This window comes from Stenotrophomonas sp. 01N47 (assembly GCF_056399165.1).
Window position 1 is genome coordinate 169,273 of the sequence record NZ_JBFTQU010000002.1, and the last position, 57,671, is coordinate 226,943.

The following is a 57,671-nucleotide window of genomic DNA, read 5'->3' on the forward strand; positions in this document are numbered from 1 at the left end:
CCGTTGTGCAGGACGGTGATGCGCGCAGGCGACACAAGCCCACCGCCCACTGAGAAGCGCGGTGCCTTCCAGAGGATGTCGTGGGCCTGCCACTGCCCCGGTGCACGCGAAGCATTCACCAGCGGCATGGCCTGCTTGTAGATGGAGCCGGCCTGACCGTTGGCATAGGTCGGGTTGTTGTAGCTGTCCAGCACCTGCAGCTCATAGAGTTCATGCAGGAAGATGCCGCTGTTGCCCCGGTTCTGGCCGTCGAAACCCTTGGTCTCGACAGGTGTGCGCCACTCGACATGCAGCTGGATATCGCAGAAGCGCTGCTTGGTGCGGATGCCCTTGCTGCCCGGCACGATGGTCAGGGCGCCGTCGGCGACGGTCCAGGGCACACGCCCACCCTGCTCCGACTCCCAGGCCGAGGCATCCTTGCCATCGAACAGCACGATGGCGTCGGACGGCGCCTTGCCCGGCGGTGTGGCGACGGTTGCAGGCACGGGCGTCCATACCTCGGTCTTCGCTGGATCGCGCGCGGGATCGGCCGCGGCCTGCGCGAACGCCGATGCAGCGGCCAGCATGCCGGCGGCGATCAATAGCGGCGTGATCTTCATGGCGTGATCCATCAGCTGGTCCCCCAGGCGGGCGTGCCGGGAACATAGGCCAGGTCGCCGTCGTAGCGGCCCGGCACGGCGACGTAACGCAGCACTTCGGTCGCGCCAACCTTGGAGGTAAAGAAACCGAAGATGGTGAGCTGCTTGAACATCGTGAAGTAATGCGGCATCGGTTCTCCTGCCTCGGCGGTGCCGGTTTCGGTCACCTCGACCGCATGCTTCCTGGCCTCTGCATCCAGCGCGCGCAGCAGTTCAGTGCGGGCCTGCGGCGCAAGTGAAACGAAGCGGCCGCCGGCGCGTTTGTCGATATCGGCCAGGCCAGCACGGAACGTCGCCTGCTGCCGGGCGGTGTAGCAGTCGCTGACGAACGTCGCCATGAACGCACCGGCGCCTGTGTCTTTCGCCCCCGGCGTTTTCGTCCGCGGCAGGATGGTCCCGGCGATCTCGTCCAGCGTGCCGACATCCGCGTCCGAGAAGCGCGTCTTCGCCCATGCGGCGGGAGCCTGTGCCTGACCGAGCGCGGGCAGGCCGATCATCGCCGCACCGGTGGCGGCGACGATCATTTTCAGCAGTTCGCGGCGGTCCATCACAGGTTCCCCGCTTTCAGTTCGCGCACGGCATGGTCAGCAGCCCGCGCGGTCAGTGCCATGTAGGTCAACGAAGGATTCACGCACGCGCTGGAGGTCATGCAGGCACCGTCGGTCACATAGACGTTGGGCGCATCCCAGACCTGGTTGTGCTGGTTCAGCACGGACGTCCTGCGGTCACGGCCCATGCGCGCGGTCCCCATCTCATGGATGCCCTTGCCCGGGGCGTAGTCGTTGTCGTGCATCTCCACGTCCTTGACGCCGGCGGCCTCCAGCATCTCGGCGGCATCGGCGGCCATGTCCTTGCGCATGGCCAGTTCGTTGGCGCGCATGGCTACGTCCATCGCCAGCACCGGCAGTCCCCACTTGTCCTTGCGGTCCCGGTCCAGGCGGATCGTGTTGTCGTGGTGCGGCAGCATTTCGCCGAAGCCGGTCATGCCGATGCGCCAGTCACCGGGCACGGTCAGCGCCTCCTTCAGGTCGGCACCGATGTTCAGCTCGGCGATCTCGCGCGACCACCCCGTGCGGCTGGCACCGCCCTGGTAGCCGAAGCCGCGCAGGTAGCCGCGCCTGTCAGCGGCCACGTTGCGGAAGCGGGGAATGTAGAAGCCGCAGGGACGACGACCGAAGTAGTACTTGTCCTCAAAGCCTTCGACGCGGCCGGAGGCACCCGCGCCGAAATGATGGTCCATCACGTTGTGTCCCAGCTCACCGGACGAAGAGCCCAGCCCACCCTCCCACACATCGGTGGCCGAGTTCATCAGCAGCCAGGTCGAATTGAAGGACGATGCGTTGAGGAAGATCACCTTGGCCGTGTACTGGTAGGTCTGGCCGGTCTCCGCATCGATGACCTCCACACCGCGTGCACGCTTGCGGTCCTTGTCGTAGAGCACCTCCTTGACGATGGAGAACGGCCGCAGGGTCAGGTTGCCGGTCTTCATCGCCGCCGGCAGCGTCGCCGCCTGGGTGGAGAAATAGGCCCCGAAGGGACAGCCGAGGATGCACTTGTTGCGGTACTGGCAGTTGACGCGGCCCTGCTCGGGCATCGGCTTGGTGATGTTCGCCGTGCGCGAGTGGATCATGTGCCGGGTGCCGCCGAAGGCCTTCCGGATCCGCGCGGCCACGTCCTTCTCGACGATGTTCAACGGGATCGGCGGAAGGAACTCGCCGTCCGGCAACACGTCCAGCCCTTCGCGCGTACCGGCGATGCCGGCGAATTTCTCCACATGGTCGTACCACGGCGCGATGTCGGCGTAGCGGATGGGCCAGTCGGTGGCGATGCCGTCCTTGAGGTTCGCCTCAAAATCCAGGTCGGAGAAGCGATAGCTCTGTCGGCCCCACATCAGCGAACGGCCGCCGACATGGTAGCCGCGGAACCAGTCGAACCGTTTGGTCTCGATGTACGGCGATTCCTGTTCGTCGGCCCACATGCCCTGCAGGTTCTCGGCCAGCGCGTAGTCGCGCATCAGCACCGGGAAGGCCGCCTTCATCGCCTGTGTAGGCCGGTTGCGATGCGGGAAATCCCACGGCTCCTTCATCGCGTTGACGTAGTCCTTGACGTGCTCGATGTTGCGTCCGCGTTCCAGCATCAGGACCTTGAGGCCCTTCTCGGTCAGTTCCTTCGCCGCCCAACCGCCACTGATTCCCGAGCCAACAACAATGGCGTCGTAATGATTGTCTGCCATGGATCTCTCACCTGGTGGATATCGTTTCAGACGTCGCAGAGGCGGATGGCCTCGCGCAGCGAACCGACGGGATCCGGTGCCGCAGGCATGAATTCCTGCGCCAGATACCCATCGAAACCGGTGTCGCGGATCGCGCGACAGATGGCGGGGTAATTGAGTTCCTGCTGGTCCCCGATCTCGTGCCGGCCCGGCACGCCCGCGGTGTGGTAATGCTTGAAACAGGCGTGATGCCTGCCGATGGTGGCGATGATGTCGCCCTCCATGATCTGCATGTGATAGATGTCGTACAGCAGGCCGAAGTTGTCCGAGCCGAGCCGCTGGCACAGTTCCACGCCCCAGGCGGAGTGGTCGCACAGATAGTCGCGATGATCGACCCTGGAGTTCAGCAGCTCCATCACCAGCACCACGCCACGTTTCTCGGCCTGCCCGAGGATGCGCTTGAGGCCGGCCTCGGCATTGGCCATGCCCTCCTGCGGGTCCATGCCGTTGCGGTTGCCGGAAAAGCAGATGAGGTTGCGGTAACCGGCATCGGCCACCAGGTCGATATGCCGCGTGTAGCGCTCCACCAGCTGATCGTGGAACTCACGGCCGGCAAAGCCCTTGGTAAGGCCCAGCTCGGCGCCGTTGCACATCGAGCTGTATACGCCATGGGCCTTCAGGGTGGGCCAGTCTTCCGGGCCGACCAGGTCGATCGCGGCAAAACCGATGTCCTTCACCGTCGCGCAGAGCTGGGCGACCGACAGCTGCGGAAAGGTCCAGCGGGCCACGGAGTGCTTCAGGTTGCCCTTGAGCGGCGCAGTGGCGGCAAACGCAGGCAGAACGCCCGCCGCCGCCAAGCCAAGGCTCGCAGCGGCCGCCATGCGCAGCGCATCGCGCCGCGTGAGGCCCGGGGCCGGTCTGATCGAATGGATGGACATCCACCTGCCGGCCTCCCAACCGGTATCAAACGCAACGATTCACGGCAATGCAATCGATTGCACCATAGGGGAGGAAATTGTCTGTTTGCAAGTCGCGGTGCACGAAAATCAATGCTGCGGGGCACCACGGCAAGCCCGATTCCGGCCCCATCGCAGCTGAGCGGCCAAGGCGTGCAGCATTGCGGGAAAGCGAACGCGGGTGAAGCTCAGGGCATTCCCCGCTCACCCTGGGAGCGGGCCAACGCGCGCAGGTGTTGATGCCAGCGCGGTTCGAATTCCGCGTAGCTGCCGATCAGCTGCTGGAAGGCCGCTGGATTTCCGCCTCGGTGCAGAAGCAGCAGAGCTTGCCGACGATGGGCTTGGCCGTCGCCTTCCATCAGGAAGTGGACCAGGCTCCACCACGCCACGTAGTAGCCGTTCACGTGCGCTGCGACGGGCGGTCCGCTGTCTTCCACCAGTTGCCGCAGGGTGGGCAGCGGCGCATTTTCGAGGCTGGGCCGCCCGGCGCTATCGAAGCGCAGTTCGCTCAGCCACCAGACCGGGTAGCCGGCCGGATCCGGCGTGCCCACGTGCAGCGTTCCGCCTGAAAGCCTGCTGGCGCCGAAGTAACAGGCCATCCCTTCGTTCATCCAGCGTCGCGGGGACAGGCCACTGGCCTCGGCCAGCAGCTGATGGGTCACTTCATGCAGCATCCACTGATGGGGCGCGTCGCCCTCGCCCGGATAGGCAAAGGCGTAAGGTCGGCGGTAGTACGCCTCGGCCCATGGGCTGCTGCGGTTGTGTGCCTTGAAGTCGGCCTGGTCGCGGTACAGCACCAACTGGAAAGGCCCGGCGGTGCCCCGCTGCCCCACGGTCATCGCATACGACCGATGCAGCGCTTCCACTGCCATGCCGACCGCAGCGGTCTGTTGCGGGTTTGCGGCGCTGTGGATGAGGAAGTGCGGTGTACGCGACGCCATCGCAGGCAGGCCAGGTGGCGCGGTCGTAGCTGATTGGCGCCGGGAATCGCGGTTACCGCCGTCGCCGCAGCCGCCGAGAATCAGCAGCAGGGCGACGGTGGCTAGGCGGAAGCGCGTCATGTGCACCCACGCTACAACAAAAAACCCCGGCAGGCGCTGGGCCTTGCCGGGGTTCTGCAGGCCGGAGCCTGGCGGGAATCAGAACGGAATATCGTCGTCAGCGAAATCATCCATCGGCGGCGCCGACTGCTGCGGCGGCTGCTGCGGACGCTGCTGGCCGTAGCCGCCGCCCTGGTTGCCGCCCTGGTTGTAACCACCGCCCTGGCCGCCACGCTGGTTGCCACCGCCACCACCACCGCCGCCGTATTCCTGGCGCGGGGCCTGCTGGCGCTGCGGACGCTCGCCGCCAGCGAAGTTGCCGCCGCCACCGCCGCCGCCTTCACCGCGGCCACCCAGCATCTGCATTTCATCGGCGACGATGTCGGTGGAGTACTTCTCCACGCCGTCCTGGCCGGTGTACTTGTCGTAACGCAGGCTGCCTTCGACGTACACCGAGCTGCCCTTGCGCAGGTACTCGCCGGCGATCTCGCCGAGCTTGCCGAAGAACACCACGCGGTGCCATTCGGTACGTTCCTGCTGGTTGCCATCCTTGTCCTTGCGGACGCTGGTGGTAGCCAGGCTGATGCGGGTGATCGCCATGCCGCTCTGGGTGTACTTCACGTCCGGGTCGTTGCCGAGGTTGCCGACCAGGATGACTTTGTTGATGCCGCGCGCCATAGGTACCTTCGTCCGTTGTCCAAGGGCAGGCCGCCAGTGATAGCACGTCCCCGGGCGGGGGTGCAGAGCGCTGGGGTCGCCCCCGGGAAATTTGGGGGAATACGAGAACGGGTCATCTTACCATCCCCTCGGCCGACACCTGGGTCGGGAAAGCCCCCGGCCATGGCCGGAATCCGGCCTGCAGCCCCCGGGCAGGGCACTGCGCGCGCCCTGCCCCGGCGCGCGGCGCCAGCCCATCGGCGCCCCATGGCATCATTCCCCGATCATTTCCCTGCCGGCCCCCATGACCATCAAAGGCAAAGCCACCTCCCTGGACATCGCCCACCTGGCCGGGGTCTCCCAGCCCACGGTGTCGCGGGCCCTGCGCGGCAGCCCGATGGTCAATGCCGAGACCCGCGAGCGCATCCTGCGCATCGCCCGCGAGCTGAACTACAAGGTCGACAAGAACGCCTCCAGCCTGCGCCTGCGCAATGCCGGCACGCTGGCCCTGCTGTTCTTCGAGGACCCGACCAACGACGACTCGCTGATCAACCCGTTCTTCCACTCGATGCTGGGGTCGATCACCCGCGCCTGCGCGCTGCACGGGCAGGACCTGCTGGTGTCCTTCCAGCAGCTGTCCACCGACTGGCAGGCCGATTACGAAGACAGCAACAAGGCCGATGGCATCATCCTGCTGGGCTATGGCGACTACCACCAGTCGCGCGACCGCCTGCAGCGGCTGGTGGAACAAGGCACCCACTTCGTGCGCTGGGGCGCGGCCCTGCCCGGCCAGCCGGGGGTGTCGATCGGCAGCGACAACTTCCAGGGCGGGCATGACATCACCGCCCACCTGCTGGAACAGGGCTGCCGCCGCATCGCCTTCCTCGGCCATGCCTCCAGCCATTACCCCGAATTCCAGGAGCGCTATCGCGGCCACGTCGAAGCGCTGCGTGCGCATGGCCTGACCGCCGACCCGGCGCTGCAGCACGATGCGATCACCACCGAGGCGTCCGGGCATGAGGCGTGCCTGTCACTGCTGGCCCAGGACCGTTCCATCGATGCGGTCTGCGCGGCCAGCGACCTGATCGCCATCGGCGCGGTGCGCGCGCTGCGCGAACAGGGCCTGCGGGTGCCGCAGGACGTGGCGGTGACCGGCTTCGATGACATCCCGCTGGCAGCCTCGGTGTCGCCGCCGCTGACCACCGTGCAGCAGGACACCAAGCAGGCCGGCCAGCTGCTGGTGGAGAAGCTGCTGGCGCTGATCGGCCGGCAGCCGGTGGAAGGCCAGAGCATTCCGGTGAAGCTGGTGGTGCGCGAGTCGTCGCTGCGCACGTAGCCCTTCGGTGGAGCCAGGCCATGCCCGGCATGCATGCGTGGGACGCAAGGCCGACGACAGCCGGGCATGGCCCGGCTCTACAGGACCTGCATCGCTACGCGCCGCCCGGCATGGCCGTGCGTACCGCCATGCTGAATTCATCCAGCAGGAAGGGCTTGGCGATCATCGCCATGCCTTCGTCCAGGAAGGCCGCGCGCTCCTGTGCCTTTTCCGCATAGCCGGTCATGAACAGGATCGGCAGCGCCGGTCGCGATTGCCGCGCGATCTCCGCCAGCTGGCGCCCGTTGAGCCCCGGCAGCCCGACATCGGTGACCAGCAGATCGATGCTCTGCGCCGAAGTGAGGATGGGAATCGCCGCATCGGCATCACCCACCACCTGGGCGTGGTAGCCCAGGTCTTCCAGCACCACCGTCACCAGCATCCGTACCTGCTCGTCATCCTCCACCACCAGGATGGACTGGCCGGCGCCGCGGCGGATCGGCTGCGAGGGTGCAGGCGCGTCCTCCACAACGGCCTCCGACAACGGAATGAACAGCAGCACCGTCGTCCCTTCGCCGACATTGGACTGGATGGCGATGTGGCCACCGGACTGCTGCATGAAGCCGTACACCATCGACATGCCCAGCCCCGTTCCCTTGCCGATGGGCTTGGTGGTGAAGAAGGGCTCGAAGGCGCGCTCGACCACTTCCGGCGCCATGCCGGCACCGGTGTCGGCCACCTCCACCAATGCGTAGTCACCGGCAGGCACGGCCGTGTACTGGCCTTCCCTTACGCTTACCGACGAGGCACGCAGAGTCAGATCGCCGCCGTCCGGCATCGCATCACGCGCGTTGATGGCCAGGTTCAGCAGCGCGCTCTCGAATTGGTTGGCATCCAGCGTGGCGTGCAAGGGCAGCGGCGAGGGTTCGGCGCGGATGCGCACCGCCTCGCCCAGGGTGCTGTGCAGCAGGTGCTGCACCGAAACCAGCAGCGTGTTGAGCTCCACCGGACGCGCATCCAGCGACTGCCGCCGGGAGAACGCCAGCAGGCGCTGGGTCAGTGCCGCGGCACGCTGGGCCGAGGCGGTGGCGGTGTCCAGGAAACGTTCGAGGTCGTCGACCCGGCCCATGTCCAGGCGCAGCCGGACAATATCCAGCGCAGACAGGATGCCGGTCAGCATGTTGTTGAAATCGTGGGCGATGCCGCCGGTCAACTGGCCGATCGCCTCCATCTTCTGCGACTGCCGCAATGCAGCGTCGCTGGCCTCGCGCGCCGCCATCTGCGCTTCCAGTTCACGGGTGCGCTCGGCCACCATCGCCTCCAGCGCGTGCGCGTGCTGCTGGCTGCTGGCAAGGGCCAGCTTGGCCGCGGTGATATCGGTAACGAATACGTGGAAGCCGTCGATGCGACCCTCGCCATTGCGGCGCGGCGAGTAACGCACTTCGCAGTCCCGGCGCCCGTACACGCGATGTGGCCAGACGATCTCGAACATCGCCTCGCGACCGGCCAACGCCGCTTCCATCGCCGGGCGACGCTGCTGCCACACGGTCTCGCCGATGACCTCGCGCACGTGCCTGCCGATGACCTCTCCGGTGGCCAGTTCGAACCAGCTTTCGTAGGCCTTGTTGGCGAAGCGGAAGCACAGCGCGCGGTCCACGAATGCGATCAGCACCGGCATCGCATCGGCGATCAATCGCAGCTCGGACTCGCTGCGTGCCAATGCCGCGCGGCCGTCGGCCAAGGCGGCGACCTGGTCGCGCACCACGAACTGCTTGCCGCGCGCTCGCAGCGCGCCCTGTACCGCACTGAGCAGCGACACGCTTCCCAGTGGCCGGTCCATTTCCACCACGTTGATCGAGCCGGGCAGCAGCGGCTCGCGGGTGGAACGCCGATAGGAGCGCGCCGACCGCAGCAGGATGAACGGGATGTCGGACCAGGTGGGCTGCTGCTGCAACGCCTGCAGCAGTACCTCGCTGCCGCGTGCCACCGCTTCCTGGGTGACCACCACCAGCCCGGTGCAGTCATCAAGTTGCTCAGCCAGCACTTCCAGGCTTGGCGCGATGCCCGTCCTCAACCCTGCGCCGGCCAGCACCGCAGCGATGCTGTCGGCATCACGGCCGAAGGGAGCGACGATACGGACAACGGTGCCGCCCTCATCGCTATCGGACATCGGACTGGCCCAGCAGCGCTGCGCTGTCGCCGACGAACTCCGGCGTGCCGGTGAGGATGCCCTGGAAATCGGCCAATGCGGCGCTGACAGTGATGCCGCGCCCATCGATCTTCAGTTCGCGGATGGTGTCTTCATGCGCACCGCCGCGGTTCTTGATCACCGAGATCGCCTTGCGGATGCGTCCCTTCGCTTCGAAGAAGCGGAACAGCACCACCGCATCAGCGATGTAGGACACATTGAGGCTGCCGGTGGACATGGTGCCCACCAGCCCATGCTGCGGGTTGATCATGAAGGTCGCCACACCCTTCTGGTTGAGGTAGGACAGCATCTCGTGCAGCTGCAGCATCAGCTGTTTTTCCTGCGGCATGGCGGTCACGTAGCCGTTGAGGCTGTCGATCACCAGCACACGGCAGTTGCGCTCCTCCACGGACTTGCGCAGGTTCCAGGAGAACTCCCCGGGCGACACTTCGGCCGGGTCGATCTGCAGGATCTCCAGCATGCCGGAGCGCAGATGCTTGTCCAGATCGATATCCAGTGCCGAAGCGCGTGCCAGCAGCGTGCCCACGCGCTCGTCGAACTCGAAGATGCAGCTACGCTCGCCGCGCTCGCAGGCGGCCCACACATACTGCAGCGCCACGTTGGTCTTGCCGCTGCCGGCCGGGCCGGTCAACAGGGTGGAGGTACCGCGCAGCGGACCGCCGCCCAGCAGCCGGTCGATCTCGGCCACGCCGCTGCTGATGGGCGTTCCGACGAACCGTCCGTGATGTTCCGAGGCGATCAGGCGGGGGAAGATCTGCACGCCGCCGCGACGGATCACCATGTCGTGGTAGCCGGCAACGAAATCGACGCCCCGCAGCTTCTGCACCTGCATGCGGCGCCGCGCAGGGCCGAAGTCCAGGGTCAGGCGTTCCAGCGAGACCACGCCATGGCACAGGCTGTGCAGCTGGCCGTCGCGCTCATCGCCGGTGGACGTCAGGTCGTCCACCAGGAAAACCGTCGCACTCTTGGGCGCGAAGAACTGCTTGAGTGCGAGGATCTGGCGACGATAGCGCAGCGAATCCTGCGCCAGCAGGCGCAGTTCCGACAATGAATCGAACACCACCCGGGTCGGCCCGATGCTGTCCACCTTGGACATGATCAGGTTGACCGTCTCGTCCAGCTCCATTTCCCACGAATGCAGCACCGACTGCAGGCGGCCATTGCCCATGGCTCCTTCGGCCGAACCCAGCTCGAACAGGTGCAGACCGTCCAGCGACCAGCCGTGCGCCAACGCGACTTCGCGCAGCTCCTCGGCCGTCTCGGACAGGGTGATGTAGAGGCAGCGCTCGCCGCGCCGCAGGCCTTCCAGCAGGAACTGCAGGGACAGCGTGGTCTTGCCGGAGCCCGGCGGCCCCTCAAGCAGGTACAGCCGCGCCTGCGGCAGCCCGCCACCAATGATGCTGTCCAGTCCTTCAATTCCCGTTGTGATCCGCATGCGTGCCTGCATCGACGTCGACGTTTGAGGGGCAAAGCCTATCGGCGCCCCTGTCGACGCATTGTGTGATCCAGCGCAAGTCCAGATCCGCATTCAGAATGCCTTCACGGCGTCGGCGCGGGTTCCGGCCCTGGGCGCACACGCCAGCGCCGACGCGCGTGCGATGCGCTAGATTGGTACCACGCCGCACCATTCCACCCTTCCGGGAGAAGGCCTTTGTCCTCCGCCAGCATTTCCCACACCGCACCGGTGACGGCGGCGGACGGCGCGTTGCACCTGGGCTGAGGCCCACGCTCCTGCCCTCGTACCGGCAATGCCCTTCCGGGCAGTTCCCTGTCGAGGTTCCCATGCTCATTCCCGCGTCCGCGCACGACGTGCGCGCTCTGCTGTCCTGCACCGATCCCGCTGACGAAGCGGTCGCCCCGCCCGATGTGATCGCCATGCTGGCCGACCTCACCGCCTCCATCGAGCCCCGCTTTGCTCCAGCCGCATGGCGGATCGTCGAGGCCGGCCACACGGTTGGCCTGCTGTCCCTGACCTGCGCGCCGCGCGCCGGCGTACTCACCCTCGGCTATGGCGTCGCCCCGGCCCACCAGGGACGCGGGCTTGCCAGCGCCGCACTGGCCGCGTTCGTGCAATGGGCGTGGACCGACCCGCGCGTACGCATGCTGAAGGCGGAAACCGCCGTGGCCAACCTGCCCTCGCAGGCAGTGCTGCGCCGGAATGGTTTCTACGTGGCCGGCCAGGGCATGGATGCCGAGGACGGTGCACTGCTGTGCTGGCAGCTGGGCCGCCCGCCAACGGCACCATGACCAAAGGGGCATGACGCCGCCCCCCGTTCAGCGCGATAAACAGCAGATCAACACACGGAAAGGTGTACGTCGCATGCTGAAGATCGATTCGCTGTCCAAGACGTACGCCAACGGCGTACACGCGTTGAACGGGGTCACCCTGGATATTCCCCGCGGCATGTTCGGCCTGCTCGGGCCCAACGGCGCGGGGAAATCCTCGCTGATGCGCACGCTGGCCACCCTGCAGGAGGCCGACAGCGGCAGTGCCACCCTGAGCATTCCGGGTGAATCGCCGATCGACGTGCTGCGCGACAAGGACGCCGTGCGCCGCCGCCTGGGCTACCTTCCGCAGGATTTCGGGGTGTACCCGAAAGTCAGCGCGCTGGACCTGCTGGAGCACTTTGCCGTACTGAAGGGCTTGACCCAGCGCGGTCAGCGCCGCGAGGTGGTCGATGGCCTGCTGCAGCAGGTGAACCTGTGGGATGCACGCAAGCGCAAGCTGGGCACCTACTCCGGCGGCATGCGCCAGCGCTTCGGCATCGCCCAGGCGCTGTTGGGCGACCCGCGCCTGGTGATCGTCGACGAACCCACCGCCGGCCTTGATCCGGAAGAGCGCAACCGCTTCCTCAACCTGCTAGCGGCCATCGGCGAGAACGTGGCGGTGATCCTGTCCACCCACATCGTCGAGGACGTGACCGACCTGTGCCCGACCATGGCGATCATGAACAAGGGCCAGGTGCTGCTGACCGGTCGCCCCACCGATGCCATCGAGGCATTGCAGCAACAGGTCTGGCGCAAGCAGGTGGAGCCTTCCGAACTGGCCGACCACGAGGCGCGCTACACGGTACTGTCATCGCGCCTGGTCGGCGGCCGCCCGGTGATCCACGTGCACAGCGCCAGCGACCCCGGTGATGGCTTCACTGCGGTCGCCCCCGATCTCGAGGATGTGTACTTCCAGCGCCTGCGCCTGCAGGCGCGTGCCCGTGCAGCCTGAGCGGAGCACACCATGATCCTCACCTTCTTCCGCTTCGAGCTGCGCGAGCAGCTGCGTTCGCCGCTGCTGTGGCTGCTGGCGTTCCTGTTCGCCGCGCTGGCCTTCGCCGCCGCCTCCTCCGAAGCCGTACAGATCGGCGGCGGCGTCAACAACGTGCACAGCAATGCGCCGATCGTCATCGCGCGCTTCATGGGCATCTTCACCATGATGGGCATGCTGGTGTCCACCATGTTCGTCAGCAATGCGTTGCTGCGCGACTTCGAGCTGGGCACCTCGGAGCTGATCTTCGCAAGCCCGATCAAGCGCCGCGATTACCTGGCCGGACGCATCCTGGCAGCGATCTGCGCCAGCCTGGTGGTCTACCTGATCATCGCGCTGGGCATCTTCCTGGGGCCGTTCATGCCCTGGGTGGACAAGGCCCGCGTCGGCCCGGTTTCGCTGGCCAGCTACGCTTGGACCTTCACCTGGATCGTGCTGCCCAACGTGTTGTTCACCACCGCCCTGTTGTCGCTGCTGGCGGCGCTGACGCGCTCGATCCTGTGGGTCTACATCGGCCTGGTCGGCTACTTCGTGCTGTATGGCGTGAGTGCGTCGCTGCTGAGCGATATCGACAACGTCTGGATCGCCACGTTGACCGAGCCACTGGGCATGCGCGCGCTCGGTCGCACGGTCCGCTACTGGGCCGCCGAGCAGAGCAACACCCGCCTGCCCGAGGTGGCGGGCTACCTGCTGGCCAACCGTGCCCTGTGGCTGGGGGTGGCCGCCGTCTTGTTCACCGCCACCTTCGCTCTGTTCCGCACCGAGCGTACCGGCAGTGGGCGCAGGCGTTGGGGCCGTCGCCAGGCTGTGGTCAGCGCCGATGCGCCGCGGCCGGCGGCGATCACCGCACCGCGCGTGCGCCCCCGCTTCAGCGCGGCAACCGGCTGGCACCAGTTCGTGCGCCAGGTGCGCTTTGACACCCTCGGCGTCCTGCGCGGGGTGCCGTTCATCGTGCTGCTGGTGCTGGGCCTGGCCAACTTCATCCCCGCCGCCCTGCACCAGAGCGCGGTCTATGGCACGCCGATCTGGCCGGTCACCACCGAAATGCTGTCGGCCCTGCAGGGCGCCTACAGCTGGCTGCTGGTGATCATCGTGCTGTTCTATTCCGGCGAACTGGTCTGGAAGGAGCGCGCGGTCCGCTTGAACGAAGTCAACGACGCCATGCCCGTACCCAGCTGGGTACCGCTGCTGGCCCGGCTGACCACCCTGGTGGTGATCGTCGCCTGCTTCCAGGCCATCGGTGCGGTGGTGTCGATGGCCATGCAGCTGGTGCAGGGCTATACCCACCTGGAGCCGCTGCTGTACCTGAAGGTGCTGGCCCTCGGTTCGGTGTTCTATCTGCTGATGGGCGGCATGGCGCTGGTCCTGCAGGTCCTGACCAACAACAAGTTCTTCGGCTACGCACTGTTGATCGTGGTGATGATCGCGCAGGTCGCGCTGGGCCTGCTGGACTTCACCCAGAACCTGTACAACTTCGGCAACTGGCCCAACGCCCCGTACTCGGACATGAACGGCTACGGCCACTTCCTGCCTGGGCAGCTGGTCTTCCAGGCCTATTGGGGCCTGCTGCTGGCCGCGCTGCTGTTCCTTGCATCCGCGTTCTGGGTGCGCGGCGTCGGCGCCAGTGCGCGCGACCGGCTGAAGCTGGCGGCACGTCGCCTGCGCGGTCCGACCGGCGCGGGCTTTGCCGTATCCCTGCTCGGCTTTGTCGCGCTCGGCGGATGGTTGTACTGGAGCACCAACATCCGCAATGAATTCTTGTCTCCTGACCAGCAGCGCGACCTGCAGGTGCGCTACGAGCGCGAGCTGTCGAAGTACAGGAACCTGCCGCAACCGCGCATCATCGCCGTCGACAACCGCGTGGACCTCCATCCGGAAACCCAGTCTATGGTCATCGATGCCGACTGGACGGTGCGCAACACCCACGCTGCCCCGATCAGTGACATCCACATCGCGATGGGCGATGACCGCAATCTGGTCAAGGTCGACCTGGGCGGGCAGACCCTGGCCTTCCATGATGTCGACCTGGGTTACCGCATCTACCGCCTGGCCAAGCCGTTGCTGCCCGGCGAGCAGCGGCAGGTGCATTTCCGCGTCGAACAACGACCCAAGGGCATCGCCGCCGGCCAGGCACCCAGCAACATCGTGGACAACGGCACGTTCTTCAACAGCACCCTGCTGCCGTCTTTCGGCTACGACCCGCGCGGCGAGCTGGAGGACCGCAACGAACGGCGCAAGCGCGGGCTGGGTGAGCCGACCCGCATGCCGAAGCTGGAGGATGAAGCAGCACGTGCCAACACCTACATCTCCGACGATGCCGACTGGCTGGACTTCCGTACCACCATCTGCACGGCACCGGACCAGGTCGCGCTGGCCCCGGGCTACCTGCAGCACGAGACCACCGTGAACGGCCGCCGCTGCTTCAGCTATGCGATGGACCGGCCCATGCTCAACTTCTACGCCTATCTGTCGGCGCGCTGGCAGGTGAAGAAGGGCATGTACAAGGACATTCCGATCGAGGTGTACTTCGACCCGGCCCATGCCTACAACGTGGACCGCATGATCGAAGCGGTGCAGAAGTCGCTGGCCTACTACGAGGCGAACTTCACGCCCTACCAGCACCGCCAGGTGCGCATCATCGAGTTCCCGGGCTACCAGAGCTTTGCCCAGTCCTTCGCCAACACCATCCCCTACTCCGAGTCGATCGGCTTCATCGCCGACCTGCGTGACCCGGACAAGGTGGACTACGTGTTCTACGTCACCGCGCATGAGATCGCACACCAGTGGTGGGCGCACCAGGTGATCGGTGCCAACGTGCAGGGCGCCACGGTACTGTCCGAATCGCTGTCGCAGTACTCGGCGCTGATGGTGATGGAAAAGGAGTACGGCCGCGCGCACATGCGCCAGTTCCTGAAGACCGAACTGGACCGCTACCTGGCCGGCCGGGGCGGCGAGCGCATCGAGGAACTGCCGCTGGAACGGGTGGAGAACCAGCAGTACATCCACTATCGCAAGGGTTCGCTGGTGTTCTACCGCCTGCGTGAGGAAATCGGCGAACAGGCGCTGAACCGCGCCCTGCAGCGCTTCCTGCAGGACAAGGGCTACCAGCAGCCGCCGTACACCACCTCGCGGGAGCTGCTGGACTACCTGCGTGCGGAGACCCCGGCCGACCGACAGCAGCTGCTGACCGATCTGTTCGAGAAGATCACGCTGTACGACAACCGGCTGGAGACCGCCAGCGCGCGCAAGCGTGCCGATGGCCGCTACGACGTCACCCTGAAGCTGCACGCCGCCAAGGTCCATGCCGATGGCCAGGGCAAGGAAACGCCGGCCGCGCTGGACGACTGGGTCGAGATCGGCGTGTTCGCCAACGGTCCCTCGGGCAAGGAACGCGACCAGAAGGTGGTGTACCTGCAGCGCCATCACATCACCACGGCAGCGCCGACGATCACGGTGACGGTGGATGCCAAGCCGGACGAGGCCGGTTTCGATCCGTACAACAAGCTGATCGACCGGGTGAGCGAAGACAACCGGCGCAAGGTGACGATGTGATGTGGCGGTGCCGGCCTTCGGGCCGGCACCGACCTCCTACGGCATCCACGCATGGCGCGGATCTACGGGGATGCATCCACGCATGGCGTGGATCTACTGGAATGCATCCATGCGCGGTGTGGATGCCGTACTGCCCGGTTGACGCCCTGGGCTACGCTGCGGGGCCCTGCGAACCGGCCTTCGGCCCCAGCACCGCCAGCAGCACGTAGATCACGATCGACGCTACGGTGCCGAGTGCAGCCAGCAACATGAAGGCAAACTCCGAACGGCCCTGCAGCCCTGCCCAAACGCCCAGATGCCAGGCAGCGCCAAGATTGATCAGCCAGGCGATGACGAACACCGGCCACTGCACGATGCCGACCGCGCTCAGCAATGGCGCGGCGATGAGGGCTGCGACGATGGCGCCGATCAGGAAGACCAGGGCAAGACGGGAATGGCGGGCCGAGGCGGTGCTCATGCGCTCAACCCGCGGACCATCACCAGCACCGGGAAGCCACGCGTGTTGGACTCGACGACGGGCTTCCACCCCAATCGCGCATACAGACCACCGTCCAGCGACTCGGTCTGCAGGTAGAGCTGCGATATGCCCATCGACCGGGCGTGCTTCACTGCGCGTTCGACAAGCGTGCTGGCCAACCCTCGTCCGCGTTGGCTGTCGGCCACATACACACTTCCCAGCCAGTGCTCATACTCGGGAAAACCGGGCATCTCACCGCGCTTGAGCTGCGCGGCGCCGACCACCTGCCCATCGTCGATTGCCGCCAGCAGATGCGGGAATCCCTGCGCGTCCTTGGGCTTGCGCAGCCGCAGACGCTCATCTTCCAGAGTGAAGCCTGCATCCTTTCCCCACTGCGCGTGATACCACTGCGCCAGCTGCTCGCACTCCGGCGCCGCTGGCGCCAGCATCCTGAACTCCATGGGTAACCTCGCTGTCCTGATCGTCCTTCAGGAAAGCATGCTTCACGTCTGCAGTCACTGCAAATTGTTGCAATCAACCAAGCCGTGCATGGGATCGGCTCCGCGGCGATCTGCACCTCAGCCCTGCGCGAAGTCCTTCAGGATCTCGCCGACGCCGCTGGGCGAGATCTCGAAGCCCAGCGTAGTACCCGGGTTGATTACCACGCCGTAACCGCCCGGCACGCGACGCAGCACATCCAGCATCAGCCAGCGGACCTGATGCTCGGCCTGCTGGCTGTAGATGCCCACCCGCGCCGGATCGGTGAACACGGCCACGTGCAGGGTGCCCTGCTTGTCGAACAGCAGCGGATCGAAGCCACTCCCATCGGGCGTGACCAGGCTGCCGGTCAACAGCACCACCTGGGAAGCGACGAAGGCCTCCATGAACGCGCGGATCGGCACCGTTCCATCCATCGCGGCCTTGAGCAGGGTTTCGATCGGGGTCTGCGGGGCAAGGTCGGTCATGGCAGTACAGGCGCGGCATCAGGGGATGCCTATTGTGCCGGATGCCGCCTCACCGGGTAGTGCCGGCCGCTGGCCGGCAACTGCATTGGCTCCAACGACACGGAGGTTGCCGGCCAGCGGCCAGCATCACCGTTTGCGAGGCCCCGTGGGCGGTCAGCGCTTCAGTCGCCGATCGCGCGCCTGCTGGTCAGCCACGGCCTTGTCCAGTTCGGCCTGCAGGGCCGGCTGCTGCACGTCCGCATCCAGCACAAACACCTTCACCCCGTGCGCCGGCACCTCCGCCTTCAGGCTGCCCTTCACCGTCACCTGGCCGCCGTCCAGCGCGTCACGCCAGGTGCCGGTCTGCAGGTAGCGGTCCACATTGAAGGTCTTCGCGGCATCGCCCTTGTTCAACAACACCAGCGCAGTCTGCGCCACGTCGGCGTGCTGCAGCACGCGGAAGAACACCGCTTCATCGCCCTGCAGACGTTCGTTCACCTGCAGGCCGCGCTGCAGTGCCGGCGTGGCCTCACGCAGTTTGGCGATGCGCTGCAGCGGCGCGAAGATCGGGCTCTGCGGGGCGGCATCCACCCGCGGCTGGCCGAAGTAGGCGCGGTTGCCGGCGTGCTCGGCGCGGCCGCGCATGAAGCCGGTTTCCGATCCGTAATAGACCACCGGAATACCACGTGCGGTGAACAGCCAGTTATGCGCGTCGATGAAGCCGTTGTCGTTGGCCTGCAGACGCGGCATGTCGTGGTTGTCGTAGAAGCTCATCAGCTCGTACGGGTTGGCGTACGGGCCACCGGTCAGGTGCAGCGGCTCAGCCAGGGTTTCAAAACCCTTGCCGGCCGTGCCGAAGGTCTGCTCCAGCGCGCCGCGCAGCGGGAAGTCGAGCACGCTGACATTGGCGTTGGCCGGCCAGGTGTGTTCGGCGATGCTGGCCGCGTTGTAGTCGAACGCCTCGCCGAACATGAACATGCCCGGGTGCTGCGCGCGGATGCGATTGACGAACTCGTGCCACCACGGGTGTGGCAGCCAGCCGATGGTGTCGATGCGCAGCGCGTCCACGCCCTGCGCGGTCCACTGCAGGTAGGCACTCACCAGGTAGTCCATCACCGCCGGATTGTCCTGGTTGAAGTCGCTCAGCTCGGCCAGGTTGCCGTCGAAGATAGAGCCGTCCTTGCTGTCGACCGGACCGATGTTGTTGTAGAACGCGTGCAGCGGATTGTGCTTCGGGTCCAGCTTCTGCGGCGGCAGGTTCTGGTGGTCGGCGATCAGCGTGCCGTCCTTGCCGAAGATCTGGCCGAACTGCGGCTGCCGCTTGGGCATGGTCCATGCCGGCGACCCGTGGTTGCCGACGATGTCCAGCACCACCTTCAGGCCAGCGTCGTGCAGGCCCTTGGTCAACCCTGCAAAGTCCAGCTCCTCGCTTGGCAGGTGTTCGTCAAGTTTGTAGAAGTTGATGCCCCAGTAGCCGTGGTAGCCGGTCTTGCCACGGTCGGTCAGGGTACTGGTGCAGCTGATCGGCTTGCTGCCGGTGAAGGCTTCATCCGGGTTGTCGACGATGGGCGTGATCCACACCGCGCCGAAGCCGAGGTTGCGGATGTAGTCGGCATTGTCGAGCACGCCGCGGAAATCGCCACCGAGATAGCCGATGTTGCCGTCCACCTTGTCCGGGCACGGCACCGGGATATCGAACGTGCGGTGCTCGCCGCCCTGGTCGCGGTGATCGTTGGACGGATCGCCGTTGACGAAGCGGTCGGTGACTACGAAGTACACCGCGTCGCCGGCGAACGGTTCGGTGGTGCCAACATAGGCCGGGCGTGGCGCAGCCGAAGCATGGCCAGCGAACAGCAAAAGGGATACAGCAGCAGACAGGGCACCACGCATCACACCACCTCCGGACGGGACGGAACCCGCAACACGCACAGACCCGCAATCAACAGACTGCAGCCACCCAGCACCAGGACATGCATCGGCTGGCCACCCAGCCATGCGCGCAGGGCGAAACCGAGCGCGCTGGCCGCGACCAGCTGCGGGATCACGATGAAGAAATTGAAGATGCCCATGTACACGCCCATCTTCGCCGCCGGCACGCTGTCCGACAGCAGCGCATAGGGCAATGAAAGGATCGAGGCCCAGGCAAAACCCACGCCGACCATCGACAGCAGCAGCCACTGCGGATCGTCGATGAACATCATCGAGATCAGCCCTGCCCCGCCCAGCCACAGGTTGACCAGGTGGCTCCAACGCAGGCCGATCGCCCGCACCATCGGTGGGATCAGCAGCGCGGCCAGTGCGGCGAAGCCGTTGTAGGCACCGAACAGCACGCCCACCCAGTTGGCGCCTTCGTTGTAGGCCGCCGATTCGACGTCGGTGGAGCCGAAGTGCATGCCGGCCACTGCACGCGTGGTGAAGATCCACATCGCGAACAGGGCGAACCACGAGAAGAACTGCACCCAGGCCAGCCGGCGCATGGTGATCGGCATCGCACGCAGGTCGCCGACGATGGCGGCCAGCATGTGCGTGCCCGGCAGTACCCGTGCCGCCGCCAGCAGTGCACCGTAGCCCGCGCACAGGCCGGCCAGCACGTACAGCATCTTGTCGCCCTGGCGCCACGCGATCAGCGCCGCCAGCAGCACGCCGAGCCCCAGCCACAGCGCAACCTGCGCCCACGGCGCAGGGCCGGTGACCGCAGTGCCGGCGTGGTGCGCCGGTGGTTCGGCGTCATCGAAGCTGGCCAGCTCGTCGGGCGAATACTCACGTGTGCTGACCACCGTCCAGGTGATCGCCGCCAGCAGCACCACCGCGCCGAAGTAGAACGCATAGCGCACAGTGTCGGGCACCTCGCCCGCCGCTGCCGTGTTGGCAACGCCGAAGTGGGCCAGGATGAAGGGCAGGAAGCTGGCAACGATGGCACCGATGCCGATGAAGAAGCTCTGCATCGCATAGCCAGCCGGGCGCTGCCGCGGTGCCAGCTGGTCGCCGACGAAGGCGCGGAACGGCTCCATCGACACGTTGATCGAGGCATCCAGCACCCACAGCGTGCCGGCCGCGATCCACAGCGTTGGCGAGTTCGGCATCACCAGCAGGGCCAGCGTGGTCAGCACCGCGCCGATCATGAAGAACGGGCGGCGCCGTCCCCAGCGCGTCCAGGTGCGGTCGGACAGGTAGCCGATCACCGGCTGCACCAGCAGACCGGTCAGCGGTGCGGCGATCCACAGCCCCGGCACCGCCTCCATGTCCGCACCCAGCGTTTCGAAGATGCGGCTGGCGTTGGCGTTCTGCAGGGCAAAGCCGAACTGAATGCCAAGGAAGCCGAAGCACATGTTCCAGATCTGCCAGAACGACAACTGCGGCTTTGCAGGACGACTCATCGTGCGTCCTCTGCTGCCGCCACCGGCGCGACCTTCAGCGCCTGCACCTGGGCCTGGTTGAGCACGCCGTCGCGCCCGCCCTTGCCGCCGGTGTAGTGCGCGAAGTGCTGCAGCGCGCTCATGTTGAAGCCCTCTTCCAGGGTGACCGTGCAGCGCCCCTTGGGCACCGCGAAGGTTGCGGCGGTCGAGTCCTGCGCCGCCACGCTGTGCGGCAGCGTCACCGTGTGCCGCTGGAGCGGCTGGCCCTTGCACTGCACGGCCAGCTGTTTCACCGCCGCAGTCACACCGGTGTTGATCGGGCCGTTCGAGTTGGTGTACTGCAGGCGCAGGCGCACGTGGCCCGCCTTGGCGGCGTTGAACTGCCACTGCCGGCTGCCACGCAGCACCTGCTGCGGACCGACGCAGACCATCGGGCTGTGCAGTGATTCCAGCCCACCTTCGCGACGGGTCAGGCTCAGGCAGTGCTGCAGGCCATCATCGCCGACGCGCACCTGGCCCTTGCTGACAGTGGCCACGACACCGTCCTGCCACAGCACCTGTCCGGCGGCGACTGCGACGGTCCAGCCCTTGCCACTGCGCTTTGCCTGCGGCGCCAGCGGCGTGGCCGGCGCACGTGCATTGGCATCGGCGCGCGGCACATCACGGTTCGCCGCTGCCGGCGCGGCGACCAGCTGCACGGTCGTCGTGGCGCCGCGCGTGCGCGTCTTGCCCGCGACCAGCAAGCCAGCGCCCACCTGCTTCGGGCGCTCCAGCACATAGCGCTTGCCGGCCGCCTCCAGACTGATCCGCTTCTGCTTTCCGAACAGCTCCGGCACCAGCTCGGCCGGCAGCTTGGGCTGCACGCGACCGTCGTCCTGCACGCCGAACACGCCCTCGGTCACCATCGACAGATAGCCGGCCACCGACCACAACTGGCGCTCGGAGTTGACCACCGGACCACTCAAAGCACCTTCGTCCACGTGTACGGCCTGGGTGACCAGCTCGTAGTTCTCCATGTTGGAGCCGGCCAACGCCGCCCCCTGCATCAACGAGCGGATCTCGGCGGCAATGCGCGGCGCATCGTCCACCTTGCGCGCCGCGCGCAGCGAGTACGCGCTGACGAACGGCCAGATCGCGCGGTTGTGGTAGATCGGCTGCTGCGCCTCCTGCGGCCATACCACCGGACTGCCGGCAGCACCCATCGGATAGCCCGCCAGCGCACGGCGCGCGCGCTCAGCAGGCAGCACGTCGGCGAGGATGCCCAGCGACAGGCCGAGCAGATCGATCTTGGCGTAGGGCACCGGGTGCGCCGCTTCGCCGATGTAGCTCATGTACTGGCCCATGTCTTCGCGCCAGAAGCGCGCGTCGATCTGCACCGCCAGTGCGTCGGCCCAGGCCCTGTACTGCTCGCTGCGCTCGTCGCCCAGCTGCGCGGCCATCTGCTGCGCCAGGCGCAGCGCCTGGTAATGCAGCACGTTGGTGGACAGCGCGTAGGAATCGCCGATGAAGCGCACGTCCTCGCGCGTCCAGTCCGGATAGGTCTGCTCGCGCCAGTCAAGGAACGAGGTCTCGCCGCGATACAGGCCCATCTGCGCGTCGAAGACCATCGCCCGGTCCTGCGCCAATGTGCCCTGCAGGGCCTGCCAGACCTGCTCGGCAAACGCAGGATCATCCAGCAGGTGGCGTGCGGCGAGGAACCACACCACGCGGTCGCTGCTGATCGGCCAGCTGCCACCGGAGCCGGTGTCCTGGGCCACGAACAGGCCGGGCGTGTGCCCGTCGCGCGCAGCCGACAACTTGAACTGCAGCGACTGACGGGTGCGCTTCGGGTCCAGCTTCGCCAGCGCCAGATCGGCTGCAAAGCTGACGTCACGCGTCCACACATACGGCCAGCGCGCGCCGGTCTGGAAGCACTCGCACGGTACCGGACGGCCTTCGTCGAAGGCCGGATCGCGGATGGCATCCACCCGGTCCTGGTCCATTTCCTGCTGGGCCAGCGCGAACAGCGCGTCGAACATCACGCTACCGGTCTGGCTGCGCATGGGCGCGGCGGCGATGCGCACCTCACCCTTCGGCGCATGCAGGATGAAACTGCCCTTGGCAGCGGATTCGGCGCGCGCCTGGCGGCCGTCGAATGTCAGGTCGGCCGCGTGCGCGGTCGTCCCCAGCGCTGCCCCCAGGGCAGCGGTCAGGCAAATGATCTTCAGCATCGAAGCGGCAGACCGGCTTGCGCCCGTCGACCTCCCTCCCTCTCTGCACCGTTGTGGGTCCGCACTGCCGTTGCCGGCGTGCGGGCGCGGCACCTCCCTCAAGGTGCCTTGGCCCCATGGTAGACGCGGGGCTGTCGGCTGCGTCCAGCTGCATACGTATTCATGGCGCGCAGTACAGGCGCGCCTACCGTGCTGGCTTATGGTCCGGGTCTGTCAACGGCGCCTTGGGAGGGGAAATGCCGACGTCATCCACAACGGTACGCGCAGTGTTCGCGCACGCTTTCGGCCTGGCCCTGCTGGGATGGGCCGCGCTGGCACAGGCGGCGGCACCGCAGATCGCCAGCGTCGAATCACCGGACAAGGTGCTGAAGGTCAGCCTGGTGCTGGACGGCGGTACCGCGCGCTACCGCGTCGAGCGCCTCGGCCAGACCGTGGTGGCCGATTCGAAGCTGGGTTTTGAACTGCGCGATGGTCGCCTCGACCGCGACTTCAGCCTGCTGGCGCAGGAACGCCGCAGTGTCGACGACAGCTGGGAACAGCCCTGGGGCGAGCGCCGGCTCACCCGCAACCACTTCAACGAACTGACCGTGCACCTGGCCGAAACCACCGGCAGCAAGCGCCGGCTGGACCTGGTGTTCCGCGTCTACGACGACGGCCTGGGCTTCCGCTACGTGTTCCCCGAGCAACCGAACCTGCGCGAAGCGATCATCGATGACGAGCTGACCGAGTTCGCCATCGCGCCGGAGTCCACCGCATGGTGGATACCTGCGGGCGAGCCGATCCATTACGAATACCTGTACCAGCGCACGCCGCTGCGCGAAGTGCCGCTGGTGCACACGCCGATGACCCTGCGCAGCCACGACGGCCTGCACGTGGCCATCCATGAGGCGGCACTGGTCGACTACGCGGGCATGTGGCTGCGCCGCACCGAGGGCCAGCGCCTGCGCGCCCAGCTTTCGCCTTCGGCCGAAGGCTGGAAGGTGCGCCGCGCCCTGCCCTTCGCCACGCCATGGCGCACCCTGCAGATCGCCGACCGTGCCGGCGGCCTGGTCGAGTCCGACCTGATCCTCAACCTCAACGAGCCCAATGCGCTGGGCGATGTGAGCTGGGTGAAGCCGGCCAAGTATCTGGGCGTGTGGTGGTCGATGCACCTGGATGAAGAGAGCTGGGCCACCGGACCAAAGCATGCGGCCACCACCGCAAAGACACGGAAGGTGATCGATTTCGCCGCCGCGCACGGCTTCCGTGGTGTGCTGGTGGAAGGCTGGAATCCTGGCTGGGACGGCAACTGGGTCGGCAATGGTTACGACTTCGACTTCACCCGCGCCACGCCGGATTTCGACATCGAATCATTGTCGGCGTACGGGCTGAAGAAGGGCGTGCACCTGATCGGCCATCATGAAACCGGCTGCGCGATCGAACACTACGAAGACCAGCTGGGTGCTGCGCTGGATCTGTATGCGCGGCTGGGCGTGGACCAGTTCAAGACCGGCTACGTCTGCGACGACGGCCAGGTTGATCGCCGCAATCCGGCCGGCGGCCCGCTGTGGCGCGAGTGGCACGACGGGCAGTTCATGGCCCGCCATCACCTGAAGGTGGTGCAGGAAGCCGCCCGCCGGCACCTGTCGGTGAACCCGCACGAGCCGATCAAGGACACCGGCCTGCGCCGCACCTACCCGAACTGGATTTCCCGCGAGGGCGCACGTGGCATGGAATACAACGCCTGGGGCCAGCCACCGAACCCGCCCGAGCATGAGGTCAACCTGGTATTCACCCGCATGCTGGCCGGGCCGATGGATTACACGCCCGGCATCCTCAGCCTGAAGGGCCGCCACGGCCAGGCCATTCCCAGCACGCTGGCACGCCAGCTGGCCCTGTATGTGGTGCTGTACAGCCCGATCCAGATGGCTGCCGACCTGCCCGAGCACTACCTGCAGCACCGCGAAGCGTTCCGCTTCATCGAGGACGTGGCGGTGGACTGGGAGCAGAGCCGCGTGCTCGATGGCGAGGTCGGCGACTACGTGACGATCGTGCGCCGCGACCGCAACAGCCGTGACTGGTTCCTGGGCAGCATCACCGACGAGAACGGCCGCGTGCTGCCGGTGTCGTTGGGTTTCCTGGAGCCGGGCGTGCGCTACCGCGCCGAGGTCTACCGCGATGGCGATGGCGCGGATTTCCGCAGCAGTCCCTTCGCCTTCAAGCGCGAAACACGCGAGGTCAGCAGCACCGATTCACTCACGCTGGTGCTGGCGCCGGGCGGCGGACAGGCCATCCGCTTCACCCCGCTGTGAATGCGCAGGTAGTGCCGGCCGCTGGCCGGCATCGTTGCGACGCGGATGGTTGCCGGCCAGTGGCCGGCACTACCGGAATGATGATCTGGAAGCGATTACAACCCTGCAAACGCCATTGAATACGTATGCAGGGTGATTCCCACGAAGAACGCGCTGCCTACCATAGCGGCGACGACAGCGGCCACCGCGTCGCACGTCCTCGACACCATCGGGACGACCACGAATCGCACTACAACATTGCCTGGGAGGGGAAAATGTTGAACCACAAGCGCAGTGCGCTGAGCATCGCGTTGGCCGTCGTACTGACGCCATCGCTGGCAGCAGCGCAGTCCACGCAGAGCACGGCAACCCCGCCAGCCGGCACCGCCGCCACCAACCTGGACACCGTGCAGGTCACCGGCATCCGTCGCGGCATCGAAAGCGCCATCGCGACCAAGCAGGACGCCACCTCGGTGGTCGAAGCCATCTCCGCCGAGGACATCGGCAAGCTGCCCGACGTCAGCATCGCCGAATCGATCTCGCGCCTGCCTGGCCTTGCCGCACAGCGTGTGGCCGGTCGTGCGCAGGTGATCAGCGTGCGCGGCCTGTCGCCGGATTTCGCCACCACCCTGCTCAACGGGCGTGAAGTGGTCAGCACCGGCGACAACCGCGGCGTCGAGTTCGACCAGTATCCGTCCGAGCTGGTCAACGGCGTGACCGTGTACAAGACCCCCGACGCAGCGCTGGTCGGCCAGGGCCTGTCGGGCACCATCGACATGCAGACTGCACGTCCGCTCAGCTTCCCCGACCGCGTCATCGCCGTCAGCGGCCGCTACCAGAAGAGTTCGTTGGGCCGCGCCGCCGACACCGACCCGTACGGCAACCGCTTCAGCGCCAGCTACATCGACCAGTTCCTGGACAAGACGCTCGGCATCGCGATCGGCTACGCGCACAGCGACATGCCGATCCAGGAAAACCAGGTGGGCCTGTACGAGCCGTGGACCACCGAGCACACCACCAACGGCAACCGCCCCGGTGTTGCCGCTGGCACCTACTTCACCGACGGCATCAAGGCGCTGCGCCGCACCGGCAACAACAAGCGCGACGGTGTGATGGCCACGATCCAGTTCCGGCCCAACAACGCTTGGACCAGCACCTTCGACGCGTTCCACACCGAAGCAGAGCAGATCGACACCGCCAACCAGTTCGAGCTCAACCTCAGCAACTACAACGGCAACTACACCCCGGGCCTGCTGGTCAGCAACCCGCAGGTCAACGCCAATGGCACCTTCACCGGTGGCACCGCCAGTGGCGTGTACCCGCTGGTACGCGGCATGTACAACAAGCGCAAGGACAAGATCGATGCGTTCGGCTGGAACAACGAGTTCACCTTCGGCAGCGTCAAGCTGGTTGCCGACCTGAACTATTCCAAGGCCACCCGCGACGAACTGAACCTGGAAAACAACCTGCAGCTGACCCCGATGCCGCAGCTGGATACGGTCGGTGTGCAGTTCCGCCAGGATGGCTTCTCGCAGATCAGCCCGGGCCTGAACTACTCCAACCCGGACGCGCTGTTCCTGACCAACACCATCTACGGTTCTGGTTACGGCAAGGTGCCGAAGGTGGAAGACCGCCTGAAGGGCGGCAAGCTGGCCGCGACCATCGCCCTGCCCGAAGCAATGGCGTCGTGGGCACCGGATCTGGATATCGGCGTGAACTATGCCGACCGCCGCAAGGTGAAGACCCAGTCCGAAGGCAACATCCTGCTGGGCGCGCAGGGCGATGCCAACATCGCATCGGATCTGCAGTACCGCCCGGTCAACCTCGGCTTCGCCGGCCTGGGCACCATCCCGGCCTGGAACGTGCCTGGCGCGGTCGGTCGCTACATGACCTTCAATCCGGTCGACAACCTGGACTACCTGATTCCCAAGTCGTGGACGGTGCAGGAAAAGATCACCACCGCCTGGGCGCGCCTGAACATCAACACCGACATCGGTGTGGTGGGCGTACGCGGCAATATCGGTGTGCAGATGCAGCACACCGACCAGAGCTCGGACTCGCGCTACTGGGACAGCTCGCAGGCGGCCGGCAACAACATCCAGCCCTACTCGGACGGCCGCAAGTACAACGACTGGCTGCCCAGCTTGAACCTGGCCTTCATGTTCCCGCATGAGCAGACCCTGCGTTTTGCCGCAGCCAAGCAGGTCGCGCGCCCGCGCGTGGACCAGATGCGCGCGGGCCTGGAGTTCGGCGTGGATACCGGTACCGGTCGCCCCGGCGGCAGTGGCGGCAACCCGTTGCTGGACCCGTGGCGCGCCACCGCACTGGACCTGTCCTACGAGAAGTACTTCGGCGAGAAGGCCTACGTGGCCGCCGCGATCTTCTACAAGGACCTGAAGAGCTACGTCTACACCCAGTCGGTGGACAACTACGACTTCAGCGGCCTGCTGGGCGACTATGTGCCGCCGCCGGGCATGGTGGTGCCGGTGCTGCCGACCGGCACCTTCTCGACCCCGGTGAACGGCAAGGGCGGCACCCTGAAGGGCCTGGAGCTGACCGCGTCGTTCCCGCTGGAAATGCTGACCGACAGCCTGCGTGGCTTCGGCGTGCAGGCCAGCGCGACGTTCAACAAGAGCGACATCCAGATCCTGGATCCGGAAAGCGCGTCCAGCGTGGGTACCGACCCGATCAGCCTGCCCGGCCTGTCCAAGCGCGTGTACAACTTCACCGCCTACTACGAGCGTAGTGGCTTTGAGGCACGCGTGAGCCAGCGCCGCCGTTCGGACTTCATCGGCGAGATCGGCAACTTCAACGGCAACCGCACCCTGCGTTATGTCGTGGGCGAGAACGTGACCGATGCGCAGGTCAGCTATACCTTCAGCGACAGCAGCAGCCTGCGTGGGCTGACCCTGCTGCTGCAGGGAAGCAACCTGACCAACGAGCCGTACCGCACCTACGCCGGCACCAAGGATCGCCCGCTGGAGTACATCGAGTGGGGCCGCACCTACATGCTGGGCGTGAACTACAAGTTCTGAGGTAGCGCCGGGCCATGCCCGGCGACCCGGACTCGGTAGTGCCGGCCGCTGGCCGGTACCCAAGGGGAGCAGGACCGGAAACCCGCTGCGCAGGCAGCGGGTTTTCTTTTGTGCGCAACGCGTTGGCCAGTGAAGCGTGATCGGTACGGCCCCATCCACGCATGGCGTGGATCTACCCCGCCGCATCGCATCCATGCATGACGGGGATCCATTCTGCATACCCCCGGTAGATCCACGCCATGCGTGGATGCTCTGCACCGGAACCGCGCCCACAAAAAAGGGACGGGGCGCTTCGGCCCCGTCCCCGCAAGTACCGCCACCGGAGAAATCGGTCAGCTGCGTCGTGCGCAATACACCGCGCGCGGGGGCAGCTGCAGTTCATTGCCCTGCACCGTCCCCGCATCCGGGCCCGGTACGGCCACCTGCTGCCAGTTGCCCGCCGGCAGCGGATGGCTCACCGCTTCGGCCGACAGGTTGAAGGCCAGCAGGAGAGTTTCATCTGCAAGCATACGCTCGAACAGCAGCACTGGCTCGGCACTGTCCAGGAACCGGATGTCACCGTGCAGCAGGGCCGGCTGGGTACGGCGCCAGGCCAGAAAGCCGCGGAAGGCCGACAGCACCGACTGCGGATCCTGCGCCTGCACCGCCACGGCCGCAGCCTGGTGCTCGGCCGGGATCGGCAGCCACGGCTTGCCGGTGGTGAAGCCGGCCAGCGGCGCGTCGATCCACGGCAGCGGCGTGCGGCAGCCGTCGCGCCCCTTGAAGTTGGGCCAGAAGGTGATCCCGTACGGATCCTGCAGCGCCTCGAACGGCACTTCGGCCTCAGCCAGGCCCAGTTCCTCCCCCTGGTACAGGCAGACCGAACCGCGCAGTGAACACAGCAGCGCCACCAGCATCCGCGCCAGGCGAGGGTCGGCCGGATGACCACCCCAGCGGCTGACCGCCCGCTCCACATCATGGTTGGACACTGCCCAGCACGGCCAGCCTTCGGTCATCGCCGCTTCCAGGCGCGAAACGGTATCGCGGATGTAGGCCGCGCTGTAATCGTTGACCAGCAGCTCGAAGCTGTAGCCCATGTGCAGGCGGCCATCCTGGGTGTATTCGGCGGTGGTCGCCAGCGAATCCTCCGAGGAGATCTCGCCCAGGCTCACCGCCCCCGGGTATTCGTCCAGCAGGGCGCGCAGCTGCTCCAGGAACGGCAGGTTTTCCGGCTGGGTGTTGTTGTAATAGTGGTACTGATAGGCATAAGGATTGTCCGCGCTGAAGCCGCGGCCGACGCGCTTGTCGGCCGGCTTGGGCGGGTTGTCGCGCAGCTGCGCGTCGTGGAAGCAGAAGTTGATCGCATCCAGGCGGAAGCCATCCACACCCCGGTCCAGCCAGAAGCGCACGTTGTCCAGGGTCGCCTGCTGCACCTCCGGGTGGTGGAAATTCAGGTCCGGCTGGTCCACCAGGAAATTGTGCAGGTAGTACTGCTCGCGGCGCGGCTCCCACTGCCAGGCACCGCCGCCGAACAGCGACAGCCAGTTGTTGGGCGGCGTGCCGTCTTCGCGCGGATCCACCCACACATACCAGTCCGCCTTCGGGTTGCTGTGGTCCTGGCGGCTCTCGCGGAACCAGGCGTGCTCGATCGAGGTGTGGCTGAGCACCTGGTCGATCATCACCTTCAGGCCCAGGCCGTGGGCCTTGGCCAGCAGCCGGTCGAAGTCGTCCAGGCTGCCGAACAGCGGATCGACATCGCGGTAGTCGGCGATGTCATAGCCGAAATCGGCCATCGGCGATCGGAAGAACGGCGAGATCCAGATCGCATCCACGCCCAGCGCGGCGATATGGTCCAGGCGCTGGATGATGCCGGGCAGGTCGCCTACCCCGTCGCCGTTGGCGTCGAGGAAACTGCGCGGGTAGATCTGGTAGATGACGGCTCCGCGCCACCATGGATAGTGCGACATCGACAGCCCCCCTCCGGGCATGCGGGACCCGCTGGAAGCGGGCCGAAAACCAACTCCCGCAAGCTTAGCGGCGGCCCACGACGATGGCGCTGCCTGCATACGTATTCACGCCAGACGCCACGCCCGGTGGCGCGCGGCGGTGGCCTGGCCCCCGGTTTCCTCCCCAATTCACAGGCAACGCCTATAATCAGGGATGAGCCTGAAAGCCTGATCGCATGACCATCACTGAAGACACCCGTCCCGCCCTGGGCCTGTCCCAGATCCAGTCGCTTGCCGCAGCCGACATGGCTGCCGTCGATGCCCTGATCCGCCGCCGGCTGTCCTCGGATGTGGTGCTGATCAACCAGATCGCCGACCACATCATCTCCGCTGGCGGCAAACGCCTGCGGCCGATGCTGGTGATGCTGGCCGGCCATGCGGTCGGCGGCGCCGGCCCCGAGCACCACCAGCTGGCAGCGATCATCGAGTTCATCCACACCTCCACCCTGCTGCACGACGACGTGGTGGACGAATCCAGCCTGCGCCGCGGCCGCAGCACCGCCAATGCACTGTGGGGCAACGCGCCCAGCGTGCTGGTGGGCGACTTCCTGTACTCGCGCAGCTTCCAGCTGATGGTCGAGCTGGACCGGATGTCGGTGATGCAGATCCTGGCCGACACCACCAACCGCATTGCCGAAGGCGAAGTGCTGCAGCTGCTGCACGTGCACAACCCGGACACCGACGAAGCCGCCTACCTGCGCGTGATCGAGCGCAAGACCGCGGTGCTGTTCGCCGCCGGCACCCGTCTGGGCGCACTGGCCAGCGGCGTCGATGAATCCACCCAGCAGGCCCTGTACGACTACGGCATGCACCTGGGCTATGCCTTCCAGATCGCCGATGACGTGCTGGATTACTCGGCCAACGCCGACGAGCTGGGCAAGAACCTGGGTGACGACCTGGCCGAAGGCAAGGCGACGCTGCCGCTGATCCATGCCATGGCCCATTCCGATGAGGCCACCCGCCAGCGCCTGCGCGCGATCGTGCAGAACGGTGATGCCTCGGCGATGCCGGAAGTGCTGGCGGCGATCCATGCCACCGGCGGCCTGGAATACAGCCGCCGTCGTGCCGAGGAATATGCAGAGGCCGCCGAACGGGCGCTTGACGGCCTGGCCGACAACGATGCCGTCGCCGCCCTGCGCGGCCTGGCCCGCTACGCGGTACAGCGTTCGCATTGATGGAGGAGTGCCGACCAACGGTCGGCACCAACCAGGGCAGATGAGTGCCGACCAACGGTCGGCACCTGCAAGGACGGGTGGGTGCCGACCGTTGGTCGGCACACCTTTTCAACGTTTCTCGAACCGCTCCTCGAAGAACTCATCCAGTGCCTTCCAGGCACGCTTGGCGGCGCGTTCGTTGTACTGGCAGCCCGGCGGGCTGTTGGCATCGCGCTCGGCAAAGCAGTGCACCGCACCGCTGTAGTTGGTGAACTCCCAGTCCACCTTGGCCGCATCCATTTCCTTCTGGAAGCTGCCGATATCCTCGGCGGTCACGCTCTTGTCGTCGGCGCCATTGAGCACCAGCACCGACGGGTGGCTGCCGCCGGCCTGCGCCGGCAAGGGGGAGCCGAGCCCGCCATGCAGGCTGACCACGCCGGCCAGCGGCGCGCCGGCGCGGGCCAGTTCCAGCACCGTGGTGCCGCCAAAGCAGAAGCCCACTGCGCCGATCCGGCTGGCGTCCAGCGGTGCCTTGCCCGCCTGCGCCTTCAGTACGTTGACCGCCTCCAGCGCCCGCGCCCGCAGCAGCGGCCGGTCATTGCGCAGCTTGGTCGCCACCGGTCCGGCCTCGGCATCGGTCTTCGGCCGCACGCCCTTGCCGTACACATCAGCCACCAGCACCACGTAGTCATCGCCCGCCAGCTGCTTGGCCTTCTCGATGGCCGATTCGTTCACGCCCTTCCAGTTCGGCACCATCACCAGGCCGGGACGCTTGTCAGCATCTCCATCGTCATAGACCAGCACGCCACTGAAGGTCGTGCCCTGGTGCTTCCACTCCACCGGCTGGGTCTTCATCGCCGCCCACGCTGGCATCGCTGCCAGCCCCAGTACCATCGCCACCCCGCAACGCCAACGGTTCATGCGCCTGCTCCACCAAGAGGGAATCTGGAGTGTACGAGCCCGGTGTGAAGCTGGAGCAGGCAGTGCAGCCCGCACTTCAGATCCAGGCAAAAAAGGCCGATAGGTAGTGTCCAACCATGCCCCCCCCTTCTCCAACAAGGATGTCCTTCTTCGTGAACACCCTGGGTTCCGCCGTATTTGTCTCGCTCTCCCTTCTGCTCCCCGCCGCCCAGCTGACCGCCAGCCCCCTGGACGAAACTTTCACCGCGTTCAGCCGCTGCGATGCCAGTTTCTTCTCCAGCCTGCACCAGCACGCAGATGCATGGGCCGCGCACGCATCGCTGGGCGGCACGGGCACGATCAGCTGGATCGAGAGCAAGGACCGTTCCGATGCCACAAACGAAGTCCAGCTCCGCGGCGGACCACGTATTGCCGGCCTGCCGGTCACCGCTTACTTCGACAACGCCTCCGACCTGGGCGTGCTGGGGCGCTATGTGGCCTGGGGATTCACCTTCGACGCGCCACTGGACGCAGTGGTCAAGCAGCTGTCGCCATTGATCGAACACGCTGACCGCCTGCAGGGTGATCGCGGAATGCAGGTCCGCAGCGAAGTCCGCGCGGGTGATCAGTGGCTGCCCACATCCAATCGCGGTGGTATCGCCGCCGGGCGCATGCTTCTGGAACGCGTACTGATGATGGAATCCAGCGACGGCAGGACCCGGGTGGGATGTTCGCTGCAGGGCGCGGTGGATGCAGATGTCATGGCCCTGCTGCGCCCTGACGTACCGGCGGCTGATCGCCCGCAACCGCAGGCGGCCGGTCGCCGGCTGGAGGATGTCCCCGTTTCCAAGGCGGTTGTTGATGGCGTGGACAACCCGTTGCTGGCACCTCGTTTTACATCACTGACCTACCGTTACCGGATCAAGGGAAAGCCAGCCTCGACCACGCCGACAACCATCACGATGGTGGCCGACAACGGGTTGTTGAAGATTACCGAGGACTACACTTCGTTCACCATGCAGCGGCTGTCAAAGGCCAATCTCTTCCAGCTGGCGTCAATGCGCAATGCCGGGATGACGCTGCAGACCCGCTCGCTGAAGCAGGATCTTCCCGCCACGTGGACGCCCGGCAACCGCTTCCGCGCTGAAACGACGATGGTGTTCTATCCGGAACGTGGCACTTCAAAGCCACTCAGCACCGAGCTGTCCTGCGTGATCGGAGAGCGATTCCCGGCGCGCGAGGTATCTGCTTCGCTTTCTGGCGATGCGATCAGGCTGGAGTGCAAGGTGGATGGCGATCGCAGTGTACGTGCCTTCATCGAGGATCTCGGCATCGCGGTTGCGCTGGAATCGCATGGCAAGTACGGCTCATCGCTCTACGACATCATCGATTTCGAGGTGGTACGCTGAGAATCTGCTCTGCACGGTCGGCTTCAACGCACGAAGCCGACTGTGCCTGCCCTGCCATTGGCGTCTTCCGATGATACTTGTTGATCGTTTCCTCTCTGGCCTGATTCCGCGCCTGCCTGCCGAGGATGCTCTGCAATGGGCGCATGTCCTGGGCGCCAGCACCGAAGACCTGCGGCGGCTGCGCGCGCAGTGGCCGCAGGTGCCGGACAGTCTTGTCGCGCTGCTGTCGCAGGTGGATGGCACCCACTTCCGCGAGTATCCCGGCGGCGAGGTCTGCATACTGATGCTCGGCTCCGACGTCGGCGACTATCCGTATTACCTGCGCTCGGTCGCGCAGATCTTCGAAGACCAGCAGCAGTGGGACGACAGCATCCGTTCCATCTACGAAGAATGGCTGGATGAAGAGCCGGACATCCTCGGCGCCGGCATCGATGCCGACCTGCCGATGAGCCGCCGACTGTGCTTCTCGCACTGCATGAACAACGGCGGCACCTCGATGTTGTATCTGGATTTCGAACCTGCACCCGGCGGCAGTGTTGGACAGGTGGTGCGCTACCTGCACGATCCGGACAGCTACGCGGCCATCGCCCCCAGCTTCGATGCGTACCTGCAGCAGCTGATCGACCGCGACTACAGCTTCCTCGACGAGTAGATCCACGCCATGCGTGGATGGGTGCACAGGATTCAGCAGGGGTCAGAGCCCTTTTCTGCGGAAAGGGATCCGACCCTGATCCCGCCGATCAGGCGATCCCGATGCCTGGAATCGCGCTGATGGTGTCCGGGTCGAACCCGGCCAGCTCGGCGAAATGCCGCCCGCGTGCAACGTAATCGCGGTAGGCGCCATAGCTCGGCGCGCCCGGCGACAGCAGCACCACCCCACCCTGTTCGCCCAGTGCGCGACGCGCCAGCGTCATCGCATCAGGCAGATCGGCAGCGGCATGCAGGCCGAAACGGCCGGCATCGGCCAACGGCTGCAGCATCGCGTGGATGCGCGGGCCGTTGCTGCCCATGGTCACGATCTCCACCGGCGGCACGTCGTGCGCCATGTGCTGCATGAAATCAGTCCAGTCCAGGCCACGATCATGCCCGCCCACCAGCAACGCGATGCGCTGGCCGGCAAAGCAGTCCAGCGCCGCCAGGCTGGCATGCGGCGTGGTGCTGATCGAATCGTTGACGTAGGTAAGGCCATCGGCCTGGCCGATGCGTTGCAGGCGGTTCGGCAGCGGCCGGAAATCCTGCACCGCCGGCGCCAGCGCCACGGCATCCAGGCCCAGTGCCTCCAGCGCGGCCAGCACCGCGCACAGGTTGCCGCGGTTGTGGCGGCCCGGCAGTGGCGTATTGCGGGTATCGAATACCGCCTGCCCGCCGCGATGCACGATGTCACCGCGCATGTGCCAGCCCCGCGGCTGGTTGAACCAGATCACCTCGCTGCCGGGCAGTGACAGCGCCGCAAGATGAGGGTCTGCAGCATTGAGCACGGCAACGCGCGGCGCGGCGCCGGTCACCAGCTGCAGCTTGTCTTCGATGTAGCGCTGTTCGCTGCCGTGCCAGTCCAGGTGTTCCGGGAACAGGTTCAGCACCACCGCCACCTGCGGGTGCGCACCACTGCGCGCGACCTCGCCGGTCTGGTAGCTGGACAGCTCCACCGCCCAGTACGCAGGCGCCGGTTGCGGGTCCAGCACTTCCAGCAGTGGCAGGCCGATGTTGCCGACCAGGCCGGCGCGATGCCCCGCTGCGCGCAGCAGGTGCGCGACCAGCGCGGTGGTGGTGCTTTTGCCCTTGGTGCCGGTCACGCAGATCGTGTCGCGCACGGTGCCATCGGCATCGGCATGTTCGGCAAACCACAACGCCGTGCCGCCGATGAAGCGAGTGCCCTGCTCCGCCGCCGCCAACGCGATCGGCAGGTACGGGCTGATCCCCGGCGACTTGATCACCACCTCGAATGCCGCCAAGGCCTCGGCCGACGGTTCACCACGCACGTCCAGCACGCCCTGCGTTTCCGCACGCGCGGCCGCGACCTCGGTGGCCGGGCAGAACAGGCTCAGGCCAAGCGATGGCAGGCGCGCGCGCAGCACCGCATACGCAGCACGCCCCTCACGTCCCCAGCCCCACAGCGCTACGCGCTTGCCTTCAAGCTGCGAAATCTTCACGCACCCGTTCCCACAGCGTCGCCGGAATACGATGTTCGCCCTGCAGCTGCATCAGCGGTGCCAGCTCCAGCTCGGCCGCATCCAGCTGCGGCTGGATTTCATTGCAGAAGCGCTTCACCAGCACGTCTTCCTTCCACTCCGGGCGCTGCGCCAGGGTGGCCATCGCCGCACGCGATTCGCGGCCTTCGCCCACGCATTCGAACGGCTTGTGGTCCTGGAATTCCAGCAGCGCATCGAAGCCACCAGCCTGCTCGATGTCGTCCAGCAGGTTGCGGCCGAAGATGCGCACCAGGCGGGTCTTCGGCATGAACGGGGCCAGCGCCAGGAACACGAAGTGGCACTTCGGGCAGACGCCGCACCAACGGTTCACCGGGCGCTCGCCAAGGATGTGGAAGTTGCGGTTGCAGCTGGAGAAATGCGCGTCGTAGAAATCGCTCTTGGCGAACTGGCGGGCCACCGCCAGCTCCGACATCGGCCGCAGCAACGAGTAGTACTGCAGGTCGGCGGCCACGTACTTGCGCACGTGGTTGCCGAAGGCCTGCTCGCAGGCCCAGCCCTTGGACCACTGGTGGTTCACTTCACCGGTGCCTGGAATCTGGCTGCCGTAGCTGGCCGAGCGCTCGTTGGAGAACACCACCTGGTCCACACCGTGCAGCAGCGCGGCCAGCACCATGATCGCCGAGTTCACCACGGTGACCGGGATGTGCCCGTTCCATGCGCCCTGGCGGTTGAGTTCGAACAGTTCCGGCGCCAGCGCGCGGCCCAGGTTCAACGTCGGTAGCCCGGTGCGCTCGGCACAGGCACGGATCAACTGCGAACCCCCAATCCAGGTCACCGTCTCGTCCACGCCGGCGCGGCGCAGCGCTTCGATGCTGACCAGCGAATCCTTGCCGCCGCCGATGGCGACCAGCGCGTGCGATTGCAGGCCCAGCACCGGCGCCTGCACCACCTCGCCCTGCACCGGCAGGCGGAAGCGCCCACGCAGGTTCAGGCCGTTGCGGTAGGCGAATTCGCCCAGGCCGTTGAGGTAGATGGTCTCCACCAGCGCTGCGGTATCGGCATCGATGCTGTAGCTGTCGATGCTGACCGTATCGGGCACGCCGGCCTTGTAGTAGCTCACACCGGCAATCAGGTGCAGCAGCCGCAGCGCGCGCTGCACGGCATCGGCACGGGCCGGTTCCAGCACGAACGGAGCGCCGGGCACGGTAACGGTTTCCACCATTTCCGGGCCGTCATCGAAGGCGTAGACCAGCTTGGCCACGCCGGTGTCCGCAGCGAGTTCGCAGCGGACGAAACGGAAGCGGGAAACCTGGTGTTTATCGAAAGCAGTCATGGCGAATCCAGTTCAAGCGCGGTCAGGCACGTGCCCGCGCGCAGGCACGGGACGTGTCGGTGGGCGGGTGCAGGGCGCGGAAGGCGGCGATCATTCGATCACGTCTTCGCGCGGCATCGCCCGCTGGTTGTAGGTGTTGGACATCACATAGCCGTAGGCACCGGCGTCGGCGATCAGCATCACATCGTCCGGCGCGGTCGACACCGGCAGCTTGCGGCGCTTGCCGAACACATCGCTGGATTCGCAGATCGGGCCGACCACATCGAACGCCGCTTCGGCGTAACCGCCCTGGCGGCTGAGGTTCTCGATGTCGTGCCAGGCGTCGTACAGGGCCGGGCGCATCAGCGTGTTCATGCCGGCATCCAGGCCGACGCGGCGCACGCCGTCCTTCTCCACCACCTGGGTGGCGTGGGTCAGCAGCACGCCCGATTCGGCCACCAGGAAGCGACCCGGCTCGATCGCCAGGCGGAACGCCGGATGCAGCGCCTTGACCTCGGCCAAGCCCTCGGCCCAGGCATCCAGGTCGAACGGCTCGTCTTCGTCGCTGTACGGAATCGGCAGGCCACCACCGATGTCGATGGTATGCACGCTGCCGATACGGCGCGCGAAGCCAGCCAGCTCATCACACATCAGGCGCCAGTGCTGGGCAGTTTCCACGCCACTGCCAAGGTGCGCATGCAGGCCGACCACGCGGGTGCCCAGCTCGGTGGCCGCGCGCACGAACTCGTCCACGCGCGCGATCGGCAGGCCGAACTTGGATTCCTTGCCACCGGTGCGGACCTTGGCGTGATGGCCTTCGCCACGGCCCAGGTCCACGCGCAGCCACAGCTCGCGGTTGCGGAACAGGTCCGGCCAGCGTTGCAGGGCTTCGACGTTGTCGACAGTGACGGTCACGCCCAGCGCGAACGCCGCTTCGTACTCGCTGCGCGGGCAGAAGCTGGGGGTGAACAGCACGCGCTTGGGCGACAGTTCCGGAATGGCCTGGAACACATGCTTCAGCTCACCGTGCGACACGCACTCCAGGCCGAAACCTTCGGCTTCCAGCAACTGCAGGATGGCCGGATGACTGTTGGCCTTGATCGCGTAGTAACGCTGGTCGATCGGCTTGATCGCCGCCAGCGCGCGGGCACGCGCCCGAACCGTCGGCAGGTGGTAGACGTAGCGCGGGGTGCCGGCATCGGCCAGCTGCAGCAGGTGCGCACGCTGGCCACGCCACCACGGCGTACCACGCGGGCGCACGGTGCCGGCGATTTCGCGCCAGCGGGGGCCGAACACTTCGGTCTCTTCCACCGGCATCGCGCCGCTGTCGATCAGTTCGGCGTGCAGGATCGGCAGCAGGCCATCGGCATCGGCTTCGTCGATGACGAAGGTCAGGTTCAGGTCGTTGGACGACTGCGAGATCATGTGCACGCGCTCACGACCGAAGGTCGCCCACACGTCCGACAGCTTGTGCAGCAGCGAGCGCATGCCCAGGCCGACCAGGGTGATCGCCGCGCACGGCACGATCACCTTGACCTTGCAGATCTGCGACAGGTCGGCCGACAGCGCGGCCAGCACATCGGTGTTGACCAGGTTCTCGGACGGATCCAGCGATACGGTGACGTTGGTCTCGGCCGAACCGATCAAGTCCACCGACAGGCCGTGCTTCTTGAACAGGCCGAATACATCGGCGAGGAAGCCGACCTGCTGCCACATGCCGATACCTTCCATCGACACCAGCACGATGCCGTTGCGGCGGCTGATCGCTTTCACGCCCGGCACCGGCGCGGCATTGCCGTCGATGCTGGTGCCCGGCAGTTCCGGACGCTCGGTATCGAGGATCGCCATCGGCACGCCCGCATCGCGGCACGGCTTGATCGAGCGCGGGTGCAGCACCTTGGCACCGGTGGTGGCGATTTCCTGCGCTTCGTAATAGTCCAGTCGGGTCAGCAGACGCGCGTCCGGCACGTCCTTGGGATTGGCGCTGAACATGCCTGGCACATCGGTCCAGATCTCCACGCGGCTGGCGCCGAGCAGCGCACCGAAGTACGCCGCCGAGGTATCCGAGCCGCCGCGGCCGAGGATGGCAGTGCCACCGTCGGCGTGACGCGAGATGAACCCCTGGGTGATCAGCAGGCGCGTGGGCTGCGCGCGGAAGCGCTGCGCCCACTCGGCATCGGCACGCCACTGGCAGTTCACCGACAGGCGCTGCGACCAGTCGCTCTGGTTCGGCTGCGGCGGCAGCGCGTCCAGCCACTGGCGCGCATCCATCCAGCCGAAATCCAGGCCGCTGGCACGCAGGTAGGCCGCGCCCAGGCTGGAAGACAGCAGTTCACCCTGGCCGAGCACTTCGGCCTGCCAGTCCAGTGGGCGGCTGGGTGCACGCGGGTCGTCCAGCAGGCCCTGCAGCGCGGCCAGCCGCTCGGCCAGCACCTCCGCGCCCAGGCCCAGCTCGTCCAGGAAGGCCTGGTGGCGTTCGACCAGCGCCGCCACGCGATCGCGGCTGTCCGGCGCGCCATCGGCAATCGCGGTCAGTTCATTGGTGACCCCGGACAGCGCCGAAACCACCACCAGAACGCGCGAACCGGTCTCTTCGGCCCGTTTTTTCGCCAGCTTCCCGATCGTGTCCCAGCGGTGGCGACGCGACACCGAGGTGCCGCCGAACTTCAGTACGATCCAACGATCGACAAGGGGGGAAGCTGACATGGATAGGCTATGTGTAATGTGGGGAAGCCGCCCTCGGGGGCGGAACCTTCGATTCTAAGCCCAATACACCCGTCAATGACCGCCTACCGCTACCTGCAGCTCGATGTCTTCGCCCACCAGCCCGGTACCGGCAACCCGCTCGGTGTCGTGTTCGACGCGGATGGACTGTCCACCGACCGCATGCAGGCCCTGGCCGCCTGGCTGAACCTGTCCGAGACCGTGTTCTTCCTTCGCCCCACCGTTGCCGGCGCCGACTACCACGTGCGCATCTTCACCCCTGCCAGCGAGCTGCCCTTCGCCGGGCACCCCAGCGTGGGTGCCGCCTGGGCTGCGGTCACCTGCGGCCTGGTGCAGCCACGCGACGGGGCCCTGGTGCAACACTGCGCGGCCGGCCTGCTGCCGGTGCGGGTTACCGGGCCGGCCAACGCGCCCACCATCCAGCTGGCCAGTCCAGCGGCGCGGCCGCTGCCGGCAGTGCCAGACGGCATTCCTGATGCCCTGCGCGCTGCTGCCGCCGAGGGCCAGCGCGCCGAGCTGTGGGACAACGGACCGCGCTGGTGGCTGCTGCCGCTGCGCGACGCCGAGGCCGTACGCACGCTCGCACCGGACATGGCGGCCCTGCGCGACTGGAGCATTGCCACCGACGCGCTCGGCATCGCCGTGTTCGCGCTCGAACCCGATACCGGGCACGACCTGGTGGTGCGCGCGTTCTGCCCCGCCGATGCGCCCAACGTGCCGGAAGACCCGGTGACCGGCAGCGCCAACGCGCTGATCGGCGCCTGGCTGCGGCAGCGCAATGCCCTGCCCGGCGAGAACGGGACCTATGTGGCCAGCCAGGGCCGCGAGATCGGCCGCGACGGCCGTGTCCAGGTCACCGTCGACGCGCAGGGCACGGTGTGGATCGGTGGTCAGGTGCAGCCGGTGATCGACGGCAACATCCGCTGGTAGTACCGGGCCACGCCCGGCGGCCTGCCGCGCTGCGCGCTCGCGGGGCATGGCCCCGCGCTACCCTATGCCGCCTGTTTCCTGGAGTTCCTGCCCGATGACCACCCGCCGTTTCCTGCAGCTGGATGTGTTTTCCCCGCGCCCGGGCGCCGGCAATCCGCTGGCCGTCGTGCTCGATGCCGAAGGCCTGGACGATGCAGCGATGCAGGCCATCGCCCGCTGGACCCGCCTGCCCGAAACCACCTTCGTGTTCCCGGCACAGACGGCCGGCGCCAGCTATCGGCTGCGCATGTTCAGCCCGCTGAAGGAAGTGCCGTTCGCCGGACATCCAAGCGTCGGCACCGCCCATGCGGTGCTGCAGGCAGGCCTCGCCTTGCCTGTCGACGGGGTTCTGGTACAGGACGGCATCGCAGGCGCCCTGCCACTGCGCGTGACGGGCGAAGGCGCACAGCAACGCATCGCCATCCGTACACCGCGTGCACAGCTGGCCGAGATCGCCGCTGCCGAGGATCCGCGCCTGCAGCCCGCATTGCGCACCTGGCCGCTGGGTTCGCTGCCGCCGGCCCGCATGCAGGGCGGCCGCAGCTGGTGGGTCGTGCAGGTTGCGGATGAGACCGCATTGCGCACCCTGCGTCCGGACTGGGATGCGATCGCCACACTGGCTGAATCGACCGACAGCATGGGCGTGTTCGCCTACGCCTTTGCCGAAGGCAGCGAAGGCTACGATCTGGCCGTGCGCGCGTTCGTCGGCAATGGACGCCGCTTCGAGGATGCGGCTTCAGGTGCGGCCAATGCCGTGCTGGCGGCCTGGCTGGACCTGCGCGATGCCCTTCCGCGCGGCCGCCAGCCCTTCGAAGTCAGCCAAGGCCGCGAAGTCGGCCACGATGCGCGGCTGACGCTGCTGGTGGATGAAGACGGCGAGGTCTGGTCCGGTGGCCAGGTGCAGACCGTAATTTCCGGCACCATCGATTGGTGAACGCAAGGCGGTAGAGCCGGCCGCTGGCCGGCTGCCACCTTATACCCGGTTTCATGTGGTTGCCGGCCAGCGGCCGGCACTACCTTCTCAGCCCAGCTCGGCTTCGAGGCTGATCGGCACTGCACTCAGTGCCTTGGAAACCGGGCAGTTCTGCTTGGCGTCATCAGCGATCGCGCGGAACTGCGTCGCATCAATTCCCGGTACTACCGCCTTCACTTTCAGTCGGATCTGCGACAGCTGCGGGCCGCCTTCCATCGACAGATCGACTTTGGCTTCGGTATCCAACGAGGTTGGGGTGAAACCGGCTTCGCCGAGCTTGGCCGACAGCGCCATGGTGAAACATCCGGCGTGCGCGGCGGCGATCAGCTCTTCGGGATTGGTGCCCTTTTCATCACCGAAACGGCTGTTGAAGCCGTAGCGGGTTTTGTCCAGCAGGCCACTCTGTGGCGTGCTCAACTGGCCCTTGCCCGACTTCAGGTCGCCTTCCCAATGCGCGGTAGCGTGTCGCGAGATTCCCATGTCCTGCTCCGTTGTGGCTGCGATGAACCAATACCGTGGCACGCACCGCGTTAGCCCTGCGTCGCCCCGCCGCATGCGCCGCGCCTGTCCCGAGCCAGCGAGTGGACACTTCTTCGCCACCAATCCGGCGATTTCTCCCTTGTTTTCAGTCATTTCGCCAACCCGACCGAAAACACGAATACTGCGGTGCAGTGCACCAGGACACCCGTTTCCGCCACTACCGGTCATGTACTGAATCGGCCTGGATATGAAAAAACATGCACTTTCAGCGCTCCAGGCTATTGGCGGCGCCCAAGAGTTGCCCTACATTGCGCTTGCCGACGGGGTTCGGCGCCGACCAAACAACCAACCGTTCACGGAACAGGAAACCATGGCAAAGACCGCTAAGAAGGCTGCCCCGAAGAAGGCAGTGAAGAAAGTCGCGACGAAGGCTGCTGCCGCCAAGCCGGCCGCTCCGAAGCCGATCAAGGAAGTGCTGACCAAGTCGGGCCTGGTTGCACACATCGCTGAAGTCTCCGGCGTTGTCGCCAAGGACGTCCGCGCTGTGCTGGCCTCGCTGGAAGGCGCTGTCGCCGCTTCGGTGCACAAGAAGGGCGCAGGCTCGTTCACCCTGCCGGGCCTGCTGAAGATCAGCACCGTCAATGTGGCAGCCAAGCCGAAGCGCAAGGGCATCAACCCGTTCACCAAGGAAGAGCAGTGGTTCGCCGCCAAGCCGGCCACCACCAAGCTCAAGGTTCGCCCGCTGAAGAAGCTCAAGGACGCTGCGCTCTAAGCGCGCGCCCTGCAGCGGATACCTGACGGGACGGCCTTGGCCGTCCCGTTTTTTTTGCCCCGCATCCGCGCACGCTCTGCAGTAGATCCACGCCATGCGTGGATGCCGTCCACTGCGCCCTCCGCAACACAGCGTTTCCCGCGCCCAGGCAATCTCCCGCACAGGCCCGCCGCCCATGGCCTCGCCGCTGTTTTTCCAGTGCGGGAACGAACCGGGTGGAACACTGCGTGCAGCCCCGGCCATCGCCGCCGGCCAATGCCTTGCCTATGGTGGACACATTCCTCCCCCCAGCGCGAGCACCCCCATGGCCAGCCCCTCGACCCGCTACCGGATCTCGGTGACCCCGATCGAAAAGGACGGGCACCAGTGCACCGGGCGCTGCACCATCGAACTGGAACACCGAGCCAGCCGCGACCTGATGCGCCTGCTGGAATCGGCCCCACGCACGGCAGGCCTGAGCGGCGACGAACGCGCCACCCTGGTGGTGGCCACCCAACTGCTGCGTGACATCGTGCAGCGCCATGCAGACACCGACGGCCATGCACTGGCAGCGATCGCGGTACAGGTCCTGCCGGCGCTGGATGCGCTGGAGCAGCTTCCCTCTTCGCGCTGACCACTTCACGCTGAGCGGCCCCCGGCCGCTACACTGCCGCCTTCCAGGTCGCCTCGGGGAGGAGGCAGACATGCGTGGTTTTCTTGCCTTGTTGATCCCGTTGCTTGCGGTGGCGTGCTCCAACCCGCCCCCTCCAGCTGAGTCCAGCATGCCGGATTCCCCCCCCGCCGCACCCGCCCCTTCCGCGCCTACGACGAACAGGGCCCCGGAATCTGCGACCGTCGACGCCATCACCATCGACCCGCTGTATGGCGCTGTTGCCATCGGCAGCGAATCGCCCGCGGGAATGCTCAACCGCTACATGCTCGACCTGCTCAACCAGAACAAGGTGCGCAGCGATGCTGCCTGGGCCTATGCCCCGGCCGACCCGCGCCATGCCGACGATGCCGTGCTGCGCCTGCTGCCCGACGTGCGCAACCTGCGCCTGGACAGTGACGTGGCGTTGCCACGCGACGATGGGCAGCCGCCACGCCTGCTGGAGGTGCCAGTGAAGATCCGCGCGGTGACCGCCGACGGCACCTTCCGCTACCACGGCTGGTACCGGGTACAGCCCAGTGCTGACGGCCGCGCCTGGCAGATCCAGTCGGCCAGCCTGCAGCCAACGCTGGACTGAACCGTTGCACTCGTGTGTACCCGCGATTCAGCGGGCAAAGCTACTCTGTAGGCCTCTTGGATCCTTCTTCCGGTCACCGCCATGCGCCTGCGTTCCCTGATGACCCGCCTTGCCGCCTCGACCGTGCTGATTGCTGCCGCGATCGGTGTGCAGGCCGCCCCTTCGATCTCCGGTCGTGAACTGGCGGTTGGCGCCAGCGACGTGCAGCAGTATCTGGACGGAAGCTTCCCGCGTACCCAGGATGCGCTGGGCGGCCTGATCGCGCTGACCATGAGCCACCCGCAGCTGAGCCTGCCGGCAGGCGAGCGATTGAACCTGGGCATGGACGTGGCATTGGCCACCGCCGGCGGCAACCCGGCCCAGCTGGGCACGGTGAAGCTCAGCAGTGGCCTGCGCTATGACGCGCAGACTCAAGGCTTCCACCTGCAGCAGCCGACCGTGGATGACTTCACTCCGGCCAACCAGGGTGGCCGCCTCGACTCCCGCACCCGCGGCCTGCTCAATGCGTGGCTGAGCGACTACGCCCAGCGCGAACCGATCTACAAGCTGGACCCGGCCGTGGCCGGCCTGCTTGGTGCCCTGCAGGTGCAGTCGGCGCAGGTGAAGAACGGCAAGCTGGTGGTGACCTTCAACCAGAACCTGGGCGACCTGGTGCCGGCGGGCATCCTCGGCAAATAAGGTAGTGCCGGCCGCTGGCCGGCAATCCTTTCACGCACGTGCCGGCCAGCGGCCGGCACTACCAGCACAACATCACGCCGCCAGCGCTTTCACCACCGCCTCGCTGAAGGCCGGAATGTCATCCGGTTTGCGGCTGGTGATCAGGTTGCCGTCCACTACCACTTCCGCGTCGCGCCAGCGCGCGCCGGCATTGGCCAGATCCTGCTGCAGTGACGGCCACGATGTTACCTCGTGTCCCTTGGCCAGCCCGCTGTTGATCAGCAGCCAGGGGCCGTGGCAGATCGCCGCCACCGGCTTGCCGGCATCGGCCACGACGCGAATGAAATTCAATGCCGCTTCATTGGTACGCAGGGTGTCCGGATTGATCACGCCGCCGGGCAGCACCAGCGCATCGAAGCGGCCGGCATCGGCTTCATCCAGCGGTTGATCCACGGCGACCGAGTCGCCCCAGTCCTTGTCCTTCCAGCCCTTGATGCTCGCCTCTTTGGCCGGCGACACCACGCTCACCCGCGCGCCCTCCGCTTCCAGCAGGCGCTTGGGCTCGATCAGTTCGGATTGCTCGAAACCGTGCGTGGCGAGGATGGCGATCTGCTTGCCGCGTAGACGCTGAGTCATGTCGTGCTCCAGATAGGGGGAGCGGACAGGGTGGCCGAGTTGCCCTTGAACGGCGGTGACCCTCACGTGCACGGCAGGTGGAGAAACGCCGGGGTAGCGCCGGCCAGCAGCCGGCACTACCCAACACATTCAGCGCTTGGGCTGCAGCATCGTGCCGGTGCACTTGGGCGAGCCACAGCGGCACTCCCAGATCTTCTTCAGCTTGGCCGTGTGGCGCTCGGCCAGGGTGATGCCGTAGTTGTACGTCAACTCTTCACCGGCCTTGATATCGCGCAGCGCCTCGATGAAGACCTTGTCGCCGCGGCTGTCACCGTCTTCGTCTTCCTCGATCACCGCCTCGCAGTTCGGGTCGCAGCTGTGGTTGATCCAGCGCGCGTCGTTGCCCTTGTAGTTGGCATCGATCACCCAGTCATCGTTGAGGGTGAACAGGAAGGTATGGCCACTTTCCACATCGCCACTGTCATCGGCATCGACATCGCCGTGGCTGCGCAGCAGGCCCTTGTACTGGATCACGCGCTCGCCCTGCTTGATCGGGGCCACGGAAAACACACCGTTGCCGTGGATGGCGGACTTGCGGGCTTGGATCTTCTTGGGCATCGGCAAGAGACGTTTGCAGCGAAAGGAACGTTGATTCTCGCCCATTCCGGGTGATTGCGAAAATCACCCCCATGCCCCAGCATGTCGCCCCGATGGCGGTCCTTGGCGACTGCCCTCCGGCCGGGCCCAAGCGCCCGCTGAATGGCCGGGTTGGATGCCGGCGAATAAAAGCGTACAATTTCAGTCCGCTTTAAGAACCACTCGCATCCCATGTTGCGCGTCACCAAGCTCACCGATTACGCCACCGTCGTACTGACCGTACTCGCCGCCCGTCCGGGCGAGGTGCTCAGTGCCACCGAGCTGGCCGAATTCACCGGTCTGGAGCCGCCCACCGTCAGCAAGGTGCTCAAGCCACTGGCCCAGGCCGGCCTGGTCGAAGGCCTGCGCGGCGTCCGCGGCGGCTACCGGCTGACCCGCCCATCGATCGAGATCTCGCTGTTTGAAGTGGTCGAAGCCATGGAAGGGCCGTTGGCCCTGACCGAGTGCAGCCACGACCACCACCAGTGCGGCATGGCGCCCAAGTGCGGCGCGCGCAGCAGCTGGCGGCTGATCAATGACGTGGTCTCCGAGGCCCTGCGCGATGTCAGCCTGGCGCAGATCCTGCCCCCTCTTCCCCTTGTCGACGAAGAACAGCGCCGCACCATCGCTGTCGACGTCGTCTCCTGATCCGTAGGCAGCCCCCCATGGCCACCGAAACCATCGAAACCGTCGCCAGCGACGACACCCCCAACCGCGAGATCCATGAGCAGCTCGGCCGCAAGTATTCGGCCGGCTTCATCACGGACATCGAGTCGGACTCCCTTCCCGCCGGCCTGGACGAGGACACCATCCGCGCCCTGTCGGCCAAGAAGGAAGAGCCGGAATGGATGACGCAGTGGCGCCTGGACGCCTACCGCCACTTCCTGACCATGCCGATGCCGAACTGGGCCAAGCTGCAGATCGCCCCGATCGACCTGCAGGCGCTCAGCTACTACTCCGCGCCGAAGGGCCCGAAGTACGCCTCGCTGGATGACGTGCCCAAGGAACTGCTGGACACCTACGACAAGCTGGGCGTGCCGCTGCACGAGCGCGCCAAGCTGGCCGGCGTAGCGGTGGACGCGGTGTTCGATTCGGTGTCCGTCGGTACCACCTTCCGCAAGGAGCTGGCCGAAAAGGGCATCGTGTTCTGCTCGATGTCCGAAGCCATCAAGGAGCACCCGGAACTGGTCAAACAGTACCTGGGCACCGTGGTGCCGGTGGGCGACAACTACTTCGCCGCGCTCAATTCGGCGGTGTTCTCCGATGGCAGCTTCGTGTTCATTCCCAAGGGCGTGCGTTGCCCGATGGAACTGAGCACCTACTTCCGCATCAACGCCGGCCACACCGGCCAGTTCGAGCGCACGCTGATCATCTGCGAAGAGAAGGCGTACGTGTCCTACCTGGAAGGCTGCACCGCGCCGATGCGCGATGAGAACCAGCTGCATGCGGCGGTGGTCGAGCTGGTGACGCTGGACGATGCCGAGATCAAGTACTCCACCGTGCAGAACTGGTACCCGGGCGATGAGAACGGCGTCGGCGGCATCTACAACTTCGTCACCAAGCGTGCCGAATGCCGTGGTGCACGCAGCAAGGTCACCTGGACCCAGGTCGAGACCGGCTCGGCGATCACCTGGAAGTACCCGTCCTGCGTGCTGCTGGGCGACGACTCGGTCGGTGAGTTCCACTCGGTGGCGCTGACCCACCATCGCCAGCAGGCCGACACCGGCACCAAGATGATCCACGTCGGCAAGCGCACCAAGAGCAAGATCATCAGCAAGGGCATCAGCGCCGGCCGCGGCCAGAACACCTACCGCGGCCTGGTGAAGATCGACCGCAATGCCGACGGCGCGCGCAACTACACCCAGTGCGATTCGCTGCTGATCGGCAAGCAGTGTGGCGCCCACACCTTCCCCTACATCGAGGTGAAGAACCCGGGCGCCACCGTCGAGCACGAGGCCACCACCTCGAAGATCTCCGACGACCAGCTGTTCTACTGCCGCGCCCGTGGCATCAGCCAGGAAGACGCGGTGTCGATGATCGTCGACGGCTTCTGCAAGCAGGTGTTCCGCGAACTGCCGATGGAATTCGCGGTGGAAGCCAAGAAGCTGCTGGAAGTCTCGCTGGAAGGTTCGGTGGGCTGATCGCCCGCCCCGCCCTCGCACAACGCATTCTCTTTACCGGCGGGCCCCGGCCCGCACCACGGAAACCCCCATCATGCTGAAGATCGAAAACCTCCACGCCCGCATCGGCGACAAGGAAATCCTCAAGGGCCTGTCCCTGGAAGTGAAGCCGGGCCAGGTGCACGCCATCATGGGCCCCAACGGCGCCGGCAAGTCCACCCTGGGCAATGTCCTGGCTGGCCGCGACGGCTATGAGGTCAGCGAAGGCAGCGTGCAGTTCGAAGGCGTCGACCTGCTCGACCAGGACCCGGAAGCGCGCGCCGCTGCCGGCCTGTTCCTGGCGTTCCAGTACCCGGTGGAAATCCCCGGCGTGAACAACACCTACTTCCTGCGCGCCGCGCTGAATGCACAGCGCAAGGCGCGCGGCGAGGAAGAACTGGATTCCATGCAGTTCCTCAAGCTGGTGCGGCAGAAGCTGGCCGTGCTGCACCTGAAGGACGAACTGCTGCACCGTGGCGTCAACGAAGGCTTCTCCGGTGGCGAGAAGAAGCGCAACGAGATCTTCCAGCTGGCCGTGCTCGAGCCGAAGCTGGCGATCCTGGACGAAACCGATTCGGGCCTGGACATCGATGCGCTGAAGAGCGTGGCCGACGGCGTCAACGCGCTGCGCAGCGCCGACCGCTCGTTCCTGGTCATCACCCACTACCAGCGCCTGCTGGACTACATCAAGCCGGACGTCGTGCACGTGCTGGCCGATGGCCGCATCGTCAAGAGCGGCGGCCCGGAACTGGCGCTGGAACTGGAAGCGCACGGCTATGACTTCCTGAAGGACCGGGTCGTGCCCGAGGCGGCGGTCTGATGAGCGCCCTGCTCGATTCCATGGCCCAGGCCTTCTGCGGCAGCGATGCGCGCCGCGAAGTGCTCGACAGCGTGCTGCGCGACGGCCTGCCCGGCGCACGCAGCGAAACCTGGAAGTACACCTCGCTGCGCCAGCTGGAGCGTCGCAGCTTTGCGGCCGCACCGTTGGCCCCGGCGCTGCTGGATGCCGCCGCGCTGGAGGACATCCCGGCACCGCGCCTGGTGTTCGTCAATGGCCGCCTCAACGACGCGCTGAGCGACGTGCAGGGCCTGCCGGCCGGCGTGCAGCTGGAGACGTTGTCCTCCGCACTGGCCGCTGGCGAGGACGCCGTGCGCTTCCTCGGCCGCCGCTACGATCGCAGCGACGATGTGTTCGCCCGCCTCAACGCCGCCCTCGCCGATGAAGGCGTGGTGCTGCGCGTGGACGACGGCGTGCAGGTCGAGGTGCCGCTGCAGCTGGTATTCGCCAGCGTGGCCGGCGACACCGATCTGGCCTGGCACCACCGCCACCTGATCGAACTGCGTGCCGGCGCCAGCCTGGGCGTGGTCGAGCACCGCTTCAGCGTCGGTGATTCGGCGCATCTGGACAACACGGTACTGCACGCCCACGTCGCCCGCGATGCGGTGCTCAAGCACGCCCGCGTGCAGGCCGGCAGCGCGCGCCAGACCAGCTTCCTGCGTACCGACGCGGTGCTGGCCAAGGACGCGCAGTACCACCGCGTGGACCTGGAGCTGGGTGCCGCGCTCAGCCGCCATGAGCTGAACGTGCGCCTGGAAGGCGACAACGCCCAGCTGACCGCCAATGGCGTGCTGCTCGGCAACGGTCGCCGCCACGTCGATACCCGGCTGGGCATCGACCACATCGCCCGCGACACCAGCGCCGAGCTGCAGTGGCGTGGCGTGGCCGCCAACCGCAGCCGCGTGGTGTTCCATGGCGGCATCCAGATCCGTGCCGGTGCCGATGGCACCGACGCAAACCTGTCCAACAAGAACCTGCTGCTGTCGGCCGACGCCGAGATCGATACCCAGCCGACGCTGGTGATCGACGCCGACGAAGTGAAGGCCGCACACGGTGCCACCGTCGGCCAGCTCGACGCCAACGCGCTGTTCTACCTGCGCTCGCGTGGCCTGCCGCAGGCCCAGGCGCAGGCGCTGCTGAGCGCCGCGTTCTGCCACGAGCCGCTGAGGGTGCTGCCCGAAGCGCTGCGCGAACAGCTGGCACGCCGGCTGGACAAGGCGCTGGCCGAGGCGGGCGTGGCATGAACCTGTCCACCCCGCGACCGATCGAAGCACCCGCCGACGCCCCCGACTGGGCGCGCGTGCGCCTGGACTTCCCGCTGCTGATGCGCGAAGTGCACGGCAAGCCGCTGGTCTATTTCGACAACGCCAACACCGGCCAGAAGCCGGTGCAGGTGATCGGCGCGGTGGACGAGTTCTACCGCCGCTACAACGCCAACGTCAGCCGTGCGGTGCATGCGCTGGGTACCGAGGCCACCGACGCCTACGAGGGCGCGCGCAACAAGCTGGCCCGATTCCTCAACGTGCGCAGCAATGATCTGGTGCTGTGCAGCGGCACCACCTTCGCGATCAATCTCGTTGCCTACTCCTGGGCCCTGCCGCGACTGAAGGCCGGTGACGTGATCCTGGTTTCGCGCATGGAGCATCATGCCAACATCGTGCCGTGGCAGCTGGTTGCCCAGCGCACCGGCGCGACCATCCGCGTGGCCGAGATCACCCCCGACGGCGCGCTGGACCTGGACGCACTGCGCGCGGCGATGACCCCCGAGGTCAAGCTGCTGGCCGTGGCCCATGTCTCCAACGTGCTCGGCACCATCAACCCGGTGCGCGAGATCTGCCGCGAAGCCCGCAAGCGCGGCATCATCACGGTGGTCGACGGCTCGCAGGCCGCACCGCACCGCAAGGTCGATGTCACCGCGATCGGTTGCGACTTCTACGCCATCACCGGCCACAAGATGTGCGGCCCGACCGGTACCGGTGCGCTGTGGGCGCGTCGCGAGCACCTGGACGCGATGCCACCGTTCCTGGGTGGCGGCGAGATGATCAAGGAAGTCAGCTTCGACGGCACCGTGTTCAACGATGCCCCGCACAAGTTTGAAGCCGGCACCCCCAACATCGCCGGCTTCATCGGCCTGGGCGTGGCGGCGGACTATCTGCAGAACGTCGGCCTGGACCACGTGGAAGCGCGTGAAGCCGAGCTGCTGGCCCACTTCACCGAAGAGCTGCGTCGGGTCGATGGCCTGCGCATCATCGGCGAGGCACCGGAAAAGGCCGCGGTGGTGTCATTCCTGATCGACGGCGCACACGCGCACGACCTGGCCACCCTGCTGGATCTGGAAGGTGTGGCCGTGCGTTCCGGCCAGCACTGTGCGCATCCGCTGCTCCAGTACTACGGCGTGGCGGCGACCTGCCGTGCCTCGCTGGCGTTCTACAACACGCATGAAGAGATCGAGCGATTCATGACTGCGTTGACGAAGGTGCGGAAGTTGCTGGGGTAAGGCTTCAGTAACCGCTGGAAAGATACGTGCGCCACGGGAGACCGTGGCGTTTTTTTTCCGTGGTTGCCCATGCTGCGCCACTGCACGACGACCGCAAACGTCATCTGCAGAGGCATGTAACGACCTATCGGCACCGCCTCGGACACCAGCAGAATCATTCCTGTTATCACAAACTGCTTTATCGAAGGCGCGCTTGATACCTGGAATTCATTTCAGATCTTCGAGATCAACGGACACGTCTCCGAAGGTCGCTTTTGGAATCGGACCTGGGATCCTCAAAGATTGAACGTCAAGTGGGGCATGCATTTCACCGAGAAGAAGATCATCCGTCGACCCGTCCGTCCTCCTAAGCCTGAACACCCCAGTCACTGATACCCACGAATAGGCATACCGATCAAACACGCCACGCTGGAGATCTATTGGGCCCCTGATGCGAACTTCGGTCTCATCGGTCACTCCAGCCTCGAACAGCTCCTTGCTGGAGCTCAATACAAAGAGCCCCCGACTAACTCCGAGATAGCCCTCCATGCGTATCGATTTCCCATCGAATAGCCGAGGGGTCGCAGCCAGCGCCCGGAAGCTGACTCGACAAACTGGATTCTGGCCGATCCCACAGACCTTTGCGGACGGTGTCTGCCCTCCTTGCTGAAGACCGCAACCGACCACGGAAATCACCAAGAAGAAGGCCACGCAAAGCTGATAATTTAGTTTCATTTCACAACCTCCGACTCACCATCTTTATTCAGCCTGTAGACACCCGACGGGTCCGAAACACAGTTGATCGAAATAGTCGACTTATAGGTTTCAACACCCCAATAGGCGAATGGCGAGTAGGCACGCCGGCGTCCATCCAATGCTGGATGCGTGTGAAAATTACCAACTATGAGGGGCCTCCCGGCGGTTGCGCCCAGCCAGCACATCCCGAACCCGAGTGGTTATCCCAATATCGAAAATATGAAAATTACCAATATTCTTCATCACAATTTCCGCACTCCCCCATCCGAATCTAATAGAGTATTTTTGATAAACCCTTGAAAAAAATCTTGGCAGCACTGTCTCAATTTGCGTTCGGAGTTGACTCTATCTTGTCCTTCGTAGCATCAACAACACCGCCCTTCATAGCATCATATCGAGTCTCGGCCTGGGCCAGGTGGAAGCCCGCGAAGCCAAGCTGCTGGCGCACTTCACCGCAGAGCTGCACCGTGTCGACGGCCTGCGCATCATCAGCGAAGCGCAGGAGAAGGCCGCCATGGTCTCGTTCCTGATTACGGCGCGCATGTCCACGACCTAGCTACGCTTCTGGATCTGGAGGGCGTGCCCGTGCGTTCGGGCCAGCACTGCGCGCATCCGCTAAAGCAGGTACTACGGCGTGGCGGCGACTTGCCGTGCGTCACACACGCATGAAGAGATCGAGCGGTTCATGACGGCGTTGACGAAGGTGCGGAAGTTGCTGGGGTGAGGCTTCAGCGACAGCCGGATGAAGCCAAAGCGCCACGGAAACCCGTGGCGCTCTTTTTTTCGATTGGACTATACGCTCTTAGCCGGGCCGCCGGAAAACACAAACAATCGCGAAGGCAGACCCTTATCACTGATACCCAAGTTCACCGACTACAGCCTTGCACTTTGAATCTAAATCAACATGAAATGACTTGAGCTCCTCGGAAGGCAGCTTACCTTTGTCTTCGTGATGCATTACTGCATACCCACGAAGCCCCCGGCTTCTACCCTCAGGAACAACATCGTAGACACCTTCAACCCATCCGCGAGATGCCTTTATATATGCGTTTATGACCGGCAAACAGGCATCAACGCGCTCGCTATTTTTTTCTTCACGGGCCGAACAACCTGTCACCACTGCAAGGCACAGCGCTAATCCAAGTATCAACTTGCAAAATTTCATCAGCGCCCCCCTGGAATAGGAATAAATTCATAGCCCTCGTGCCCCCTAATCATGCCAGGAACCCCCTGCTGTAACTGATAATCGTAGTCATAGCCATTTGTGCCAGGGAAGTACCCTTCAGCCCTTGTATTAGGGTGCGTATGAAAGTAGCCCTTGACTATGCATCCACATTCAAACTCCGAGGGCTTCCTAGCAGATTCAATCGACATTCTGTCCCTTGTGCCGGCAGGTGACCGAACCAGTTCATGCCCTCGTTCCCCCGCGAACTGAACAATCCACCCTCCGTTCTCTCGTTTCAGAGATCCAGATTCCCCTCTGCGTACGGCTGGCGCAAATGGGTTTGAGTCATTCCATGCATCCTCCATTTGCCCTCTTACTTTCGGGTCTCGAGTCCATTGCGGATCGGATGCCCGTGGCTCTCGCCCGTACCCTCCGCTGGATCCGGCTCCAGCATTTGTAGCGCCTAGAGTTCCCATACGGCTCCCTGCTGCCACCATCCCGTTCTTTATTCTACTCCCCACAATTGCGGGTCTTCGACGGTTCTTTTCTTCGGAAGCACGCCCATCCGGATCCACAAATCTATATGGACCGTTGTTCGCGTAGAGGTAGCGCCCGAACAGCGCTTCCGATGCAACGATTGGGTCTGTACTCAGAAACAGCCCCAGTTCAGAGTCATAGTACCGCTGCTGCATGTAACTCAGCCCCGTGCCCGAGTCCGTCACGTGCCCGGTATACCCAGGCCCATCCTTCAGCGACCGATTGACCACGGCCCCATACGGCTCATACACCGTACGCTCGATGACATTGCCGCTGGCATCGGTGATTGCCACCGGTGAGCCCAGTGCGTCGGTGTGGATGTATTCCACAACTTCCTGGGCCGCAGCCGGTTCAGCACCGGCCATCGTCGCCACCACAAGAAGCGCTGTGCGAATCAGTAGAGAAGTGATTCCATTCATGGCTCAGTCCCAGCTCAGTACGCCGCGGGTGACGGTGCGGTCCGCCGACCACGACGAGCAACCGCCTGCATTGCAGGCACGCACGCGATAGTTGCCGGCACAATACGCATTGCCGTTTGCACTCACATAGGCGTTGGGCCCGGTATACAGTCGCTTGCCGCCGCCGCCGCTCTCAAGCTGGAACTCGGTGGCATCGGCCACTTGGTTCCAACCCACCGAGCACTGCACCTGATAGGGCGCCTTGCGCGTGGTCAGCCATTCGGCCAGATAGAAATGGGGCGTCCCTGGCGGAAGTGCCACTATTACCGTCACGATGCCCGAGTAAGGGCTGCACCCCACGAAGTTGCAGGCACGCACCCGATAGGCATAGCTGCCCTTGCCGCGGTCCGCGCCGAAGCTGTTCGCACCGCCGTTATGCACCACGGCCCATCCAGCGCCGTTGGCGCTCTCCTCGAGAATGAAGCTCTCACTATTGGCGGGTACAGACCAGCTGAAGCTGTATTGCGGCACATTCACCAGTCCCGGTGCACTGATCACCGGTTCGATCGTCGGCGCGCCGATCACGGCAACTGTTGCAGATCCCGACCACGGCCCGCATCCAGCGCCGTTGCAGGCGGCGACGCGGTAGGCATAGCTGCCCACTCCACGTGCAGGCGTGGCATAGGAACCCGCATTGCCATCGAACAGGGTCACCCAACCGCCGCCATTGGCGCTTTCCTGCAGCGTGTAGCGGTCAGCACCGCCAATCCCGTTCCAGCCGATGCCAATACTGCCGGGTGCCGAACGAGCCGGCGCTGACACTCCTGGAGCACTGGCAGGCGGGTAGACCACCGCCACCGCAGCGCTACCGCTGTAGCTGGTACACCCCACCGGATTACACGCGCGGACACGGTAGTTGAAGCTGCCTCCCGGTTTGCCGGTGAACCCCTTGGATTGGCCCACCGCATTGTGGACCTGGGTCCAGGCACCACCATTGGCACTCTCGTCGAGCTCAAAGCGCTCTGCACCGGCAGAGGCCGACCAACTGACGCTGTAGATGCCGTTGAAGGCGGTTGCCGGTACGGTCAGCACAGGCACCGTAGCCGGCGGCAGTTCGACGGCAACCGAAGCGGTGTTGCTCCACTCACCACAGACCACGCGACAACCACGCACACGGAACTGATAGGTACCGGTAGCCAGACCGGTACTGGTGAACGCCTGCACCGCACCGTCGAAGATCGTGCTCCAAGTACCCGCTTGGGCACGCTGCAGCTCATAGCGGTTGGCGCCACCGGCCGGACTCCATGTCAAGTTAACGCTGCCTTGGGTGATGTAGCCTGGGGCGCTCAGCGCCGGAATGCTGGGTGCGGCCTCGCCGTGCACCTGCGCCACCAGACTGCCGGACAGGTACAGATAGTCTGTCTGCTTTCCCGTGCGCTCATTGCGCTGGAAACGCAGCACGCCGCCATTGTCATAGAACGAGTAGATGGCGCCCGACTCGCTGTTCCAGGCTTTCACCCGGCGTCCATGCGCGTCGTATAGATAGGCTTCCGTTGCCCCCACCGTACGCAGGCGGTTGCCGTAGTCGAAACCAAACGCCTGGCCATTGCGGATCGAAAGATTGCCCTGCACGTCATAGCCGAGACCGACAACGGTCGCGCTGTTACCAGTATCGACAACATTGACCAGACGATTGGTCGGATCGAAATAATGCGTGCGGTCCCGACTACCGACCTTGGCCCGGCGCAGGTTGTCCAGTGCGTCGTACTCATACAGCGCATTGCCAAAACCAGGTGCGGTAACCGAGCGCAGTCGATCCAGCCCGTCGTAGGCCATGTCACGATTGCCTGGCGCACCCGGCAAGCCATCAGAGATGGCCATCACGTTGCCACCCGCATCGTAGTCGTAGCTGTCATCGAGCACTGCGGCCGCAGCGGTTGCATCGCGACTTCGATCAGGAAGACCACGTGCATTCTGGGTCATCGTATGGACAACGCCATTGCCATAGACGAAGCGCGCCAAGGCACCATTGGCAAAATAGCTGGCCTCCTTCGCATAGCCCGCCACCGATGTGGCGCGGCCGAGTGCATCCGGGGCGTAGCTGGCGATACGCCCGCCCGGATACGTGTTGCTCGCAAGCGTGCCATTGCCATCGTAACCATAGGCGAAGTTCACCGTTCCCAGATCCAGATGCTGCAGCGTCTCGCTGCTGAGCAGACGACGATGGTTGTACTGGTAGCGATTGATGACGAGCGGACGGCCGGCATCGTTCTGCGTACTGATTTCTGCGGGCAGGCCGTCCGGCGTGTATGACCAGGTCTGGTTGCCGCGGCCATCGGGGAAGATCAACGCCAGCAGTCGATTGGCAGCGTCATAGCTGCGCTGCACCGCACGCCCGCTGGCAAGCGCCTCGGCGCGATTGCAGTCGCTGGCGTTGGTCAAACCCGTGCCAGCAGCCGACCACAGGACATTGCCGGCAGCATCGTAGTCCTGCACCGTCGCCCCGGTTTCCGGCTCGATGGTCTTGCAGAGCTGCTGGTAGCCGTCATAGACATAGCGACGGGTCAGCGCCTGGCTGCCGTCGGCGCTGCGACGGGTGATCGCCAGCGGCTTGCCGAGAGCGTCGCGCTGGATCTCGGTCACTACCCCTTCTGGATGCTGCAGCGTCAGCGGCATCTCATAGGTGGGCTGGTCATAGGCCAGGTGCCGTGTTGTTGTCGACTGGCCGCGTGGATTGGTCACCTTCACCGACAGGTTGCCCACGAACTCGGAGCGAGTCACCAAGGCGCCAAGTTCGGACGACTGGCTGACCACGACCGGTCGACCCAGCGCATCGTACTGCGTGCTGGTGCCACCAAGTGACGCGTTGATGTCGGAAAGCGAGCGAACAGGATAGGACGCGAACACCGTTTTACCACTGGTGTCGTAGCGGGTCACCACTGCGCTATCGAGAACGTTGTCGGCATTTTCAGTGAGCAGCACCGGGCGGAACATGGCGTCCAGATAGGTGTCGGTCCGTCGTCCGCCCTGGGTTCGGGAATGTTTCCAGGCACCGGCCGGCACGCCGAACTGCGCGCTGCCCAACCGCTGCAGGTCCATGGTGACCGCATTCCAGCTCACGGTGTCGCCACCGGGGAACTGCTGGCTGCGCAGGCGCCCCATGCTGTCGTAGCTGAAACTGGTGGTCGCACCGATTTCATCGGTCAACGAGGTGATCCAACCGTTGTCGTCCACCACAACGTTGCGCGTCGCTCCATTGGGAGATTCAGT

The 57,671-nt window shown here is 65.6% G+C and carries 45 protein-coding genes and 1 pseudogene (2 of these 46 only partly in view); 21 read left to right on the top strand and 25 right to left on the bottom strand.

What is annotated here, in order from left to right; all coding sequences use genetic code 11:
* The 6 genes from AC1DKR_RS04680 to ssb form a co-directional block, all read right to left on the bottom strand.
* A protein-coding gene (locus tag AC1DKR_RS04680; protein ID WP_478031397.1) for a 3-keto-disaccharide hydrolase crosses the window boundary here: on the bottom strand, nucleotides 1-599 show its 5' portion. 148 nt of this gene lie to the left of the window's left edge; only the first 599 of its 747 coding nucleotides appear in the window; the start codon lies at nucleotides 597-599; its stop codon lies off the left edge, out of view.
* An 11-nt stretch (nucleotides 600-610) separates the two neighbouring features.
* Nucleotides 611-1,186: a gluconate 2-dehydrogenase subunit 3 family protein gene (locus AC1DKR_RS04685; protein WP_478031400.1), complete on the bottom strand. Its 576-nt coding sequence runs from the start codon at nucleotides 1,184-1,186 to the stop codon at nucleotides 611-613.
* Nucleotides 1,186-2,871: a GMC oxidoreductase gene (locus AC1DKR_RS04690; RefSeq protein WP_478031402.1), complete on the bottom strand. Its 1,686-nt coding sequence runs from the start codon at nucleotides 2,869-2,871 to the stop codon at nucleotides 1,186-1,188. Before AC1DKR_RS04690 ends, AC1DKR_RS04685 begins: the two co-directional genes overlap by 1 nt.
* A 26-nt stretch (nucleotides 2,872-2,897) precedes the next feature.
* A complete protein-coding gene (locus AC1DKR_RS04695; protein WP_363730383.1) occupies nucleotides 2,898-3,788 on the bottom strand; it encodes a hydroxypyruvate isomerase family protein in 891 nt (296 codons plus the stop codon).
* A 206-nt stretch (nucleotides 3,789-3,994) separates the two neighbouring features.
* A complete protein-coding gene (locus AC1DKR_RS04700; RefSeq protein WP_363730381.1) occupies nucleotides 3,995-4,867 on the bottom strand; it encodes a hypothetical protein in 873 nt (290 codons plus the stop codon).
* Nucleotides 4,868-4,945: 78 nt separating this feature from the next.
* The gene (gene ssb / locus AC1DKR_RS04705; RefSeq protein WP_363730379.1) at nucleotides 4,946-5,524 is read right to left on the bottom strand and encodes a single-stranded DNA-binding protein; all 579 of its coding nucleotides are present in this window, start codon (nucleotides 5,522-5,524) and stop codon (nucleotides 4,946-4,948) included.
* Between the two features lie 283 nt (nucleotides 5,525-5,807).
* On the opposite strand from ssb, the gene AC1DKR_RS04710 reads away from it, so the two are divergent.
* Complete coding sequence (locus AC1DKR_RS04710) at nucleotides 5,808-6,839, top strand: LacI family DNA-binding transcriptional regulator (protein WP_025873949.1); 1,032 nt, start codon at nucleotides 5,808-5,810, stop codon at nucleotides 6,837-6,839.
* A 94-nt stretch (nucleotides 6,840-6,933) separates the two neighbouring features.
* Here AC1DKR_RS04710 and AC1DKR_RS04715 read toward each other — a convergent pair whose 3' ends face one another.
* Both AC1DKR_RS04715 and AC1DKR_RS04720 read right to left on the bottom strand, forming a co-directional pair.
* Nucleotides 6,934-8,988, bottom strand: a complete 2,055-nt coding sequence (locus tag AC1DKR_RS04715; protein ID WP_363730374.1) for an ATP-binding protein — start codon at nucleotides 8,986-8,988, stop codon at nucleotides 6,934-6,936.
* Nucleotides 8,978-10,474, bottom strand: a complete 1,497-nt coding sequence (locus AC1DKR_RS04720; protein WP_033830567.1) for an ATPase domain-containing protein — start codon at nucleotides 10,472-10,474, stop codon at nucleotides 8,978-8,980. Before AC1DKR_RS04720 ends, AC1DKR_RS04715 begins: the two co-directional genes overlap by 11 nt.
* A gap of 335 nt (nucleotides 10,475-10,809) precedes the next feature.
* On the opposite strand from AC1DKR_RS04720, the gene AC1DKR_RS04725 reads away from it, so the two are divergent.
* From AC1DKR_RS04725 to AC1DKR_RS04735, 3 genes are all read left to right on the top strand, one after another.
* Nucleotides 10,810-11,274: a GNAT family N-acetyltransferase gene (locus tag AC1DKR_RS04725; protein ID WP_223494456.1), complete on the top strand. Its 465-nt coding sequence runs from the start codon at nucleotides 10,810-10,812 to the stop codon at nucleotides 11,272-11,274.
* 73 nt (nucleotides 11,275-11,347) lie between these two features.
* Nucleotides 11,348-12,247 carry an ABC transporter ATP-binding protein gene (locus AC1DKR_RS04730; RefSeq protein WP_059063355.1) on the top strand — a complete coding sequence of 300 codons (900 nt, stop codon included), beginning with the start codon at nucleotides 11,348-11,350 and terminating at the stop codon, nucleotides 12,245-12,247.
* 12 nt (nucleotides 12,248-12,259) lie between these two features.
* The gene (locus AC1DKR_RS04735) at nucleotides 12,260-15,838 is read left to right on the top strand and encodes an ABC transporter permease/M1 family aminopeptidase (protein ID WP_478031410.1); all 3,579 of its coding nucleotides are present in this window, start codon (nucleotides 12,260-12,262) and stop codon (nucleotides 15,836-15,838) included.
* A 151-nt stretch (nucleotides 15,839-15,989) separates the two neighbouring features.
* Here the strand turns inward: AC1DKR_RS04735 and AC1DKR_RS04740 are convergent, their stop codons facing one another.
* The 6 genes from AC1DKR_RS04740 to AC1DKR_RS04765 form a co-directional block, all read right to left on the bottom strand.
* Nucleotides 15,990-16,295, bottom strand: a complete 306-nt coding sequence (locus AC1DKR_RS04740) for a hypothetical protein (RefSeq protein WP_033830565.1) — start codon at nucleotides 16,293-16,295, stop codon at nucleotides 15,990-15,992.
* Entirely contained in the window at nucleotides 16,292-16,756 is a 465-nt protein-coding gene (locus tag AC1DKR_RS04745) for a GNAT family N-acetyltransferase (RefSeq protein ID WP_088101569.1), read from the bottom strand. The genes AC1DKR_RS04740 and AC1DKR_RS04745 overlap by 4 nt, the downstream gene beginning before the upstream one ends.
* A 117-nt stretch (nucleotides 16,757-16,873) precedes the next feature.
* A complete protein-coding gene (locus AC1DKR_RS04750; RefSeq protein WP_032975874.1) occupies nucleotides 16,874-17,260 on the bottom strand; it encodes an SseB family protein in 387 nt (128 codons plus the stop codon).
* 153 nt (nucleotides 17,261-17,413) lie between these two features.
* Nucleotides 17,414-19,129, bottom strand: a complete 1,716-nt coding sequence (locus AC1DKR_RS04755) for an alpha-amylase family glycosyl hydrolase (protein ID WP_478031415.1) — start codon at nucleotides 19,127-19,129, stop codon at nucleotides 17,414-17,416.
* A complete protein-coding gene (locus tag AC1DKR_RS04760) occupies nucleotides 19,129-20,616 on the bottom strand; it encodes an MFS transporter (RefSeq protein WP_406779112.1) in 1,488 nt (495 codons plus the stop codon). The genes AC1DKR_RS04755 and AC1DKR_RS04760 overlap by 1 nt, the downstream gene beginning before the upstream one ends.
* On the bottom strand, nucleotides 20,613-22,805 hold the full coding sequence (locus AC1DKR_RS04765) for an alpha-L-rhamnosidase-related protein (RefSeq protein WP_478031418.1): 2,193 nt from the start codon (nucleotides 22,803-22,805) through the stop codon (nucleotides 20,613-20,615). Before AC1DKR_RS04765 ends, AC1DKR_RS04760 begins: the two co-directional genes overlap by 4 nt.
* Before the next feature lie 236 nt (nucleotides 22,806-23,041).
* Between AC1DKR_RS04765 and AC1DKR_RS04770 the strand changes: the two genes are divergently transcribed.
* Together AC1DKR_RS04770 and AC1DKR_RS04775 are read left to right on the top strand one after the other, a co-directional pair.
* The gene (locus tag AC1DKR_RS04770; RefSeq protein ID WP_478031420.1) at nucleotides 23,042-25,096 is read left to right on the top strand and encodes a glycoside hydrolase family 97 protein; all 2,055 of its coding nucleotides are present in this window, start codon (nucleotides 23,042-23,044) and stop codon (nucleotides 25,094-25,096) included.
* A gap of 254 nt (nucleotides 25,097-25,350) precedes the next feature.
* Nucleotides 25,351-28,110, top strand: a complete 2,760-nt coding sequence (locus AC1DKR_RS04775) for a TonB-dependent receptor (protein ID WP_478031423.1) — start codon at nucleotides 25,351-25,353, stop codon at nucleotides 28,108-28,110.
* Between the two features lie 332 nt (nucleotides 28,111-28,442).
* On the opposite strand, the gene AC1DKR_RS04780 is transcribed toward AC1DKR_RS04775, so the two are convergent.
* Nucleotides 28,443-30,056 carry an alpha-glucosidase family protein gene (locus AC1DKR_RS04780; protein ID WP_478031429.1) on the bottom strand — a complete coding sequence of 538 codons (1,614 nt, stop codon included), beginning with the start codon at nucleotides 30,054-30,056 and terminating at the stop codon, nucleotides 28,443-28,445.
* 215 nt (nucleotides 30,057-30,271) lie between these two features.
* Here AC1DKR_RS04780 and AC1DKR_RS04785 point away from each other — a divergent pair, with 215 nt between their 5' ends.
* Nucleotides 30,272-31,270 carry a polyprenyl synthetase family protein gene (locus tag AC1DKR_RS04785; RefSeq protein ID WP_253078472.1) on the top strand — a complete coding sequence of 333 codons (999 nt, stop codon included), beginning with the start codon at nucleotides 30,272-30,274 and terminating at the stop codon, nucleotides 31,268-31,270.
* Nucleotides 31,271-31,378: 108 nt separating this feature from the next.
* On the opposite strand, the gene AC1DKR_RS04790 is transcribed toward AC1DKR_RS04785, so the two are convergent.
* On the bottom strand, nucleotides 31,379-32,170 hold the full coding sequence (locus AC1DKR_RS04790; RefSeq protein WP_442243866.1) for a dienelactone hydrolase family protein: 792 nt from the start codon (nucleotides 32,168-32,170) through the stop codon (nucleotides 31,379-31,381).
* Between the two features lie 152 nt (nucleotides 32,171-32,322).
* Between AC1DKR_RS04790 and AC1DKR_RS04795 the strand changes: the two genes are divergently transcribed.
* Together AC1DKR_RS04795 and AC1DKR_RS04800 are read left to right on the top strand one after the other, a co-directional pair.
* Nucleotides 32,323-33,558, top strand: coding sequence for a hypothetical protein (locus tag AC1DKR_RS04795; protein ID WP_478031434.1), 1,236 nt, complete (start codon nucleotides 32,323-32,325; stop codon nucleotides 33,556-33,558).
* A gap of 70 nt (nucleotides 33,559-33,628) precedes the next feature.
* Entirely contained in the window at nucleotides 33,629-34,210 is a 582-nt protein-coding gene (locus AC1DKR_RS04800; RefSeq protein WP_478031438.1) for an SMI1/KNR4 family protein, read from the top strand.
* Between the two features lie 88 nt (nucleotides 34,211-34,298).
* Here AC1DKR_RS04800 and murD read toward each other — a convergent pair whose 3' ends face one another.
* From murD to AC1DKR_RS04815, 3 genes are all read right to left on the bottom strand, one after another.
* Nucleotides 34,299-35,708, bottom strand: a complete 1,410-nt coding sequence (gene murD / locus AC1DKR_RS04805) for a UDP-N-acetylmuramoyl-L-alanine--D-glutamate ligase (RefSeq protein WP_478031440.1) — start codon at nucleotides 35,706-35,708, stop codon at nucleotides 34,299-34,301.
* Nucleotides 35,689-37,041 (bottom strand): UDP-N-acetyl-alpha-D-muramoyl-L-alanyl-L-glutamate epimerase, encoded by a 1,353-nt coding sequence (murL, locus tag AC1DKR_RS04810; protein ID WP_478031443.1) that lies wholly within the window; start codon nucleotides 37,039-37,041, stop codon nucleotides 35,689-35,691. Before murL ends, murD begins: the two co-directional genes overlap by 20 nt.
* 90 nt (nucleotides 37,042-37,131) lie before the next feature.
* Entirely contained in the window at nucleotides 37,132-39,726 is a 2,595-nt protein-coding gene (locus AC1DKR_RS04815; RefSeq protein ID WP_263929567.1) for a bifunctional aspartate kinase/diaminopimelate decarboxylase, read from the bottom strand.
* 75 nt (nucleotides 39,727-39,801) lie between these two features.
* Between AC1DKR_RS04815 and AC1DKR_RS04820 the strand changes: the two genes are divergently transcribed.
* On the top strand, nucleotides 39,802-40,674 hold the full coding sequence (locus AC1DKR_RS04820) for a PhzF family phenazine biosynthesis protein (RefSeq protein ID WP_478031445.1): 873 nt from the start codon (nucleotides 39,802-39,804) through the stop codon (nucleotides 40,672-40,674).
* Between the two features lie 94 nt (nucleotides 40,675-40,768).
* Nucleotides 40,769-41,647 (top strand): PhzF family phenazine biosynthesis protein, encoded by an 879-nt coding sequence (locus AC1DKR_RS04825; RefSeq protein ID WP_394196229.1) that lies wholly within the window; start codon nucleotides 40,769-40,771, stop codon nucleotides 41,645-41,647.
* Between the two features lie 87 nt (nucleotides 41,648-41,734).
* Here AC1DKR_RS04825 and AC1DKR_RS04830 read toward each other — a convergent pair whose 3' ends face one another.
* Complete coding sequence (locus tag AC1DKR_RS04830; RefSeq protein WP_019659396.1) at nucleotides 41,735-42,166, bottom strand: OsmC family protein; 432 nt, start codon at nucleotides 42,164-42,166, stop codon at nucleotides 41,735-41,737.
* 370 nt (nucleotides 42,167-42,536) lie between these two features.
* On the opposite strand from AC1DKR_RS04830, the gene AC1DKR_RS04835 reads away from it, so the two are divergent.
* The 4 genes from AC1DKR_RS04835 to AC1DKR_RS04850 all read left to right on the top strand — a co-directional run bounded on the left by AC1DKR_RS04835 (nucleotide 42,537) and on the right by AC1DKR_RS04850 (nucleotide 44,842).
* Nucleotides 42,537-42,938, top strand: a complete 402-nt coding sequence (locus tag AC1DKR_RS04835; protein ID WP_089239384.1) for an HU family DNA-binding protein — start codon at nucleotides 42,537-42,539, stop codon at nucleotides 42,936-42,938.
* A 304-nt stretch (nucleotides 42,939-43,242) separates the two neighbouring features.
* Complete coding sequence (locus AC1DKR_RS04840; RefSeq protein WP_180163815.1) at nucleotides 43,243-43,551, top strand: DUF3861 family protein; 309 nt, start codon at nucleotides 43,243-43,245, stop codon at nucleotides 43,549-43,551.
* A gap of 148 nt (nucleotides 43,552-43,699) precedes the next feature.
* Nucleotides 43,700-44,164 (top strand): hypothetical protein, encoded by a 465-nt coding sequence (locus AC1DKR_RS04845; protein ID WP_478031451.1) that lies wholly within the window; start codon nucleotides 43,700-43,702, stop codon nucleotides 44,162-44,164.
* A gap of 81 nt (nucleotides 44,165-44,245) precedes the next feature.
* On the top strand, nucleotides 44,246-44,842 hold the full coding sequence (locus AC1DKR_RS04850) for a YceB family lipoprotein (RefSeq protein WP_447944754.1): 597 nt from the start codon (nucleotides 44,246-44,248) through the stop codon (nucleotides 44,840-44,842).
* A 72-nt stretch (nucleotides 44,843-44,914) separates the two neighbouring features.
* Here AC1DKR_RS04850 and AC1DKR_RS04855 read toward each other — a convergent pair whose 3' ends face one another.
* Together AC1DKR_RS04855 and AC1DKR_RS04860 are read right to left on the bottom strand one after the other, a co-directional pair.
* A complete protein-coding gene (locus tag AC1DKR_RS04855; RefSeq protein WP_478031453.1) occupies nucleotides 44,915-45,457 on the bottom strand; it encodes a type 1 glutamine amidotransferase domain-containing protein in 543 nt (180 codons plus the stop codon).
* Between the two features lie 129 nt (nucleotides 45,458-45,586).
* Entirely contained in the window at nucleotides 45,587-46,054 is a 468-nt protein-coding gene (locus AC1DKR_RS04860) for an SET domain-containing protein (protein WP_010483549.1), read from the bottom strand.
* A 210-nt stretch (nucleotides 46,055-46,264) separates the two neighbouring features.
* Here AC1DKR_RS04860 and AC1DKR_RS04865 point away from each other — a divergent pair, with 210 nt between their 5' ends.
* The 6 genes and pseudogenes from AC1DKR_RS04865 to AC1DKR_RS04890 all read left to right on the top strand — a co-directional run.
* Entirely contained in the window at nucleotides 46,265-46,720 is a 456-nt protein-coding gene (locus tag AC1DKR_RS04865) for an SUF system Fe-S cluster assembly regulator (RefSeq protein ID WP_025873978.1), read from the top strand.
* Nucleotides 46,721-46,737: 17 nt separating this feature from the next.
* Entirely contained in the window at nucleotides 46,738-48,213 is a 1,476-nt protein-coding gene (gene sufB, locus AC1DKR_RS04870; RefSeq protein WP_033830551.1) for a Fe-S cluster assembly protein SufB, read from the top strand.
* 73 nt (nucleotides 48,214-48,286) lie between these two features.
* Nucleotides 48,287-49,051, top strand: a complete 765-nt coding sequence (gene sufC / locus AC1DKR_RS04875) for a Fe-S cluster assembly ATPase SufC (RefSeq protein ID WP_025873980.1) — start codon at nucleotides 48,287-48,289, stop codon at nucleotides 49,049-49,051.
* Entirely contained in the window at nucleotides 49,051-50,313 is a 1,263-nt protein-coding gene (gene sufD / locus AC1DKR_RS04880; RefSeq protein WP_025873981.1) for a Fe-S cluster assembly protein SufD, read from the top strand. The genes sufC and sufD overlap by 1 nt, the downstream gene beginning before the upstream one ends.
* Entirely contained in the window at nucleotides 50,310-51,566 is a 1,257-nt protein-coding gene (locus AC1DKR_RS04885; RefSeq protein WP_088101583.1) for a cysteine desulfurase, read from the top strand. Before sufD ends, AC1DKR_RS04885 begins: the two co-directional genes overlap by 4 nt.
* A gap of 1,126 nt (nucleotides 51,567-52,692) precedes the next feature.
* Nucleotides 52,693-53,025: pseudogene (locus AC1DKR_RS04890) on the top strand (aminotransferase class V-fold PLP-dependent enzyme); the annotation flags it as partial.
* Nucleotides 53,026-53,151: 126 nt separating this feature from the next.
* Here the strand turns inward: AC1DKR_RS04890 and AC1DKR_RS04895 are convergent.
* The 3 genes in view from AC1DKR_RS04895 to AC1DKR_RS04905 are tightly spaced (at most 3 nt apart) and all read right to left on the bottom strand, a layout consistent with a single transcriptional unit that may run on beyond the window.
* Nucleotides 53,152-53,466 carry a hypothetical protein gene (locus AC1DKR_RS04895; RefSeq protein WP_140393556.1) on the bottom strand — a complete coding sequence of 105 codons (315 nt, stop codon included), beginning with the start codon at nucleotides 53,464-53,466 and terminating at the stop codon, nucleotides 53,152-53,154.
* Nucleotides 53,466-54,422 (bottom strand): RHS repeat-associated core domain-containing protein, encoded by a 957-nt coding sequence (locus AC1DKR_RS04900; protein ID WP_088101585.1) that lies wholly within the window; start codon nucleotides 54,420-54,422, stop codon nucleotides 53,466-53,468. The genes AC1DKR_RS04895 and AC1DKR_RS04900 overlap by 1 nt, the downstream gene beginning before the upstream one ends.
* 3 nt (nucleotides 54,423-54,425) lie before the next feature.
* Nucleotides 54,426-57,671, bottom strand: the 3' portion of a protein-coding gene (locus tag AC1DKR_RS04905) for a wall-associated protein (protein WP_478031459.1). 2,073 nt of this gene lie beyond the right edge of the window; 3,246 of the gene's 5,319 nt are visible here — the last part of the coding sequence; its start codon lies off the right edge, out of view — the gene reads right to left on this strand; its stop codon occupies nucleotides 54,426-54,428.

Bases quoted from the DNA above. Each gene is read 5' to 3' on its own strand.
- AC1DKR_RS04685 (WP_478031400.1), bottom strand. From the start codon at position 1,186: ATGGACCGCCGCGAACTGCTGAAAATGATCGTCGCCGCCACCGGTGCG.
- AC1DKR_RS04690 (WP_478031402.1), bottom strand. From the start codon at position 2,871: ATGGCAGACAATCATTACGACGCCATTGTTGTTGGCTCGGGAATCAGT.
- AC1DKR_RS04695 (WP_363730383.1), bottom strand. From the start codon at position 3,788: ATGTCCATCCATTCGATCAGACCGGCCCCGGGCCTCACGCGGCGCGAT.
- AC1DKR_RS04700 (WP_363730381.1), bottom strand. From the start codon at position 4,867: ATGACGCGCTTCCGCCTAGCCACCGTCGCCCTGCTGCTGATTCTCGGC.
- ssb (WP_363730379.1), bottom strand. From the start codon at position 5,524: ATGGCGCGCGGCATCAACAAAGTCATCCTGGTCGGCAACCTCGGCAAC.
- AC1DKR_RS04710 (WP_025873949.1), top strand. From the start codon at position 5,808: ATGACCATCAAAGGCAAAGCCACCTCCCTGGACATCGCCCACCTGGCC.
- AC1DKR_RS04715 (WP_363730374.1), bottom strand. From the start codon at position 8,988: ATGTCCGATAGCGATGAGGGCGGCACCGTTGTCCGTATCGTCGCTCCC.
- AC1DKR_RS04720 (WP_033830567.1), bottom strand. From the start codon at position 10,474: ATGCAGGCACGCATGCGGATCACAACGGGAATTGAAGGACTGGACAGC.
- AC1DKR_RS04725 (WP_223494456.1), top strand. From the start codon at position 10,810: ATGCTCATTCCCGCGTCCGCGCACGACGTGCGCGCTCTGCTGTCCTGC.
- AC1DKR_RS04730 (WP_059063355.1), top strand. From the start codon at position 11,348: ATGCTGAAGATCGATTCGCTGTCCAAGACGTACGCCAACGGCGTACAC.
- AC1DKR_RS04735 (WP_478031410.1), top strand. From the start codon at position 12,260: ATGATCCTCACCTTCTTCCGCTTCGAGCTGCGCGAGCAGCTGCGTTCG.
- AC1DKR_RS04740 (WP_033830565.1), bottom strand. From the start codon at position 16,295: ATGAGCACCGCCTCGGCCCGCCATTCCCGTCTTGCCCTGGTCTTCCTG.
- AC1DKR_RS04745 (WP_088101569.1), bottom strand. From the start codon at position 16,756: ATGGAGTTCAGGATGCTGGCGCCAGCGGCGCCGGAGTGCGAGCAGCTG.
- AC1DKR_RS04750 (WP_032975874.1), bottom strand. From the start codon at position 17,260: ATGACCGACCTTGCCCCGCAGACCCCGATCGAAACCCTGCTCAAGGCC.
- AC1DKR_RS04755 (WP_478031415.1), bottom strand. From the start codon at position 19,129: ATGCGTGGTGCCCTGTCTGCTGCTGTATCCCTTTTGCTGTTCGCTGGC.
- AC1DKR_RS04760 (WP_406779112.1), bottom strand. From the start codon at position 20,616: ATGAGTCGTCCTGCAAAGCCGCAGTTGTCGTTCTGGCAGATCTGGAAC.
- AC1DKR_RS04765 (WP_478031418.1), bottom strand. From the start codon at position 22,805: ATGCTGAAGATCATTTGCCTGACCGCTGCCCTGGGGGCAGCGCTGGGG.
- AC1DKR_RS04770 (WP_478031420.1), top strand. From the start codon at position 23,042: ATGCCGACGTCATCCACAACGGTACGCGCAGTGTTCGCGCACGCTTTC.
- AC1DKR_RS04775 (WP_478031423.1), top strand. From the start codon at position 25,351: ATGTTGAACCACAAGCGCAGTGCGCTGAGCATCGCGTTGGCCGTCGTA.
- AC1DKR_RS04780 (WP_478031429.1), bottom strand. From the start codon at position 30,056: ATGTCGCACTATCCATGGTGGCGCGGAGCCGTCATCTACCAGATCTAC.
- AC1DKR_RS04785 (WP_253078472.1), top strand. From the start codon at position 30,272: ATGACCATCACTGAAGACACCCGTCCCGCCCTGGGCCTGTCCCAGATC.
- AC1DKR_RS04790 (WP_442243866.1), bottom strand. From the start codon at position 32,170: ATGAACCGTTGGCGTTGCGGGGTGGCGATGGTACTGGGGCTGGCAGCG.
- AC1DKR_RS04800 (WP_478031438.1), top strand. From the start codon at position 33,629: ATGATACTTGTTGATCGTTTCCTCTCTGGCCTGATTCCGCGCCTGCCT.
- murL (WP_478031443.1), bottom strand. From the start codon at position 37,041: ATGACTGCTTTCGATAAACACCAGGTTTCCCGCTTCCGTTTCGTCCGC.
- AC1DKR_RS04815 (WP_263929567.1), bottom strand. From the start codon at position 39,726: ATGTCAGCTTCCCCCCTTGTCGATCGTTGGATCGTACTGAAGTTCGGC.
- AC1DKR_RS04820 (WP_478031445.1), top strand. From the start codon at position 39,802: ATGACCGCCTACCGCTACCTGCAGCTCGATGTCTTCGCCCACCAGCCC.
- AC1DKR_RS04825 (WP_394196229.1), top strand. From the start codon at position 40,769: ATGACCACCCGCCGTTTCCTGCAGCTGGATGTGTTTTCCCCGCGCCCG.
- AC1DKR_RS04830 (WP_019659396.1), bottom strand. From the start codon at position 42,166: ATGGGAATCTCGCGACACGCTACCGCGCATTGGGAAGGCGACCTGAAG.
- AC1DKR_RS04835 (WP_089239384.1), top strand. From the start codon at position 42,537: ATGGCAAAGACCGCTAAGAAGGCTGCCCCGAAGAAGGCAGTGAAGAAA.
- AC1DKR_RS04840 (WP_180163815.1), top strand. From the start codon at position 43,243: ATGGCCAGCCCCTCGACCCGCTACCGGATCTCGGTGACCCCGATCGAA.
- AC1DKR_RS04845 (WP_478031451.1), top strand. From the start codon at position 43,700: ATGCCGGATTCCCCCCCCGCCGCACCCGCCCCTTCCGCGCCTACGACG.
- AC1DKR_RS04850 (WP_447944754.1), top strand. From the start codon at position 44,246: ATGCGCCTGCGTTCCCTGATGACCCGCCTTGCCGCCTCGACCGTGCTG.
- AC1DKR_RS04855 (WP_478031453.1), bottom strand. From the start codon at position 45,457: ATGACTCAGCGTCTACGCGGCAAGCAGATCGCCATCCTCGCCACGCAC.
- AC1DKR_RS04860 (WP_010483549.1), bottom strand. From the start codon at position 46,054: ATGCCCAAGAAGATCCAAGCCCGCAAGTCCGCCATCCACGGCAACGGT.
- AC1DKR_RS04865 (WP_025873978.1), top strand. From the start codon at position 46,265: ATGTTGCGCGTCACCAAGCTCACCGATTACGCCACCGTCGTACTGACC.
- sufB (WP_033830551.1), top strand. From the start codon at position 46,738: ATGGCCACCGAAACCATCGAAACCGTCGCCAGCGACGACACCCCCAAC.
- sufC (WP_025873980.1), top strand. From the start codon at position 48,287: ATGCTGAAGATCGAAAACCTCCACGCCCGCATCGGCGACAAGGAAATC.
- sufD (WP_025873981.1), top strand. From the start codon at position 49,051: ATGAGCGCCCTGCTCGATTCCATGGCCCAGGCCTTCTGCGGCAGCGAT.
- AC1DKR_RS04885 (WP_088101583.1), top strand. From the start codon at position 50,310: ATGAACCTGTCCACCCCGCGACCGATCGAAGCACCCGCCGACGCCCCC.
- AC1DKR_RS04895 (WP_140393556.1), bottom strand. From the start codon at position 53,466: ATGAAATTTTGCAAGTTGATACTTGGATTAGCGCTGTGCCTTGCAGTG.
- AC1DKR_RS04900 (WP_088101585.1), bottom strand. From the start codon at position 54,422: ATGAATGGAATCACTTCTCTACTGATTCGCACAGCGCTTCTTGTGGTG.